Consider the following 56,232-nt stretch of genomic DNA (forward strand, 5'->3'; position numbering starts at 1 on the left):
CGTTCTTGCCACTCAATGCCGCATGAAAATGGGCACTCTGGCGCAGGTACTGCTCGGTATAGCTGTGGGTGGCAGATGCCTTGCGGCTGGTGTCGGCGTGCACATGGGCAGGCAACACGACAGAAGCGGAAATGGCGGAAGCGGCAATAACCGGGAAGAGATTGAAGTTCATCTGGGCTGACCTCGACATCGGTGGTTTGACAGTGGCCCGGGTGGGCCTTGGGTCAAACTTACGCCGCCAAGCTCTGCCACTGAAATTCATTGCAGCAGTAGCAATTATCACCCCGGTTGATAGTCGCTGTTGATAGCCCCTGTTGATAGTCACTCGATGAACTTGAGGTCCGAGGGCGCATCCTGGGCCAGCTTCTGCACCGTCTCCCCGAGCTTGCCGCTACGCGGGTCGCGGCGCATGACCACGATCTGGTTGCTCTTCTGGTTGGCCACCAGCAGGTAGTTGCCACTGGGGTCCAGGGCGAACTCACGCGGATGATCGCCCTCGACCGAACGGCGCTGCAGCAGGGTTAGCTGGCCGTTATCCTTGGCCACTGCATACACCACGATTTCATTTGCCGTACCGCGGTTGCTGACATACAGAAAGCGTCCATCGACCGACAAGTGCAAGCCGCCCGAAGCCTTGGCAGCGGCGTCTTGGCTTTCGCTCAAGGCCAGGCGCTGGCGCTCGATCAGGGCGCCATCCTCAACATCGAACACCACCACTTCGCCACTCATCTCCAGGGTGAGATAAGCGTGCTGGCCCTTGGCATCGAACAGCAAATGCCGCGGCCCGCTGCCTGGCGGCAGGCTGACCGAGGCCGGAATCGCCGCGCTCAGCGGCTGTTCGGTACTGGCGCCGTCGTAGCGGTAGATGAACACCTTGTCCGCGCCCAGGTCGCTGGCATACAGGTGGCGGCCTTCAGGCGAAGGCACCAGCGAATGCACATGGGCGCCGGCCTGGCGCTCGAGGTTGACCTTGCTCGGCGCATGCCGCGCCTGCTGCACCACCGGCTTGAGCTTGCCGTCCTTGGCCACCGGGATCACCACCAGGCTGCCGCCCGGGTCGGCGGCGACCGCGTAGTTGGCGACGAACAAGTAGCGCTGATCGTGGCTGAGGCTGGCGTGGGTCGGCTCATCGCCTTGGCTGGCGACCTGGTTCAACGGTTTGATCTCGCCCTTGCTGCTGAGGGCAAAACTGCTGACCTGGCCCTTGGGCGTTTCATTGACCGCAAACAAGAGGCGCTGGTCGGCAGAGAGCACCAGCCACGACGGGCTGACGCTGTTGACCACTTGCAGTGGCTGGGTATCGATCTGGCCGCGTTCAGTGTCGAAATGGTAGCGGTAGATACCCTTGCTGGCGCCGTCGGTGTAGCTGCCCACCAGCAGGGTCGCGGCGTGGGCCTGGAAAACAAGGCTCATCAGACTAGCGGCCAGCAGGCACTTCCAGGTCCGGTTCATCATCGTCGTATTCATCGTCATCGTCCGAGCCGTACACGGCACTCATACAGACTAGTTGATGCTCGCCCTGATCATCGTTGAGGCGCCACTCTTCACCCGCGCCGATTGCCGCGGCGACTTGCTCAGGGGTGAAGGTCCAGCGCTTGAGTTCGCGGCCGTCCATGCACTCGATCAGCAGACCGTTGGCGTCGAAGGTGAAGTCGAAGGCGTGCAGGCCATCGATCAGGAGCATGTCGCTGGATTCGAGGGCGGTGGCGAGGGTGGTCATCGAAGGGGTACCTGAAGTGCAAAGATCCGCAGTATACCTGTGGGGCCGCTTTGCGGCCCCGTACACCGATCAATGAGCGAAGATCGAGCCGCCCTCCTTGCCCGCCAACTTCTGCGGTTTGATCAAGAACCGCGCCAGCGCCGGCAGCAGCCACAGCGCACCGAACATGTTCCACAGCAACATGAAGGTCAGCATCAGGCCCATGTCGGCCTGGAACTTGATCGCCGAGAAGATCCAGGTGCACACGCCAATCGCCAGGCACAAACCAGTGAACAGCACTGCTTTACCGGTCGAGCGCAGGGTCTGGTAATAGGCTTCCTGCAACGGCAACCCAGCCCGCAGGAAGCTCTCCAGGCGGCTGTAGATGTAGATGCCGTAGTCCACGCCAATCCCCACCCCCAGCGCCACCACCGGTAAGGTGGCGACCTTCACGCCAATGCCCATGAAGGCCATCAGCGCATTACCCAGCACCGAGGTCAGTACCAGTGGCAGAACGATACACAAGGTCGCGGCAAACGAGCGGAAGGTGATCATGCACATCACCGCTACGCACAGGTAGACCAGGATCAGGATGGTCAGCTCGGCCGACTTGATCACCTCGTTGGTGGCCGCTTCGATACCCGCGTTACCCGCCGCCAGAAGGAACTGCAGGCCTTCTTTGTTATGGCTGTCGGCAAACGTCTTGGCCACCGCGGTCACCCGCTCCAGGGTCTCGGCCTTGTGGTCGTTGAGGAACACCAGCACCGGCGCCAGCGAGCAGTCGGCGTTGTACAGGCCATCGGCACGGGCGATCGAGCTGTTGAGCACATCCGGGTTACGCGACAAGGTCTCCCATTTCAGGTTGCCCTCGTTCATGCCCTTGATCATCTGCTTGGACACCGTCACCAGGGAGATCGCCGACTGCACTCCCGGGGTGTTCTGCATGGTCCACATCAGCTCGTCGATCGGCGCCAGGGTCGAGTGGATCGAGCAGCTTTCAGGTGGGGTCTTGACCATGATCACCAGGACATCGGAACTGGTCGAGTAGTTGCTGATGATGAAGTGGTTGTCCTGGTTGTAGCGCGAGTCCGGGCGCAGCTCAGGCGCGCCTTGGTCCAGGTCGCCGATCTTCAGGTTCTGGCTGTACCACAGCCCACCGGCGAAGGCGACCAAGGCCAGGGCGATGGAGATCGGCGCGACCTTGGCGCTGGCGAAATTGGCCAGCAGGCGCCAGAACGGATGCTCGCGGGTCGCATCCTTCTTGCTGCGCTCGATCGCCTTCTTGCTGATGCCCACATAGGAGATGGCGACCGGCAGCAGGATCAGGTTGGTGAAGACGATGACCGCCACGCCAATCGAAGCGCCGATGGCCAGCTCGCGAATCACGCCGATGTCGATGATCAGCAGGGTGATGAAGCCCACGGCGTCGGCGAGGATGGCGATCATCCCTGGCAGGAACAGCTGGCGGAAGGTGCGTCGGGCAGCTGTCAGGGCATTGTCGGCGCCACTCGATTGCAGGGCGATGCCGTTGATCTTCTGCACCCCGTGGGAGATGCCGATTGCGAAGATCAGGAACGGCACCAGCATCGAGTACGGGTCGAGGCCGAAGCCCACTGCATGCATAAGTCCCAGCTGCCAGACCACCGCCACCAAGGTGGTGATGAGCACGGCGATGGTGCTGCGGATGCACCAGGTGAACCAGTACAGCAGGATCCAGGTAATCACCAGCGCCACGCCAAAGAACAGCGCCACCATCACCAGGCCATCGATCAGGTCGCCGACCTTCTTGGCGAAGCCGACGATGTGAATCTTCACATTGGGGTTCTGCGCCTGGAACTTGTCGCGGATCTTCTCTTCCAGCTGGTGGGAGAATTGCTGGTAGTCGAGCTTGATCTGCTTACCCTGATCCTGCGGATCGGGGTAGCTCTCCAAGAGCGGTACATCGACGATGCTCGACTTGAAGTTGTTGGCCACCAGGCGCCCGACCTGGCCCGACTTGAGCACGTTGTCGCGCAACTGGTCGAGGCTGTCGGCCGAGCCGTTGTAGGTATTGGGGATCACCTCGCCGCCGGCAAAGCCTTCCTCGGTGACCTCGGTCCAGCGCACGCTGGGGCTCCACAGCGACTTGAGCCCGGCCCGATCGACACCGGGGATGTAGAACACCTCGTCATGGATCTGACGCAGGGTCTCCATGTAGTCCTTGTCGAAGATATCGCCATTGACCGCTTCGACCGAGATGCGCACGGTGTTGCCGAGGTTGGCCAGGTCGTTGCGGTGCTCGAGCATCTGTTCGATGAAGGGGTGCTCGAGCGGGATCATCTTCTCGAAACTGGTCGATGGCCGGATCTGCGTGGCCTGCCAGAACAGGAAGATGCTCACCAACAAGCACAGGCCGATCACTACCGGGCGGTTGTTGAAGATCAGCCGTTCGAGCAGCGTGGCCTTGTCCTGATGGTGCTGGTGCATGTCAAAGCTCTCCTGGCGAGTCATGGCCGCACCTCTTCTTCGGCGCCTTCGCCGTTGGCCAGGTGCAGCCCGCCTTGGCCGACCAGTAGCAGGCCGCCATCGGCCAGGCCACTGACCCCGGCCAAGGCAATCCGATCAGCACGGTTGTAGACCGTGAAAGTCTGGCCGTCGTCATGGCTGCGCAGCACGCTGCCGCCATTGCCGACCAGCACCAGGCTGCCGTCATCGAGAAGCGTAGCGCTTGCCAGGCCGAATTCGAGCGGGCCACGCGCGGCCTTGAGATCGATCTGTTGCCAGCTGTCGCCAAAATCCGTCGAGCGGTACAGGTTGCCGCGCAGGCCATAGGCCAACAGGGTCTGCGCCTGGGCGGTGCCGATCACGCCAAACAGCGAGCCCTCGTAGGGGCCTTGCACGGTGGTCCAGCTCTGGCCGTTATCGCTGGAGCGGAACATGCTGCCCTGCTCACCGACGACGAACAGGCCGGCGTCCTTGATTGCGGCAATGCCATTGAGGTGCAGCTGATCAGGGTTGTCCAGGCGCTCGGCGACGTCCTGCCAATGCTGGCCGCCATCGGTGGTTTCCAGCAGCGCACCATAAGCGCCCACGGCAAAGCCATGCTGGGCGTCGAGGAATTTGACGTCGAGCAACGGCGCTTCGCGGGAAAGGTCTTCGAACTGCTTGCTCCAGGTGGCGCCGCCATCGGTGCTGGCGAGGATCTGTGCGTCGTGGCCGACCGCCCAGCCGCGCTTGTCGTCGAGGAAGAACACTGCGGTGAGCAGTTGCCGGGTGGGCACCCGGGCCTGGGTCCAGGTCTTGCCCTGGTCGTCGGAGAACAGGATATGGCCGCGATCACCCACCACCACCAGACGCTTGCCGGCATGGGCAGCGTCGATCAGCAGGCTTTCGCTGGCCTTGGCAGATTCGGTCGAATACTCATCGGCAGCAGCAGCTTCAACGCTGCCTGTCCATATCCCCAGTGCCAGCACCAGCATCGCGCCGGTCGCCAGCGGCCAGGCACCACGCCTGGCTTGCGCCATTCCCCGCTCCCTCATGACCGTCCCCTGTTGTGTTCTTGTAAGTGGGTCAATTCATTGCAGGCACTGCGAAAACCCTGTGGCAGAGCCCTGCAATAGCTTTGGGCCATCCTATCGGGGATTTCTTGGGGAACACAACGAGTGGGACGTTATGTTTTGTTAAGCAGCCAAAAGCATCGCGGGGCAAGCCCGCTCCCACGCGTGGGAGCGGGCTTGCCCCGCGATAGCGTCGGTGAATTCACTGGCGCTATCGCGGGGCAAGCCCGCTCCCACGTTCGTTTCACGGGCAGAAAACTGCTTCTATTTATATTCCAAAAGGTTAGTTCATAAAGTTTTTATAAGCGAATAGGGTATATGCACCGGACCACCGGACCAACAAACGTCTGTCGCCACCACCACCCGCGACACAGCCACTTTTGTGAGGTAAGGAATGGTCAGGATCACAATCACCCCAGTGCATAACGCCAGGGCATTGAGTGCAGCCAAGGAGCGGTACTGATGTCCAGCCAGCCAGAAACCCTGTTCGCCAGCGACCTCGACAGCTCACCGCTGCTGTTGCCTGCCAAGATCCTGCGCAATGACGCCGAAGCCCTGCAGGCCGCTCACGAACTTGCCCAAGTTGCCCGCCAGCAAGCCGCCCGCCGCGACCAGCAGCGCAAACTGCCTTGGGCCGAAATCGAGCTGTTCACCCGCAGCGGCCTGGGCAGCATCAGCATTCCCAAGGCCTTCGGTGGCCCGGATGTTTCTTTTGAAACCGTCGCTGAAGTGTTTCGCATCATCAGCGCCGCCGACCCTGCGTTGGGGCAGATCCCGCAAAACCAGTTCGGCATGCTCCAGCTGCTGCGCCTGACCGCCACCGAGGCTCAACAAGCGCTGATTTTCCGCTCCGTGCTCGACGGCTGGCGCATCGGCAATGCCGGGCCTGAGCGCGGCAGCAAAGACACCCTGACCCTCAAGGCGCGAATCAGCCGCGATGGCGAGGGCTATCGCATCAGTGGTGAGAAGTTCTATTCCACGGGGGCGCTGTTCGCCCATTGGGTGGCGGTCAAGGCCCTGGATGACGAGGGCCGCCAGCGCCTGGCATTCGTGCGCCGTGGCAGCCCTGGCTTGCGTATCGTCGACGACTGGTCCGGCTTTGGCCAACGCACCACGGCCAGCGGCACGGTGCTGCTCGACCAGGTGCCGGTGGACGCGGAACTGGTCATCGACAACTGGCGTCAGCGCGACCTGCCGAACATCCAGGGCGCAGCTTCGCAGTTGATCCAGGCCGCGATCGACGCGGGTATCGCTGAAGCGGCCATCGATGATGCGATCAGCTTCGTGCGGGACAAATCGCGGCCGTTCATCGATGCCAATGTCGAGCGCGCCAGCGACGACCCTTACGTGATCGCCGACATCGGCCGCCTCAAGCTCGAACTGCACGCCGCCGAGGCGCTGCTGCGCAGGGCTGCGCGGGTGCTCGATGAGGTCAATGCCGGGGAGATCGATGCAGACGCCGCCGCGCTCGCCTCGATTGCCGTGGCGCAAGCCAAGGTGCTCACCACCGAGATCGCCCTGCAGGCCAGCGAGAAGCTGTTCGAGCTTGCCGGCAGCCGCGCCAGCTTGGCCGAGTTCAATCTCGATCGGCATTGGCGCAATGCCCGCGTGCACACCCTGCACGATCCAGTGCGCTGGAAGTATCACGCGATTGGTGCCTACCACCTGAACGGCACCCGTCCTGCCCGACATTCCTGGATCTGAGTGAGCGCCTGGGGCCGCTGTGCGGCCCTTGGCGGGTAAACCCGCTCCCACAGGGACCGCGCCGCCCTTGAAGACGGCGCTGTACCTGTGGGAGCGGGCTTGCCCGCGAAGGGCTGCGCAAGCGGCCCCAAGGCCCCGGAGAACACTATGAACGCAGCAGTCATCAGCAGCGACGCCCAAGCCCTGGCCGTCGCCGAACACATCGCCCAGCAATTGCGCAAAGACAGCGCCCTGCGCGACCGCGAGCGCCGCCTGCCACACGCCGAACTGGAGCTGTTCACCCGCTCCGGCCTGTGGGCCATCAGCGTGCCCAAGGCCTTCGGCGGCGCCGGCGTATCCAACGTCACCCTGGCCAAGGTCATCGCCCGCATCGCCCAAGCCGACGCCTCGCTCGGGCAGATCCCACAAAACCACTTCTACGCCCTGGAAGTGCTGCGAGTGAACGGCAGCCCCGAACAACAGCAACGCCTGTACGGCGAAGTGCTGGCCGGTCGACGCTTCGGCAATGCCCTGGCCGAACTGGGCACCAAGACCGCCCACGACCGCACCACCCGGCTGAGCCGTGACGGCGACGGTTATCGCATCAACGGCCGCAAGTTCTATTCCACCGGCGCCCTCTACGCGCAACGTATCCCCACCTCGGTGATCGATGACGACGGCGTCCAGCAACTGGCGTTCGTCCCCGCCGACGCGCCGGGCGTGCAGGTGATCGACGATTGGAGCGGCTTCGGCCAGCGCACCACCGGCAGCGGTTCGGTGGTGTTCGACAACGTGTTCGTCGCCGCCGCTGACGTGGTGCCATTCCAGAGCGCCTTCGAGCGCCCGACCATCGTCGGCCCGCTGGCGCAGATCCTCCATGCGGCAATCGACACTGGCATCGCCCGCGCCGCCTTCGAAGACGCCCTGCACTTCGTCCGTACCCGCAGCCGGCCATGGGTCGACTCGGGCCAGGACAAAGCCAGCGACGATCCACTGACCCTGAAAAGCTTCGGCCACCTGTCGATCCGCCTGCACGCCACCGAAGCGTTGCTCGAACGCGCTGGCGAATACCTCGACCGCGCCGCAGCAGCAGTCACAGTCACAGCCTCAGCTTCAGCAGCCAACGTGGGAGCGGGCTTGCCCCGCGATGAATCCGCCACCGATCTGGTCGCCTCCGCCTCCATCGCCGTGGCCGAAGCCCGCGCGATCAGCACCGAGATCTCCCTGGCCGCCAGCACCACCCTGTTCGAACTGGCCGGCAGCCAGGCCACCCTGGCCGAGCACAACCTCGACCGGCACTGGCGCAACGCCCGCGTGCACACCCTGCACGACCCGGTGCGCTGGAAGTACCACGCCATCGGCAACTTCTACCTCAACCAGGTCAATCCACCCCGTCGAGGGACCCTCTGATGAGCAAGCAGATCCTGCTCAATGCCTTCAACATGAACTGCATTGGCCACATCAACCACGGCCTGTGGACGCATCCGCGCGACACCTCGACCCAATACAAGTCGCTGGAGTACTGGACCGACCTGGCCAAGCTGCTCGAGCGCGGGCTGTTCGACGGGCTGTTCATCGCCGATATCGTCGGCACCTATGATGTCTACGGACAATCGGTCGCGGTGCCGCTCAAAGAGTCGATCCAGCTGCCGGTCAACGACCCACTGCTGCTGGTCTCGGCGATGGCCGCCGTGACCCGCCACCTGGGCTTCGGCCTGACCGCCAACCTCACCTACGAGGCGCCGTATCTGTTCGCCCGGCGGCTTTCCACCCTGGATCATTTGAGCAACGGCCGGGTCGGCTGGAACATCGTCACCGGCTACCTGGACAGCGCCGCGCGCGCCATGGGCCTGGACCAGCAGCCCGAGCACGATCGGCGCTACGACCAGGCCGACGAATACCTGCACGTGCTGTACAAGCTGCTCGAAGGCAGCTGGGACGACGACGCCGTGGTCGCAGACCGCGAGCAGCGCGTGTATGCCCGGCCCGACAAAGTGCGCAAGGTCGAGCACCAAGGCGAGTTCTACAAGGTCGAGGGCTATCACCTCTGCGAGCCGTCGCCGCAGCGCACGCCGGTACTGTTCCAGGCCGGCAGTTCGCCACGTGGCCTGGCCTTCGCTGGCAACCACGCCGAATGCGTATTCATCAGCGGCCAGGACAAGCCCGCCACCCGCGCCCAGGTCGACAGGGTACGCGCCGCAGCCCAGGCAGCAGGCCGCGATCCGCAGGCGATCAAGGTGTTCATGGGGATCACGGTCATCGTCGCCGCCACTGAACAACAGGCGCACGCCAAATATGCCGAGTACGTGCGCTACGCCAGCCCTGAGGCGGGTGTCGCGCATTTCGCCAGTTCCACCGGGATCGACTTTGCCGCCTATGGGCTGGACGAGCCGATCGGCTTTACCAAGGGCAACGCGATCCAGTCGGCCACGCGCCAGCTGCAAGACAGTGCCTGGACCCGCCGTCGCCTGTTGGATCAGCACGCCCTCGGGGGTCGCTACGTGACCCTGATCGGCACCGCCGAGCAGGTTGCCGACGAACTCATCGCCTGGATCGACGAGACCGGTCTGGACGGCTTCAACCTGACCCGCACAGTCACCCCGGAAAGCTACGAGGACTTCATCGACCTGGTCGTCCCCGAGCTGCAAAACCGTGGCCGTTACAAGACCGCCTACCAAGCCGGCAGCCTGCGCGAAAAACTCTTCGCCAGCGACCTGCCGCACCTGCCCGCCGACCATCCCGGCGCCAGCTACCGCAACCCTACCCCTGCCCCGACTGGAGCCCTGCACCATGCTTGATAAATTGTTCCGGCCCGTCGCGGCCGCTGTGTTGTCCCTGGGTATCGCCGCCAACGTATTGGCCGCCGAGCCGCTGAAAATCGGCACCACCGCCGCCTTCGCCATCCCGCTGGAAGCCGCCGTGGAAGAAGCCCACAAGCAAGGCCTGGAGGTGAAGCTGATCGAATTCAGCGACTGGATCGCACCCAATGTCAGCCTCAACAGCGGCGACATCGACGTGAACTACTTCCAGCACATCCCGTTCCTGGAAAACGCCAAGGCCGCGGCCGGTTTTGACCTGGTGCCTTATAAGCCGGGGATCATCAACAACGTCGGGTTGTATTCGAAAAAGTACAAGCGCTTCGCCGAGCTGCCTGAAGGCGCCAGCGTGGCCATCGCCAACGATCCGATCAACAGCGGCCGTGGCTTGCAGCTACTGGCCAAGGCTGGGCTGATCAGCCTCAAGCCAGGCGTTGGCTACAAGGCCACCGAAGATGACATCGTCGCTAACCCGAAGAAGCTGAAAATCCTTCAGGTCGAGGCGGTGCAACTGGTGCGCGCCTATGACGATGCCGATCTGGTCCAGGGCTACCCGGCCTACATCCGCCTGGCCAACACCTTCGACGCCACCTCGGCGCTGCTGTTCGATGGCCTGGAAAACAAGGAATACGTGATCCAGTTCGTCATCCGCCCACAATCGAAGGACGATCCGCGCCTGGCCAAGTTCGTCGATATCTATCAGCACTCCCCGGCCGTGCGCGAAGCGCTGAACAAAGCCCATGGCAGCCTCTACCAGGCCGGCTGGGAAGGCTGATATGAGCAGCGCCAGCGCCCTCAGGGCGCCCACTGTCCAAGCCTCGCCGCCGCCCGCTCGCGAACAGGCCTTGCGCCCAGAGGTCAATGACGCCCATGTGCGCTTCATAGGCCTGGGCAAGACCTACACCGGCCAGGCCCAACCTGCGCTGCAAGGCATCGACCTGAACATCCGCCGGGGCGAGATCTTCGGCATTATCGGCCGCAGCGGCGCTGGCAAGTCGTCGCTGCTGCGCACCATCAATCGCCTGGAGCAACCGAGTCAGGGCCGGGTGCTGATCGATCAGGTCGATATCGCACCGTTCGACGAAGACCGCCTGGCCGAGCTGCGGCGGCGCATCGGCATGATCTTCCAGCACTTCAACCTGATGTCGGCCAAGACCGTGTGGCAGAACGTCGAGCTGCCGCTCAAGGTTGCCGGCGTGGCCAAGGCCGAACGCCAACGCAAGGTGCGGGAACTACTGGAGTTGGTCGGCCTGGCCGAAAAGCACCATGTGTACCCGGCGCAGTTGTCCGGCGGGCAGAAGCAGCGCGTCGGCATCGCCCGAGCGCTGGTCCATGACCCAGAGATTCTGCTGTGCGATGAAGCTACCTCGGCGCTCGACCCGGAGACCACCGCCTCGATCCTCGAACTGCTGCGCGACATCAATCAACGCCTGGGCCTGACCGTGGTGCTGATCACCCACGAGATGGCGGTGATCCGCGATATCTGCCACCGCGTGGTGGTGCTCGAACGTGGCGAAGTGGTCGAGCAAGGTGAGGTCTGGCAGGTATTCGGCAGCCCCCATCACGAAGTGACCCGGACCCTGCTGGCACCGCTGCAAGCCAAGCTGCCTGCGGCATTGCAAGCCAGCTTGCGTTCCACCCCAGGCAGTCGGGATGCCGCTGTGGTGCTCAAGTTGGTGGCACTGGGCGAGTTGGAGTTGTCTGGCCTGTTCAAGGATCTGGGCGGACAGGTCAGCCTGCTCCAGGGGGGTGTAGAGACCATTGGTGAACGAGCGTTGGGGCGCTTGATCCTGGCGGTACGCGGCTCGGTCCACCAACCGCATCAGTTGCTGGAGCGCGCCCGCCGTTGGGCCGATGACGTGGAGGTGCTGGGCTATGTGGGTTGATCGTCTGCTACAGGGCTTGCTGGACACCTTGTTGATGGTCGGCGTGTCGTCGCTGATCGCGCTGTTGGTCGGTGTGCCGATGGCAGTGCTGCTGGTCACCAGCGACAAGGGCGGGATCTACGAGGCACCGGCGCTTAACCGGGTGCTCGGTGCCTTCGTCAACCTGTTCCGCTCGATCCCGTTTCTGATCCTGATGGTCGCGCTGATCCCGTTCACCCGTCTGCTGGTGGGTACCACCTATGGCGTGTGGGCCGCCGTGGTGCCGCTGACCATTGCCGCGACGCCGTTCTTTGCGCGGATCGCGGAGGTGAGCTTGCGTGAGGTCGATCATGGCCTGGTTGAGGCGGCCCAGGCCATGGGCTGTCGGCGCTGGCACATCATCTGGCATGTGCTGCTACCTGAGGCGTTGCCGGGCATCGTCGGCGGTTTCACCATTACCTTGGTGACGATGATCAACTCATCGGCCATGGCCGGGGCGATTGGTGCTGGGGGCTTGGGCGACATTGCCTATCGGTATGGTTATCAGCGCTTCGACAGCCAGATCATGCTGACCGTGATTGCGATGTTGGTGGCATTGGTGGCGCTGATCCAGTTGGGTGGCGATCGCTTGGCGAAAGGCTTGAACAAGCGCTGACGCTATCGCGGGGCAAGCCCGCTCCCACGCTGCCCCGCAATCGATCTGGGGAAGGCGTGGGAGCGGACTCGCGATGACCTATTCAGCCCCAACGCAAATCCTGCGCAGGCACCGGTCGTCCAAACCAATAGCCCTGCCCCAGCTGACACTGCTGCTCCAGCAGAAACCGTGCCTGCTCCGCCTGCTCGACCCCTTCGGCATGCACCTGCATACCCATGCTCTTGGCCAAGGCGATGATCACCCGAACAATCGCGATGTCATCCTCATCCAGCGGCAGCCCGGCAACAAAGCCCTGATCGATCTTGAGCTTCTGCACCGGCAAGCGCTTGAGCCGCAGCAGCGACGAATAACCCGTGCCGAAATCATCGATCGCCAGGCTCAAACCCAGTTCGCGCAGGCGGTGCAACTGCTCCAGCGCCACCTCCGGGTCTTCCATCACCGCACTCTCGGTGACCTCCAGCTCCAGCAACGCCGGATCCAGGCCGGTCTCATGCAGCACCTCGGCGACTTGCCGGTACAGCTCGCGCTGGCCGAAAAGCCGGCTGGAAATATTCACCGCAACGAACGCCAACGCATGCCCCTCGGCCTGCCACCGAACCATCTGCCGGCACGCCTGGCGCAACACCCAGGCATCGATCTCGGCGATCAATCCGGTACGCTCGGCAATCGGGATGAACTCGCCCGGCGGCACCAGCCCGCGCTCCGGATGCTGCCAGCGCACCAGGGCCTCGACGCCGATCATCTTGCTGGTGAACAGGTCATGCACCGGCTGGAAGAACACCCGCAGCTCTTCCTGCTCCAACGCGCGGCGCAACTCGCCGGCGGTCTCCACCCGCTGCTGGGCGTGAGCGGTCAGCTCTTCGGTATACAGCGCATAGCAGGCGCGGCCATTGCTCTTGGCCTTGAACAGCGCGGCATCGGCGTTGCGCAGCAATTGCTCGGCGCTCAGGGCATCGCTGGGGAACAGGCCAATGCCAACGCTGACACTGATGAACAGCCGGTTACCCTCGAAGACGAACGGCTCGCGCATGCGCTCGATGATCTCTTGCGCCAAGGTCGCCGCCTCGCCGACCTGCTGGCAGTTCTCCAGCAGCACGCCAAACTCGTCACCGCCCAGGCGCGCCAGGGTTACGCCTTGGCCCAGCACTTCGCGCAAACGCTCACCCACAAGCTTGAGCAACTGGTCGCCAATGGTGTGCCCAAGGCCGTCGTTGATGCTCTGGAAGTGGTCGAGGTCGAGCAATAACAGGCCACACCCGCGCTTGTGCGCTTGAGCGGCGGCCAGCGCCTGTTGGGCGCGGTCGTTGAACAACAGGCGGTTGGGCAGGCCGGTCAGTGGGTCATGGTGCGCCAGATAGGCCAGTTCCTGCTCGGAGTGCTTGATCGCACTGATATCGCTGAACACCGCGACGTAGTGGGTCAGCTCGCCGCTGTCGTCGCGAATGGCGCAGATGGTCTGCCACTGCGGGTAGATCTCACCACTCTTGCGCCGGTTCCAGATCTCGCCGCTCCATTCGCCCTTGTCCGCCAGCGTCGCGTAGATCTGCTGGTAGAACGCCGCATCGTGGCGGCCCGACTTGAACTTGCTTGGGCGTTGGCCGAGCACCTCGTCCTGCTGATAACCGGTAATGCGCATGAACGCCCGGTTGACGTGCACGATCAAGCCATTGCGATCAGTCACCAGCACCCCTTCCAAGGTGCTGTCGAACACCGCAGCCGCCATGCGCAGGCGCTCACGGTCCTCGCTGCGCAGGCGCGCACCGATACCAATGAAGTTGAGCAGCCGGGCGCGCGAGACGAAGATCAGGAACGCGCTGAACAGCACCCACACCAGCACGTTGATGCAGCGTCCCAGGTTCAGCGCCAGTGGATCCTCGGTCAATCGCTGCAAAAGCTGCTCGGACAGCACCAGCCAGAGGATCGAGAACACCACATAGAGCGCAGCCATACGCAAGGCGTCGCGAACGGAAACAGACATGTCGGGTGTGTAAGCCCATAGAAAACGATGGGGCATTATAAAGGCGGAAACATGCCGTGACTCATTCACGGATCAGAAATTGGTCTAGACGATGAGCGCTTGAACCCGCTCTATCAGCGGTGCACGGCGCGTACAGGAGTGGGCTTGCCCCGCGATAAGGCCAGCGCTATCAAAACAGGCCTATGGTTTTATTTCCCTGCCAAGGGATAATGCCAAACGCTACTCCCCCGTTTTTCCGAGGGCTTCTACACCTATGTGGTACTACGGTTTACTCGACTTGTCGGCCTGGCAACTGGTCGCGGTCACCCTGCTGATGACCCACGTGACCATCGTCAGCGTCACCATCTACCTGCATCGCTATTCGGCGCACCGCTCCCTGGAGCTAAACGCCGGACTGAAGCACTTCTTCCGTTTCTGGCTGTGGCTGACCACCGCGCAGAACACCCGCGAGTGGACGGCTATCCACCGCAAGCACCACGCCAAGTGCGAAACCCCCGACGACCCGCACAGCCCGGTCTACAAGGGCTTGGGCACTGTCCTGCGCAAGGGCGCCGAGCTTTACCGCGAGGAAGCGCGCAACCCTGAGACCTTGCGCATCTACGGCAAGAACTGCCCCGACGACTGGATCGAGCGCAATCTCTACAGCCGCTACAAGCTGGGTGGCATCGCGCTGATGGCCGTCATTGACCTGCTGCTGTTCGGCACCATCGGTATCACCATCTGGGCCATCCAGATGATGTGGATTCCGTTCTGGGCCGCAGGCGTGGTCAATGGCCTGGGCCATGCTGTGGGCTATCGCAACTTCGAATGCCGCGACGCCGCCACCAACCTGGTGCCGTGGGGCATCATCATCGGCGGCGAAGAGCTGCACAACAACCACCACACTTACCCCAACTCGGCCAAGCTGTCGGTCAAGCGTTGGGAATTCGACATGGGCTGGGCCTGGATCCGCCTGCTGAGCATGCTGCGCCTGGCCAAGGTGCAACGCGTGGCCCCCATTGCCCACCGGGTCGAAGGCAAAGCCAACCTGGACATGGACACCGCCATGGCGATCCTCAACAACCGCTTCCAGATCATGGCCCAGTACCGCAAGTTGGTGATTGGCCCGCTGGTCAAGCAGGAGCTGAACAAGGTCGACGCTTCGGTGCGCCATCGTTATCGCCGCGCCAAGCGCCTGCTGTCGCGTGAAACCAGCCTGCTGCAGGATCGCCATCACGTGCGCATCGAGTCGATCCTCGCCCAAAGCCAGGCACTCAAGACCATCTACGAAAAGCGCCTGGCCTTGCAGCAGATCTGGGCCCGCACCAGCGCCAACGGCCACGACATGCTGGCTGCCATGAAAGACTGGGTACACGAGGCCGAAGCCAGCGGTATCCAGTCGCTGCGTGACTTCGCCAGCCAGCTCAAGACCTACTCGCTGCGCCCCACCGCCTGACCGCCGTTGATCGGCACGCCCCGCTCTGGGGCGTGCCATCCGGAACTTCACCCCCGGTAGTTACTCAAATTCGGCATATCGCCCGCGTGGCGGGCCGGATCGTGGCCGCACGCTTTCAGCCGAGAATCGCTCCGTGCTCATGGCCAATAAAATCAATCCACCGTTGCCCGGCAACCCGCCACCTGAAGCCGCCCAAACCCTCCTTGCCCTGTTTCATGCCCAAGGCGAAGTCGCTCGCTTGAGCGAGCGCGACCAACTGTTCAGCTCATTGCTCGATAGCGTCAACGCCGTACTGTGGGCATTCGACTGGGAAACCCGCCAGGTGCTCTATGTCAGCCCGGCCTACGAACGCATCTTCGGCAGGCCCGTGAGCCTGGTGTTGGCTGACTACAACGAGTGGCGCGACAGCATCTTCCCCGACGATCTGGAATACGCCGAGCGCAGCCTGGCCCAAGTGCTCACCAAGGGCTCGGTGGAAGATCGCGAGTACCGCATCATCAATGCCGCAGGCGAGACCCGCTGGCTCAGCGACAAGTGCTACATCAACCAACAACAGGAAGGCGATCGAGTGATCATCGTCGGCATTGCCGAAGACATCACCGAGAAGAAGCACCTCGAAGGCGAATTGCAGCGCCTGGCGACCACCGATGTGCTGACCCAGAGCAGCAACCGCCGGCATTTCTTCGAGTGCGCCCAGCAAGCGTTCGACAGCGCCCGCGCAGAGGGTTCGCCGCTGGCCTTCTTGCTGCTGGATATCGACGACTTCAAGCAGATCAACGACAGCTACGGTCACCAGGAAGGCGACCAAGTGCTGCAGCGTATTGCCGACAGCGGCAAGGCGGTGTTGCGTCGGGGGGATCAGTTTGGCCGCATCGGTGGTGAGGAGTTCGCCGCGGTGTTTCCGGGCTGCACGGCGCAGGTCGCCGAGCAGATTGCCGAGCGTTTGCAGCGCGAGATTCAGCGGTTGAGTTTCACCCACGGGCAGCAAACCTATGGCGTCACCGTAAGCCAAGGGCTGACCGGGCTGACCGATGAAGACGCGACCCTCGATACCTTGTTCGCCAGGGCCGATGCAGCGATGTACCAGGCCAAGCGCCAGGGCAAGAACCAGATCGTGCGGGGCTGAGGTGGTAGCGGCTTCGGTAGTGTCAGGGCTGGCCCGAACAGAAGTAATTGGTTTCAAGTTAGCAAAGGTCTTACACCTTAGCTGGAGCCCGATGGGGCCGCTGTGCGGCTCCATCGGGCTCCCGTCCAGCGCGAGGTCAGCAACACCCTAGAGCTGATCAGATTCAGGGGCAGCCCGCCCTTCTGGAGCTGGTTCGACTGCTGCAGCATTGGCTTCCTGCGGCTTCGCCGGTACGTTGTCAACCTTACGCAACCGGTTCAACTCCGGCAGCCCCAGCTTCAACAACCGCGCAGTCTTGTTACTGGCCACCTTCTCCAGCCCCTGATCCGCCGGCAACCGCGCCAGCTGCCCAGCGAGGTTCATCGCCAGGATCTCGCGCGAATACACCCCGCCGCCCAACGCATACACCGCAGCGATCAGTTCGCGCAATGTCAGCGGCAAACGCCAGCGGGTACGCAGTGCCGAGCCAAAGGGAGCACCGAACTCGTTGAGGGCCAGTTGCACCTGATCTTCATCGAGCTCGCCCCCGGCCAAACGCCATTCTTGCAGGCAGCGCAGCACCGCAAGGTCACCCAGGCAATGCAGCAGCCCTGCGCAATAGCAGCGCGCTTCGTCCACTTCCAACTGGCGCGCCAGGGTGCGGCCGTACTCGGCGGTGTGCAGCGACAGGTTCCAGTAATGCGTCGCATGCTTGGCCAGCAAAGGATCACTCAGCCGCGCACTGCGCTTGAGGGTCAGGCCGAGGATAAGGTTCATGCTTTGCGTGCTGCCCAGCTTGTTCAGCGCCTGCAGCAGGGTCTGCACCGGCGCCTCGCGGTGCATCGCGGCGCTGTTGGCGGCGGCGATCAGCACGCCGGTGATCTGTGGATCGTTGCGCACCTCTGCTTCCAGCACCTTGAGGTCGAGCCCCTGGGGGTTGAGCGCGCGTTTGATCGCGACCTCGACATCAGCCAGCAGCGGGCCGCCGTCGGCGCTAGCGCGACGTTCCTCAAGAAACGCAGGCAGCTTGGCGCCGGGGTGCAAGGGCGGCACCGGGCAGGCGATCTCTTCACCGCCGGCAATCAGCAGAACTTCCAGGCGTTTGCGCAGCTTGTCCAGGTTGAGCGGCTTGCTCAGGTACTCGGTGGGTTGAAACGGCAACGCTTCACGCACACTGGCGCTGTCGCTGCGATTGCTCAGGAGTATGAACGGCAAGCCAGGGTTGTCGCCTTTGGCGCGCACCTTGCGTAACAAGTCCAAGCCATCGAAGTCGCTGAGTTCACGCGTGGCGATGATCAGGTCAGGCTTGCTCGACAGTGCGCTGAGCGCTTGTGAGCCGTCGGCGCAGATCTGTAGGCGGGCGTCACAGCGCACGCTGAGCAGGGTTTCGCGCAGCATATCGCGCACCCAGGGATCGCCTTCGGCAATCAATACGCAAGGCGGGGTGGGGTCTGCAGCGCTCATTGGTCAACTCCTGAGTAATCCTGACGCGCAATCCGTTGCAGCTTCCAAGGCAAGTCCATCGGCTAACCATAGCGCTCCAGGCAGACAATAGGCATAAAAAAAACCCGCCTAGGCGGGTTTTTTTCTGACGCGTGTCACAGATTTCACGCCAGCTCAGCGAAGCACTCTTCGATGATCGCCAGGCCTTTGTCCAGCAGCGCGTCTTCGGCAGTCAGCGGCACCAGGATGCGCAGGACGTTGCCGTAGGTACCGCAGGACAGCAGGATCAGACCCTTGTCACGTGCCTTGGCAACCACTTGGTTGACGGCAGCGGCGTTCGGCGCGTGCGAGTCTTTGCCCTCGAACACTTCAACAGCGATCATCGAGCCCAGGGCGCGAACGTCACCGATGATTGGGTGCTTGGCCTGGATTTGCTTGAGGCCAGCGACCAGACGCTCGCCAACAGCCTTGCTGCGATCCAGCAGTTTCTCTTCTTCGAACACTTCGATCACGGCCAGGGCCGCGGCGCAAGCGATCGGCGAGCCGGCGTAGGTGCCGCCCAGGCCGCCTGGCGCGATGGCGTCCATGTACTCGGCCTTGCCGCATACACCGGCCAGCGGGAAGCCACCAGCGATGGATTTGGCGAAGGTGGTCAGGTCAGGCGCGACGCCCATCTGTTCCATGGCGAAGAAGGTGCCAGTACGGCCAGCGCCGGTCTGTACTTCGTCGGCGATCAGCAGGATGCCGTGCTGGTCGCACAGGGCGCGCAGGCGCTGCATGAACGGCTTGGTCACCGGAATGAAACCACCTTCGCCCTGAACGGGCTCGATGATGATCGCGGCGATGTCGCGTGGCTCAGCGTCGTTCTTGAAGATGCGCTCGATCGAAGCGATCGAGTCGTCGATGCTCACACCGTGCAGCTCGTTCGGGAACAGCGCGCGGAAGATGCCGCCTGGCATCAGGCCCATGCCAGCCGAGTAAGGAACGACTTTACCGGTCAGACCCAGGGTCATCATGGTACGGCCGTGGTAACCGCCGGTGAAGGCGATCACGCCAGCGCGGCCGGTAGCGGCACGGGCGATCTTGACGGCGTTTTCCACAGCTTCGGAGCCGGTGGTGACCAGCAGGGTCTTCTTGTCGAAGTCGCCTGGGACCAGCTTGTTGATCTTCTCGCACAGCTCTACATAGGGCTCGTACGCCAGAACCTGGAAGCAGGTGTGGCTGACTTTGGTCAGCTGCTCTTGCACCGCTGCAACCACTTTCGGGTGCAGGTGGCCGGTGTTGAGTACGGCGATGCCGCCAGCGAAGTCGATCAGTTCGCGGCCTTCAACGTCGATCACCGTCGCGTTCTTCGCGGTATCGACGAAGATCGGGTGAATCTGGCCAACGCCACGTGGGACGGCGGCGACACGGCGTTGCATCAAGGATTCGTTGGTCTTGCTCATAATGCCCTCATTCGCGCCGACTCTGACGGCGCTTTTATTCGGGGGTGGCTGGGTCTGTGCACGATCAGTATTCGTTGATCGACTGGCGTGAACGCCCGGGCCACCAGGTACTGCGATGTAAAAAAGACCAGCGAGACGTCGCTCTCGCGCCCCGCTGGCAGAGGTAAAAACCTTGCTACTTAATCAGTTGCTCAGACGCTGATGCACAGGTACTTGATCTCGAGGTAGTCCTCGATACCGTACTTGGAACCTTCGCGGCCCAGGCCCGAGGCCTTGATGCCACCGAATGGCGCAACTTCGTTGGAAATCAGACCGGTGTTGATACCGACCATGCCGTATTCCAGCGCTTCGGCAACACGGAACACACGGCTCATGTCGCGGGCATAGAAGTACGAGGCCAGGCCGAACTCGGTGTCGTTGGACATGGCGATGACTTCAGCCTCGTCCTTGAAGCGGAACAGTGGCGCCAGCGGGCCGAAGGTCTCTTCTTTGGCGACTGCGGCGCTCTTCGGAACGTCGACCAGAATGGTCGGTTCGAAGAAGTTGCCTTCGATCAGCTTGCCACCGGACAGCACCTTGGCGCCTTTGGAGACGGCGTCTTCGATGTGTTCCTGAACCTTGGCAACGGCTTTGCCGTCGATCAGCGGGCCGGTGGTGGTGCCATCTTCCAGGCCGTTACCGATCTTCAGCTTGCCAACAGCAGCCTTGAGCTTCTCGGCGAACGCGTCGTAGACGCCGTCCTGCACGTAGATGCGGTTGGCGCAGACGCAGGTCTGGCCGTTGTTGCGGTACTTGGAGATGATCGCGCCTTCGACAGCCTTGTCCAGATCGGCGTCGTCGAACACGATGAACGGGGCGTTGCCACCCAGCTCCAGGGAAACCTTCTTGATGTCCTTGGCGCATTCTTCCATCAGCTGGCGACCGATTTCGGTCGAGCCGGTGAAGGACAGCTTGCGTACCAGGGAGTTACCGGTCAGCTCGCCGCCGACTTCACCCGCGCTGCCGGTGACGACGCTGAGCACACCCGCCGGGATGCCGGCGCGGGTAGCCAGCTCGACCAGGGCCAGAGCGGAGTACGGGGTTTGCGACGCAGGCTTGAGCACCATGGTGCAGCCAGCGGCCAGGGCCGGGCCGGCTTTACGGGTGATCATCGCGGCCGGGAAGTTCCACGGGGTGATCGCGGCAGTAACACCGATTGGCTGCTTGATGACGATCAGGCGCTTGTCGGGCTGGTGGCCTGGGATGGTGTCGCCGTAGACGCGCTTGGCTTCTTCGGCGAACCACTCGATGAACGATGCGGCATAGGCGATTTCGCCCTTGGCTTCGGCCAGTGGCTTGCCTTGCTCGGTGGTCATCAGGCGAGCCAGGTCGTCCTGGTTCTCGATCATCAGCTCGAACCAGCGACGCAGCTTGTTCGAACGCTCTTTGGCGGTCAGTGCACGCCAGGCCGGCAGGGCCTTGTCGGCGGCTTCGATGGCGCGGCGAGTTTCGGCGGCGCCCATCTTCGGCACGGTGCCGATGACTTCACCGGTGGCCGGGTTGGTCACCTTGATGGTCTGGCCGTTGTCCGCATCCAGCCATTCACCGTTGATGAAGGCTTGCTGGCGGAACAACTGAGCGTCTTTGAGCTGCATGTCGGCTTCCCTTGAGCACCGTGCGCGCACGGGGCGAATTATTGATTGTTGAATAAGCGCCCCCATCAAGGGAGCTGCCGTCAGGAATTCAGGCACCGGGTTGAGCCAAGTGTTCAACCTGCGGGCGTCGAGCGTTTGAAATCTCAAACGAATCCTAAGGGTCTGTTGGGTCTTGGACAATAGGCTGTTCGAAAAAAAGAACGAGTGGTTGAACACCTCGTCTGAATTTCACCTGGGATGGATGGCGAGGGCTGCGCCCTCGTTCGCGGGCAAGCCCACTCCCACAAGGACCGCGCAGAATCAGAGCCCGCGCTAACCTGAATGAGGAAAAAAGGAGGGCCGGACGGCCCTCCCGGCAGGCATCAGAACGCTTTATCCAGATCGATCACCAGGGCGCGATAACCGACACTGCCCGGCTGCCGGCTGAGCACCTTGAGCTCCACCAACACGTCCTGGCTGCCCCGGCGCACTTCATTGAGGGTAGTGCTGGTCAGCTTCTCCTTGGTCAGGAAGCCCACCGAAGCGGAATAGATGAACTGGGTATCGGTCTCCGGCCGATAAGCCACCACCGAGGTCACCGGGCTGTACCACTCATCGCCACGCTCCTTGCCATACTCCCAGACCTGCTCGACCGTGCCCTTGGCCTCATCGATGCGGTATTCAACGGCGCGGCTGTAATTGCCGCTGAGTTTGGTCGGCTCGAAGTTGCGTCCCCAGCCGTTGTCGAACACGGTCAGCGTGCCTTTGCCGGTAAGCCAGGCGGTGTGCTGGGTCCACGACCAGTCGAAGCCTTCGCTGGCCACGGGCGTCAGTACCTTGTCCTTGAGCCGCTCGGGCCAACCCTGGGGCGAGGCGAGGATCCACTTGACCTGTTTGTCTCGGCCAATCTTCACCACGCCTTGATGACGGGCTGAAACGATGATGCTGTCGTCTTCTGCGTCGTAATCGATGGCATTGACGTGCGCCCAGTTGCGCCCGGTGCCCACGCCCGGGGTATCGCCGAACGGCAAGTCACCTTCGGCAAGTTCGTTGGCCAGGGTGCTGTCCTGCTTGGCCACGCCGTCCGGCAACTGGATCGCCGCCTTGCCGAGCGTCTCGAGCAACTCGCCACGATACGGATCGAGGATCTGGTTGAGGTCCCAGAAGTCCAGCACGTCACCCGCCTCGTTGACCTCGATGATATGGTCGCGGATCGAACGCACCCGCTTGCCATCCGGGCGGCGGTAATCGGTGGTGCCGACGCGCAGCAGGTAGGTGCCGTTGACCGTTTCGCGGATCTCGTGGGAGAAGTCGGCGAATTTGTCCGGCAACGTGCGCTGCCACACCTGGCGGCCGAGCAGGTCGTACTTGGAATAGGTCTGGCCTTGGCCCCAGATCAGCTTGCCGTCGCGGGTCTGCTGGAAGCCCATGGTCCCGCCCAGGCCGTCGCGGCGGTTGGAGTCGTGGATCTGCTCGATGTCCAGGTACCAGCGCACGTCGCCATTGCTGTCGGCGATCCAGTTGTTGCCGACCTGATCCCATTCGGCAGCGCCGCCCAGGGCGTTCCACTTCAGTGCGCGGCCACCCGGAATATCGCCGAGCAGGTGGTTGAACAGGTACAGGCGTTTCTCGAAGCCCGGCGCGACCTTGACCGGCACCACCTGCGGCAGCGCCGCTGTCTGTTTAGCCACCACTGGCAAGCGCACGGCCGGGGCATAGATTTCGTACTGTTCGCGAATTCGCTCGCCATCGAGCTTGTAGCTGACTTCGACCTGGTTGACGTGATCTGGGTACAAGCCAAACACCGGGATGCCGCCATAGGTCCACAGCGAGCGATCGGACACGTCGTAGACGATATCTACCCCGCGCTCACCCCGACCACGCACGCGTACATGGGCAGCACTGATGGCCCGACCACCATCGCGGATGATCGCGGTCAGTGGCGCCAGGCGATAGGGGTTGACCACTACATCGCCGAGCAGCGCTTCATCGTGGTCGGGCACCTTGGCGGTGAGGCAAGCGCCCTCGGGCAAGGCGGGGGTGTCGGTCTTGGCATTCATGGCAAAGCTCCTTGTGCTCAGAAGTCGTAACGGGCGGTAGCGCCCACGGTGCGCGGGGTGCCAAGCACGCCGGCATAACCGCCGTTGGCGGAGTTCCACAGGCTGGTGAAGTAGGTCTTGTCGCCGGCGTTCTTGACCCACAGCGACAAGTCGAGCACGCCATCACCCTGGTCCAGGCGCACGCCGGTGGAGAGGTTGACGATCGCGTAGCTGGGGATCTGGCCGTAGTCGGAGTCGTCGATGGTGCCCACCGCCTTGGAGCGGAAGGCGTAGCTGGCGGTAACGTAGGGTTCGATGCGCTCGGTCAGCTGCCACTTGTACTGGCCGTTGAGGTTGGCGATGTACTTGGAGGCGCCAACCACCTGGTGCCCGGACAGGTCGCAGGTGGCGGTGGCGCTGGCCAGGCTCACTTCAGGTGGGCATGGGGCGTCTTTGTAGTCAGTGTAACGCACATCGTTCCACGAACCGTTGAAGTTGACCGTCAGGCCGCTGATCGGCAGCGCAGTGGCCTCGAACTCAAGGCCGCGCGAGCGCACGCTGCCGGCGTTGGCCAGGTACTGCACGCGGTTGACCTGGTCGTAGACGTTGGCCTGGTAGCCATGCACCTGGGCCCAGAACAGGTTGGCGTTAAGCTGCAGGCGGTTGTCGAGCAACGTGCTCTTGAGGCCCAGCTCAGCGTTGTTGACCCGCTCGGTGCCGACCAGCAACGAATCGGTCCCAAGCCGTGGCGCGGCACCGACAGTCAGGTTGACCCCGCCAGACTTCTCGCCGTGGGTGAGGCTGGCGTAGCCCAGCAGGTCGTCGGTAAAGCGGTAGCTCAGGCTAAGCAGGCCCGAGGGGCTGAAACTGTACTGGTTGAGGTCACCCGAATCGTAGGCGCCGACGCGACCGTTGCGCGCCGCCGCTGCCGCTCCAGATACCGCCGCGCCGCCAGACGGGGCATCGCGGGTGACCCAGGCGCTCTTCTCTTCATACGTACCGCGCACTCCGGCAGTGAAATCCAGGCGCTCGGTGAGGTGCCAGGTGCCTTGGGCGAACAGCGCGTAGCTGTCGGTATCGATGTGGCCATTGCCGATGGTGTTGACGTTGGCCAGGGCGCCAGCGGGCGTCTGGTTCCAGATATCGGCCTGCGGGCCGTAATAGGTGAACGACTTGTTATCCAGGTCCTGCTTGAAATAGTAGGCACCCAGGACATAGTCGAACAAGCCACCGGTGGGCGAGGCCAGGCGGATCTCCTGCGAGTACTGCTTGTCGCGCACCGAGACCCCGGCGCTGTAGAACACCGGCACATCCAGGCCATCGTCGTTGCGCGGGGTGAAGTCCCACCAGCGATAGGCACTGATCGAAGTCAGGGTGAAATCGTTGGGCAGGGTCCAATTGGCCTCTACCGACGTTCCCCCCTGGAACACCGTGACCTGCTGCTCGGCGTCGAAGTTGACCTTGCGGTCCTTGCCCGACACCAGTGTGGCGCCGGCCTGGGCGGCCAGGCTCTCGTAGCGGTTGACGCCATTGATGGTCGGGCCGGTGCTGTACAGGCTGAGAATGCCGTTGTCGGAATTCTCCTCGTTGTACTCGCCGATCCAGCGCAGGTTGAAGGTTTCATTCGGCTGAAACAGCAGCTGGGTACGAAAGCCTTGGCGCTTGCCGCCGTTGAGGTCGTGGCCATCGTGGATGTTCTTCACATAGCCGTCGTCTTCAGTGTGGTAGGCGCTGATGCGCCCGGCCAGGGTGTCGCTGATCGGCCCGGAGAAACTGCCCTGAGTCTGCCAGTAGCCATCCTCGCCCAGCGACGACTGCACGCTGCCTTCGCGATGGAAGGTCGGTTTGCGGGTGGTGATGTTGAGCACCCCGGCGGTAGTGTTCTTACCGAACAGCGTGCCCTGCGGGCCGCGCAGCACTTCCAGTTGCTCGACGTCGAGCAGGTCGAACACGGCCATGCCCGGGCGACCCAGATAGACGTTGTCCAGATAGATGCCGACGCTGCCTTCCAGGCCGTCGCTGGCCGGGTTGTTACCCAGGCCGCGGATCGAGATGCTCGACTGGCGGGCGTGAACGTAGGCCACGTTGGTACTCGGTACTAGCTGTTGGAGGTCCTGTACCCGGTAGATGCGCTGGGTTTCCAGGGTTTCGCTGCCCAGCACGCTAATCGGCGTGGGCACGCTCTGCGCGGTTTCTTCGCGGCGACGCGCATTGACGGTAACGGTGCCGAGCTTGGCGGCCTGCTCCACCGCCGGGGTGGCGCTGACCGGCTCGCCAGCAAAGCTGTTGCCAGCGGCGGCCAGCAGCACGCCAGCGGCCAGGGGTTGCAGGGCCAATAGTGATGCGCGCGCGGGCCAACGATAGATTCGGGACATGCAATGCTCCTTGAGGCATGGGCCGTGGCGAGCATTTCCGTTGTCGGAACCGAATCGCGGTCAGGCAGACTTATATTCTTTTAAGATCTATAAATATGTGTAATTCATATTTTGTGGAATAAGTGACACCCTTTATAAGGGTCACAACCCTTCCCATCAATTGCATTTCACCGAAAGTTTTCATGTAGAAAATGCATATAGATCTCCGTCAGTTGCGCCACTACATCGCCCTTGTCGAACACCGCAGCTTTGTCGCCGCGGCGGCGGCGGTGAACCTGTCGCAATCGGCCTTCAGCCGCAGCATTCAAACCCTGGAGCACAACGTTGGCTGCCGGCTGGTCGACCGCGCCAGCAAGGAGCTGGCGCCGACGCGGCAAGGCTTGCTGGTGCTGGAGCATTCACGGCGGTTGGTGCATGGCGCACACAACCTGGTCAACGAAATCAACCAGTTCAACGGCGCGACCACTGGGGTGGTGCGCTTCGGCTCAGGGCCTGCGCCGGCGGGCGGCTTGGTGCCGCGCGCGGTGGCGCGTTTCGTCAGTGAGTTTCCGGCGGCGCGCACCTGTTTTCAGGTGGATAACTGGCAGGCGTTGAACCGCAAGTTGATTGCCGAGGAGATCGAGTTCTTCGTGGCCGACACCCGCCAGTTCGAGGCTGATCCAGATTACCGCGTGCACAAGCTGACGCCGCAGCGCTGGCACTTCTGCTGCCGCGCCGGACATCCGTTGACCAAGCAGGCCGAGGTACGTGCGCGTGATCTGTTCGATTACCCCCTGGCGACCACCTTCCGCCCGCCGAATATCCGCAAGATCCTCAGCGACCTCAGTGGTCGCCAGGATTTCTTGCCTAGCGTGGAATGCGAGCATGGCTATGCGCTGCTCAATGTGGTGCTGCACTCGGACACCATCGGCATCGCCTGTAGTGCCAACTTGCAGCCGTATCAGGGTGAGCGAGGGTTGCTGGCGCTGCAGCTGGTGGACCTGACGGCGGAGCAGGAGCAAGAGTGCTACACCCGCTACGGGGTGGTAAGCCGGGTCGGGTATGGCTTGTCGCCATTGGCGCAGGGCTTGGTCAGGCAGTTGATTGCCTGTGATGCTGAAACCTGACGCTGCTTGGGTTCGGGCTATTTAGGTTCTTGCTGCCTAAGCTTCGTGGGGGCGGGCCTGCCCCGCGATAGCAGTGGTGGATTCACCATCGCTATCGCAGGGCAAGCCCGCTTCCGCGTTGCATCAGCCCTTGCGCGTAGTCCGGCTCAACTGCCCATCAACCCCCACCGGCACCTCCCCCGCCAAGGTCACCCGGCGCACGATCCGCGGCTGGGTCCCATAGTCATCCACCGCATAATGCTGGGTGGCGCGGTTATCCCAGATCGCCACATCGCCTGCCTGCCAGCGCCAGCGCACGGTGTTCTCCAGGCGCGTCACATGGCCCTGCAAGACGGCAAACAAATGCTGCGAATCAGCTAGCGAATAGCCCTTGATACGCTTGACGAAATGCCCCAACTGCAACGCCCGCTCGCCACTGATCGGGTGCACCCGCACCACCGGATGCTCGGTCTCGTAAACGGTCGAGGTGAACACCTTGCGATAACGCTCAAGCTTGGCGGGATCAACGTCGGGCTTGAGGCTGGCATAGTCATACTCGTTGCTGTGCACCGCCCACAGCTTGTCCGCCAGCTCGCGCAGCGCCTCCGGCAACTCGCGATACGCCGCTGCCGTGTTGGCCCAAACCGTATCGCCGCCTGAGGTCGGCGCCACCACACTGCGCAAGATCGAGGCCTTGGGGTAGGCATCGACAAAGGTCACATCGGTGTGCCAGGAGTTGGCCCGCTGCCCTTCTGCACCATCGAGCTGCAACAAGTAACTGGTGCCATCGACCACGGGCACCGTGGGATGGGCGACCGGCTCGCCGAGCAGCTTGGCGAAGCCTTCCTGGCTCTGGTCATCCAGATGGGTCTGCTCACGGAAGAAGATCACCTTGTGCTCGACCAGTGCGGCCTGAATGGCCTCGACGGTCGCTGCATCGAGGTCGGCGGCAAGCTTGACCCCGCGTATCTCGGCGCCGATGCGGCCGGCAATCGGACGGATGTCGAGCTCAACGGTATGCGGCGCGGTGGCCAGTGCGGCATTGCTCATTGCGGTGGTCCTCACGGTCAAATGATGGGGCTTTGCGGTTATCAGCGAGCGGCCTGGGTGGCCTGTTGTGCTTGCAGCGCGGCATCGAGGAAACGCGGCTCGATCCAATCAGAAACCTGGAAGCTGCGACGGATCAGGCGTTCCTTGGCTGCCAGGTCGACGCCCTGTTGCAGCAGGCCGACGAATTCGGCGTCCAGCCGCGGATCGAAGTAGTGCGCGAGGTTCTCCTGGGCCAGGTCGCCTTCAAGGATCACCTTGGGATAGTTGGCGGTGCTGGCCACCAGATCGACGTAGGCTTGGCGGTTGTTCTCATCGCGCAGCCACTCAGTGGCCTGCTGCTGCGCCTTGACCAGGCGGGCGGTCAGCTCAGGGTGCTGGCGAATGAATTCGCCCGTGCCAAGCAGCACCGCCTGGGTGCTGCCAGCGCCCTTGAGGTCGCGCGAGTTGACCGGCAGTTCGACCAAGCCGCGATCGCGCAGCGAGAGCAGGTTGGACAGCCCCCAGGTAGCGTCGATCTGCTTGGCAGCAATGGCGGCATTGGCGGCATTGAAGTCCAGGTTGATGACCTTCAGATCGCGCTCCGACAGGCCTTGACTGGCCAAGGCACTGGCAAATGACAGTTGGTTGGCCGTGCCGCGAAATACCGCCACCCGCTTGCCCTTGAGGTCTTGCAGGGTCTTGATCCCGGAGCCTGGCACCACGCCCAGGTAGCTTTTCACCCCGCGCACCCCCGCCGACAACACGCGGGTATCCAGGCCATTGGCCTTGCCGATGATGGCCGCCAGATCGCCCAGGTAGGCGAAGTCCGCCTGGCCGTTGGCCAGGGCTTCGTTGATTACCGGACCTGCGCCCTTGAAGAAGCGCCAATCGATCTGGATGCCGTCCTTGGCAAACTCTTTCTCCAGCAGTTGCTGGCTGCGCAGCACATCCACCACCCCGCCCGCGCTGGGCTTGCTGCCAGCGCTCAAGTCGGGCACGGCAATGCGGATGGTGTCGACCTCGGCGGCCTGCGCGTTCAGCGCATAGGCGCTGAGCACGCCAGCCAGCAGGGTGGGGGCGAAACGACTGAGCAAGTGACGCAATGGGATTTTCATGGCAAGGCTCCTTGGCAGGCTGCCACCGGCGAGGGCCGGCGCTTTGGCCAGAAGCTAGGCGGGTCTGCTTAGCACCAACAAAGATCAAATCTTCATTTTTTAGTAACTAAAAGATATAAATCAGGCATTGCGCGGGCCGCAGCCCGGCTTGCGTGAAACGCATGGAAAATATGAGGAAAACGCAACGTCGATAGGCTTCCCCATGCATGAAACGCATGTTCTTATCTCTTGAAGTACATTAATGGAGATTTTTTATTCCATAAATGAATAACCTAACAACGCTTCGAGAGATGCCCGATGAGCGAACTGCTGACCTCGGGGCCTGCCTTGCCGGCCCTGCCGAGATGGCGAATTGGCGCCGAGCGCCTACTACCCTGGCTGCTGCCTTTGGCGCTGGCCGCATTGTGGGTGAGCGCCAGCCACTTGCACTGGATGAGCGAACAGATTCTGCCGGCGCCGACGCTGGTCTGGCAGAGCGCACTGGACTTCGGTACCGGTGAGCTCTGGAGCCACCTGTGGATAAGTGTGCAACGGCTGGCCTGGGGGTTGCTCGTCGGGATTACCGGCGGCCTGCTGCTGGGCACCTGGCTGGGCGCCTCGCGACGGGCGCAAACGCTGGTGCTGCCGACGTTCGTGGCGTTGGCGCAGATCCCCACGCTGGCCTGGATTCCGTTGTTCATGCTGTTTTTCGGCATCGGCGAGCTGCTCAAGCTGGTAGTGCTGATCAAGGCCATCGTGGTGCCAGTCACCCTGCATACCCTGGTCGGCGTGCGCGACGCCCAACCGAAACTGCGCGAAGCGGCCGCAACCCTGCGTCTGCCGCGTCACCTGGTGTTCCGGCGTCTGCTGCTGCCAGCCGCCCTGCCCTCGTTTCTGGCGGGCGTGCGCCTGGCCCTGGCGACGGGCTGGACCTCACTGCTGGCGGTCGAGCTACTGGCCTCGAGCGAGGGCATTGGCTACCTGATGGTCTGGGGCCGACAGCTGTTCATGCTCGATCTGGTATTGCTCTGCATCCTGTTGATCGGTCTGGTCGGGGCCTGCATGGATCGCGGCTTCAGCAGCCTTGAACGACGCCTGCTGTACTGGCCGCAACCGGCCACTGGCGAGCAACGCCGCAGCATCGTGCCGCGAGCCTGGCAAGGCTTGCTGCTCCCGTTGGCGCTACTGGCACTGTGGCAGGCGAGCAGCAGCTTCGGCTGGGTCGACGACAACATCCTCACCTCGCCCCTAGGCGTGCTGCACAGTCTGAAAGCTGGCGTGGCAGACGGCTCGCTGCTTGAAGCACTGCGCCTGAGCCTGCAACGCACCCTGGCTGGCCTGCTGATTGGCGGCGGCGCAGGCTTTTTGCTGGGGGTGCTGCTGGGGCTGTCGAACAGGTCCGAACGCCTGCTCGGGCCGAGCCTTTCGGCGCTGCGTCAAGTGGCGATCTTTGCCTGGGTGCCGCTGCTGACCGCCTGGTTTGGCTTGGGCGAAGGAGCCAAGTTGGTGTTCGTCGGCCTGGCGGCGTTCTTCCCACTGTTCATCGCCACCCAACGTGGCATCGCCAGCCTGTCGCCGCAGCTGGGCGAAGCCGCCCGCGCGCTGCGCCTGGACCTGCCGCACCGCCTGCGCTTGCTGGTCCTGCCCGGCGCCGCCCCGGCGATTTTCGCCGGCCTGCGCCTGTCGCTGATCTATGCCTGGCTGGGCACCATTGGTGCGGAATACTTCATGCCCTCGGACGGCGGCATCGCCAGCCTGATGCTCGGCGCGCAACAGCTTTTCCGCATGGATCAGGTGATGGCCGCGATGGTCCTGATCGGCCTGGTCGGCGCCCTGCTGGGCAACCTCGGACAACGCCTCGAATCGCGCGCCACGCGCTGGAGAACCGCATGAACGCCTTTATCAATGCCGCTTTGCACGCCGCCAACCAAGCAGACGCCACGCCCCCGCTGGTGAGCTTCGAGCAGGTCAGCAAGACCTTCACCGTCGACGGCCAGGCATTGGAGGCCATCCGTAATTTCGACCTGTCGATCAACCAAGGTGAGTTCATCGCCATCGTCGGCGCCTCGGGGTGCGGCAAGTCGACCCTGCTGCGCTTGCTGGTGGGGCTGGATACCGACTACAGCGGCAGCATCCGCGTCGATGGCCAGCCAGTACACGGCATTGGTGGCGAGCGCGGCATCGTGTTCCAGGAGCATCGGCTATTTCCCTGGTTGAATGTCGAACAGAACATTGGCCTGGGCTTGGTCAACGAGAAGCTCACCCAGGGCGAGCGCGCGCGGCGGGTGCATGAATACGTGCAGTTGGTGGGTTTGGTCGGGTTTGAATCGGCCTATCCGCATCAGTTGTCTGGTGGCATGGCGCAGCGGGTGGCGATCGCCCGCGGATTAGTCGCCAGCCCACGCATCCTGCTGCTGGACGAGCCATTCGGCGCGCTGGATGCATTGACCCGCCAACAGTTGCAGGATGAGCTGCTGGCGATCCGCGAGCGCTCAGGGATTACCACCCTGCTGGTGACGCACGATGCCGAAGAGGCGACTTATCTGGCGGATCGGGTGGTGGTGCTGGAGCCACGGCCCGGGCGGATCAAGGCGGTAGTGGAAATCGACCTGGACCACCCGCGCCAGCGTACCGGGGTGGCGTTGCATGGGTTACGCGAGAAGGTCTTGCACCAAATTACCGGAGATGGCGGCTATCTGAAGCCGCCCGTGCAGCGGGTGGAAGGTCTGCGCCCAGAATTGATCGCACTTTGAGTTCACTGGCCTTATCGCGGGGCAAGCCCGCTCCCACGCAGGACGACCATTTACTCGGGCATGCGTGGGAGCGGGCTTGCCCCGCGATAAGGCCAGCGGCTTCAACCCAGCTCCCGAAGATACTGCCAGGGGTAGATCCCGCGCTCATGCCCATCGCTGAACACCAACTGCACGCCATACCCCTGCACCTCGATCCGCTCAATTCGAACATCATCGGGCACCGCCGAAATGCCCCCGCGCAGTTTGCTTGCCCGGCATTGCGAACAGGGGCACGCTCCCCTGAGCCGCACATGGCTGATCACCTGCAGCGCATCTGCCCATTGCACGGCCAACTCGCCCTGCCCGCGCACGTTACGTAACCCGCGCGGCGCGTTCATCACGCCGCCCCTTGTAATTGCGCCAGGGCAATGCGCACCGCTTTGCGCACTTCCGGATCACTGTCAGCCTCGGCATTGCGCAACGCCGGCAGCGCCGCGCTATCGCCCAACTCACCCAAGGCCAACGCGGCCTCCTTGCGCAGGTTGGCGATGCCGTGGCCGAGCAGCTCGACCAGCCCTTGCAGGGCCTGGCGGAAACGCAAGCGCCCCAGCGAACGGGCTGCGCGCAGGCGTACCTGCCAGTAGCCATCGGCCAAGGCCTCGACCAAAGCCGGACCGGCCTGGGCATGGCCGACCTTGCCCAAGGTGGTGGCGGCTTCTTCACGCACCTGCCAGGCCTCGTCGCGCAATGCCGCAGTCAGCGCGGGCAACACGCTGCTATCCCGGGCCAGGCCCAACGCCCCAATGGCTGCGCGGCGCACCTCGGTGTCCGACTCCTGCGCGGCGAGCCCGGCCAACGCTGGCAAGGCCGCCTCATGCTTGAGCCAGCCAAGAATCCCCACCGCTTCGCGGCGCACCGCAGCGTCCGCATCTTGCAGCGCCAGCAGCGCCGGGCCTGCGGCGTCTTCCAGGCGCAGTTCGCGCAGGGCACGCAACGCACTGGCGCGCACGAAGGCATCGGCATGGGTTACCCAAGGCAGGATCAGCAAGCCCGCTTCCAGGCTCTTCAACTCACTAAGGCTTTGCGCGGCGGCCAGGCGCACCGGCTCGGCGCTGTCGGCCAGCGCAGCACACAGTGCCTGCACCACATCTGGCTGTTCCCAGGCTTCGAGCAAACGCGCCGCCTCGGTGCGCACCTCGGTCGAGGAGTCGACCAATAGCGCATCAGTCAGCCACGGCAGGCCCTCGGGCTCTTCCAGATCGGCCAAGTCGATCAGGGCGATGCGCCGCACGGCCGCGTCGTCGGCATTCAAACGCGGGAGCAATTCGACAATATCGGGGTGGTCTGTAGTTCGTTCAGTCATAGCGCGATCCGTAGCGGTGGAGGGTCAGTGTCGGGCAGACCAAGCGGCGTCAGGCGCGGCAGTTCGCGGCCTTCCTCGTGGCGCAGCAAAGCCAGGCAGTGACGCTTGAGGTGGGTGAACTGCGCGCTGGTCAGCAGGCTGGCGTGGCGTGGGCGAGGAAAGCTCAGGCGCACGTCTTCGATGAAGCGACCTGGGCGTGGGCTCATCACCAACACTCGGTCAGCCAGGAACAGCGCCTCGTCGATGTCATGGGTGACGAACACCACGGTGGTGCGGATGCGCGTCCAGATATCCAGCAGCAACTCTTGCATGCGTGAGCGGGTTTGCGCGTCGAGGGCGCCGAAGGGTTCATCCATCAGCAGCAGGCGCGGGCGATTGATCAGCACCCGGGCAATTTCGGCGCGCTGCTGCATACCGCCAGAGAGCTGGCTCGGCCAGCGTTCAGCGAAGTCGGCCAGGCCCACCAGCTGGAGCATTTCGCTGGCGCGGCGATGCCGCTCAGGCTTGCCCTGGCCCTGCATCTTCAGGCCGAAGGCCACATTGTCGAGCACGCTGCGCCACGGCAGCAGGGTGTGATGCTGGAAGACCATGCCGCGCTCCGGCGATGGCCCCGCGACCGGCGCACCATCGACCTCGAGTACGCCCGAGCTGGGCAACAGATGACCGGCCAAAGCCCCCAGCAAGGTGGACTTGCCACAACCCGATGGCCCCAGGATGCAGACGAACTCGCCCGGCGCGATGGTGAAGTCCAGCGCCTGTACCGCTTCGAACGCCTGACTGCCCTGCCCCAGGCGTATCGACACGCCACGCGCTTCGATACGACCAGGCTCGGGGGCCTGTTGATAACTGCTCATCACGCGCCCCTCCGCAGCCGATACCAGGGCGTGGCCAGCGCGCCGAGGCGTTTGACCAGGGCACTGCTACCCATGCCCAGCACGCCGATCAACAGCATGCCGACGATGATGTCCGGGTAGTTCTGCAAGGTGTAGGACTCCCAGGTGTAGTAGCCGATGCCAAACTGCCCGGCGATCATCTCGGCCGTGACCAGGCAGAACCACGAGGTGCCCATGCCGATCGCCAGGCCAGTGACGATACTCGGCAGCGCACCCGGCAAGATCACCTCCCGCAGGATCGCGTAGCGCCCGGCACCCAGGCTGCGCGCCGAGGCGACCAGGCGGGGGTCGACCGCCTCGACGCCATGCACGGTGTTGAGCAGGATCGGGAACAACGCGCCGGTAAAGGTGATGAACACCATCGACAGCTCAGACGATGGAAACATCAGGATCGCCAGCGGAATCCACGCCACCGCCGGGATCGGCCGCAGCACCTCCAGTGGGGGCAGCAAGGTGTCCTCGGCCCACTTCGAGCGGCCGATCACCAGCCCTAGGGACACGCCCAGCACAGCCGCCACCAGGTAGCCGGAAAATACCCGCGACAGGCTGCTAGTCAGGTGCGCGAGCAACGAACTGGAGGTCAGCAGTTGCCAGGCCGCATCGAGCACCGCCTTGGGTGTCGGCACATAGGTGAAGGTGAACAGGCCCAGGTTCAGCTTGCTGCTCGCGGCCAGGTGCCAGAACAGCAGGCAGGCCAGCAGCGAGGCCAGTCGCACAGGCCAGCGCGTGAAGGTGCTTGTCATGAAAATTCTCCCGGGTCGGGGCCGGCCGATCAGCGCTGGGCGACCAGCTTCTGGTTGGCGCTGACGAAGTCCAGGGCCTCGCCACCGTGGGCCTTGGCGAACTGCTCGGCCTGATCCTTGAGCAGGAAGGCTGCCAGTTCGCCCTTGCCGTTACGCACGAACCAGGCCTGGTTGGCCAACAGTTTGATACCGCTGTCAGCGGCCTGGGCGTAGATCGCGCGGATGTCCTTGCCCTCCTGCTCCAGCTGCGCCAAGGCGCTCAGCGCCGCTTCAGGTGAGGCGTAGTGGCGCACCTTGTCTTCGCCGCGCACCCAGATCTGCGCCAGGCGGCTGAAGTCGGTGATCGGCTTGCCGGTCAGGGCGTCATTGGCCTTGAGGGGCAGTGGCTGGTAGTGCTTGAGCGCCTGCTCGTAATCCAGCCCGGCCTGCTTGAAGGCGGCGCGAATGTACTGGTCATCGATGAACTGCGCGGTGTCCAGGCCACGGTCGGTTTTCTTCAGCAGCTTGAGCGTGTCGATCGACGTAGCCACCGCCTGGCGGTATTCAGGCTTCCAGGTCAGGTCGCGGGTCTGCAGGCCGAGCGGGCCGTGGAACAGGTAATTGACCTCGGCTTCGATGCCGGTGACCTTCTCGATCAGCTCGCTGTACTTCTCTGGCTCGGCGGCGATCAGGCGATCGGCCTCAAGGCTCGCGCGCAGGTAGGCGGTGACCACCTCGGGGTATTTCTTCGCGTAGTCGGCATCGACCAGCGCGCCATGGAAGGTCGGCGCATTGGCCTGCGAGCCATCGAAGATCTTGCGGGCGAAGCCGCGATTGGGGAACAGCTCGGCGAACGGCACGAAGTCGGCATGCGCTTCGATGCGGTTGCTGCGCAAGGCTGAACCGGCAATCTCAGGCGCCTGGGCGATGATCCGCACATCTTTCTGCGGGTCCCAGCCTTGGGCGGCGACGGCGCGCAACAGCATGCCGTGGGCGGTCGAGGCAAACGGCACCGAGATGGTCTTGCCCTTGAGCTCGGCTAGCGACTGCACGCCTGAGGCTGCCGGCACCACGATGCCATTGCCACTGCCGTGTACGCTACCGGACAGCACGCTGATGAACAGGCTGCGCTTGCCAGCATCGAGGTGAGCGACGCCGTTGAACGAGCCGGGGAAGTCGGCCATGGCGCCGAAGTCCAGTTTGCCGGCGACCATCTCGTTGGTCAGTGGCGCGCCGCTGGTGAAGTTCTTCCACTCGATCTGGTACTGGGCGTCCTTGTACTTGCCATCGTGTGGCAGGTATTTGTCCAACAGGCCCAGCTCGCGGATCAGCAGGCCGCCGGTGGCGCAGTTGATGGTGGTGTCCTGGGTGCCGATGGCGATGCGGATGGTTTCGGCGTGGGCATTCAGGCCAGCGATTGCCAGCGCGAGGCCGGCCACGGTTGCTACAAGGCGCATGGTGTTTCCCCTCGAATCATTTAGGTATTGGAATCGTCTCCGCCACCAGGCTTGGGTGGTGGGAAACGAGGGGGCGTACAGGTAAGGCGTCCGGTGGTTGGCCGGATGGCGGGTGTTTCAGCGCAGCAGGTACGGGATATCGACCTTCACCGCGCCGGTCGGGCAGTCCTTTTCGCAGGGCATGCAGTACCAGCATTCGTCGAAGGCCATGTAGGCCTTCTGCGTGGCCGGGTTTATGGCCAGCAGGTCCATGGGGCACACCTCGACGCAGACGGTGCAGCCTTTTTCGGCGATGCACTTGTCTTCGTCGATGGTCACCGGGGCGCTGCTGCGAAAGAATATTTCCTGGGGTTGATAGGCCATTTCACGGGGTCCTTGGGGCCTTTGGCCCTCGTTCTGTCAGTGGCATCGCAATCGCGGGGCAGGCCCGCTCCGACGCTAGATCCCAGGCGTGGGAGCGGTCTTGCCCCGCGATCAGGCGGCATCGGCCTTTACACGCAGCCGGTCGTACGCGGTCTGTTCGTCGGCATCCAGAGCAATCAGGTACGGCTCGACCGCCTTCTTGAAACTGGTCATCGCACCGTCCTCGCCCTTCTTCAGGTGGCAATGGCAGAACCACTCGCCATCGTTGCGCTCGGGGAAGTCGACCCGGTGGTGGTACAGCCCCCAGCGGCTTTCCTCGCGGAACAGCGAGGCGCGTGCGGCCATTTCGGCACAGTCGCGAATCACCGTGACCTCCATCGCCCGCATCAGCTCATGGGGATTGTTGGCCTTCATCTGCGCAAGGTCGCGTTCGATCTCGGCGAAGCGCGCCAGGCCGATCTCCATCTTTTTCGTTACTTTGGGCGGCTGCAGGTAGTCGTTGACCATGCGCCGCAGCTTGTACTCGACCTGCGCTGGCGGCAGACCGTGCTCACGCTGCAACGGCGCGAACACCCGCGCCCGCTCGCGCTCGACCTGCTCGACATCGACCTCGGCAAATTCCCGTCCGGCCACGTACTGCGCGGCATTGACCCCGGCGAACCAGCCATAGGTGAAGGCGCCGAGCATATAGTTGTGCGGCACCGCAGCCATGTCGCCCGCCGCGTACAGGCCCTTGACGCTGGTCTGGGCCTTCTCGTCGACCCACACGCCCGAGGCCGAATGCCCGGAGCAGAAGCCGATCTCGGAGATGTGCATCTCGACCATGTGCTGGCGATAGTCGGTACCACGATTGGCGTGGAACTGGCCGCGACTGGGGCGCTCGTTGCTGTGCAGAATCTCTTCGATGTTCTGGATGGTTTCCTCGGCCAGGTGATCGAGCTTGAGGAATACCGGGCCATTACCACCCTCCAGCTCCTGATGAAACTCCCACATCATCTGCCCGCTCCAGTAGTCGCACTCGATGAAGCGCTCGCCCTTGCTGTTGGCCGTGTAGCCACCCAACGGGCCAGTGACGTAGGCGCAGGCCGGGCCGTTGTAGTCCTTGATCAGCGGGTTGATCTGGAAGCACTCCAGGTTGGCCAGTTCAGCCCCTGCGTGATAGGCCATGGCGTAGCCGTCACCGGCATTGGTCGGGTTCTCGTAAGTACCCATCAAGTAACCCGACGAAGGCAGGCCCAGACGCCCGGCGGCACCGCAGGCAAGAATGACGGCCTTGGCGCGGACGACCTTGAACTCACCGCTACGGCAGTCGAATCCAAGAACTCCGGCAGCGGCGCCCTGGCCATCGAGCAGTACCCGTGTGCAGACCATGCGATTGCTGATCTCGATCCGCGCCCGCTTGAGCTGGCGGTACAACACCTTCTTGATGTCGTGGCCCTCGGGCATCGGCAGTACGTAGGCGCCCATGTGGTGCACCTTCTTCACCGCATAATCACCCGTCTCGTCCTTTTCGAACTTCACGCCCCAGCGGTCGAGCTGCTCGATGGTGGCGAAACTGTGAGTGGCATAGGCGTGCACTGCGGTCTGGTTGACGATGCCATCGTTGGCGACGGTGATCTCCTTGGTGTACTGCTCAGGCGTGGCGTGGCCGGGAATAATGGCGTTGTTCAGGCCATCCATGCCCATGCTGATGGCGCCGCTGCGCTTGACGTTGGCCTTGTCCAGCAGCAGGACGCGCAGACTTTTGTCGTGCTCCTTGGCCTTGATCGCCGCCATCGGGCCGGCGGTGCCGCCGCCGATGACGATAATGTCGTAGTCCTGGGTCTCGATACTCATGCCTTGCCCCCCTTCTGGCGGTCGATGCGCAGGCGATACTGGAAGGCATCGCCGCGGTAGTAGAGGTGTTCGAAGTCCAGCGGCGTACCATCGGCGGCGTGGGTCAGACGCTCGATGCGCATGATCGGCGCGCCCTCCTCGACCTCCAGTGCCTGGGTCAGGTCGCTGTCGGCCAGCACCGCGTCGATGGCCAGATCGGCGTGGCCAAGCTCGATGCCACAGTCGTTCTCCAGCACCAGGAAAATGTCGCGGGTGACCAGGTCGGCTTTTTCCAGCTTTTCACCGACCGCCTTGGGCAGCCAGGTCAGCTCCAGCGACACCGGCTCACGGTTGATCAAGCGCACGCGGCGGATCTCGGTGACCAGCTCTCCCTCCTCAACCTGCAAGCGCGCGGCTACCAGCGCACTGGCTGGCACGTGACGCAAGCTGCGCAGGCGGTTGATCACTTCGTAGCCCATCTGCGTCATCGACTCGGCCAAACCTTGCAAGGTGCTGACGTTCTGGAACGCCTTGGGCTTGGCGACGAAGGTGCCCTTGCCGTGGATCTTGAAGATCAGCCCCTCCTTTTGCAGATCGCCCAGCGCCTGGCGCACAGTGATGCGGCTGACATCGAAGGCCTTGCCCAGCTCGTTTTCCGACGGCATGCGGCTGTGCGGTGGGTAGCTGCCATCGAGAATGCGCTCGCGCAGCAGTTCCTTGAGCTGGGTGTAGAGCGGTACCGGGGACAGGGGGAGCAATTGGGCCATGGTTCTCTTCGCTGATCGGTGACTTGTTATAACAAGTTGTGACCAGAGAATAGCGAGTATAAGAATGGCTAGGGAAATACTGATATCGAATATGGATATTGCTGGCAGGCAAGTATCGGGCTCGGGTGGGGGCGGCCTGAAGATGCACAGGGAAAAACACCACAGATCAAGGCGATGGACGTCATTCCCCAAGATGGGTATCATTGCGCCGCGTTGCACTCGTAGCTCAGCTGGATAGAGTACTGCCCTCCGAAGGCAGGGGTCGTGGGTTCGAATCCCGCCGAGTGCGCCATATCTTGAAAAGCCCTGGGACTTGTCCCGGGGCTTTTTCGTTTGTGCGCCGCGTCGCGTTTCTGGTACTCCCGTGCCGCTGTCCTTTGATGTTAGCGTGAGCAGCTTCCCGTTCATCCGAGCGGGTACCTCCTTTCATGCATCAGCAAAGGAATGCGCTTACCCATGCACCTGAAAAAATTCTCTGCCCTGACCCTGTTGCTGGCCAGCATCGGCCTGTTCACCTCGCAGGCCCAAGCCAATCTTTCCCAGCAGCAATCGGCCGCCATCCTCAAAGCCTACGACGGCAGCGACCCGGCCGACTTCAAGCAATTCATCGGCAAGCTGGCCAACAGCGACCTGGCCAAGGCCGACAACCTGGGTGACACCCTCAAGGCCTACCTGGCCGGCAAGCCGCTGGCCGCCGAACAGCACAACGAGATCAACCGCCTGCTCGGCCTGTATACCCGCATCAAGTACGGCAAGGCCGCCACTGACAACCTGCGCGAGCTGGTCGCGATCCCGACTTTCCAGGTCGAAGGCGTAGCCCAGCATGACAATCCGCAATTTCACAAGATCGCCGACAAGATCAAAGCCTTGGCCGAGAGCTTCGGCCTGACGTTCCGCAACATCGACAACCGGGTCTACGAGATCACGCTCGGTGAAGGCAAGGAAGTGGTCGGCATTCATGCCCACGCCGACGTGGTGCCGGTCAATCCAGACAACTGGAAGCTCGAAGACGGCACTCACCTTGACCCGTTCAAAGTCACCCTGGTGGGTGATCGTATGTACGGCCGCGGCGCTGAAGACGACAAGAACGGCATCATCGTCGCGCTGTACGCCATGAAAGTCGCCAAGGACGAGAAGCTGCCGCTGGCTCGCCAATTGAAGCTGTTGGTCGACACCACCGAGGAAACCACCGGTGAGGCCATCCCCTATTACTTCGAGCGCAACCCGGTGCCGGACTACAACCTGGCACTGGACGGCGGCTATCCGGTGGTCATCGCCGAGAAAGGCTCTGGCGCGGTAATGGCCACCTTCCCCCGCCGCGCAGCCAGCGGCCAAGGTGCCGAGCTCACCAGCCTGACGGGTGGCCTGGCCAACAACCAGATCCCCACCACTTCGGTGGTGACCCTGATGGGCGAAAACCCTGCCGATCTCGCCGCGCGCCTGAACAAAGCCGGTGCGCAGTTCGTCAAGGATAACGGCGCTAACTTCAGCATCGAGGCGAAAGTCGAAGGCAAGCAAGTGCTGCTGACCAGCAAAGGCGTCTCGGCGCACTCTTCCGAGCCTGAGTCCGGGGTCAATCCGGTCGCGCGCATGCTGGTGTTCATCAACGGGCTGGGTGAGCACGTGCCGCTCAAGCACAACCACATCACCGACGCCGCCCGCTACGCCGCCGACAATTGGGGGCTGGACTACACCGGCAAGAAGCTGGGCATTGGCTTTGAAGATTCATTCATGGGCCCGCTGACGGCCTCGCCGACCTTCGTTGGCCTGGATGACAAAGCCCTGAAAGTGGCGGTCAACTTGCGTGTGCCTAAAGGCAAGCCAGTCGACACGCTCAAGGCCGAACTGGCCGACAAGCTCGGTGCCTGGGCCAAAACCAGCGCTGTTGCGGTGTCCTTCGACACCAACCTCGACCAGCCGATGTACCGCAATCCTGAAGGCGAATGGGTCAAGGCCCTGCTCGCAGTAGCCAGCGAGAACCTTGGCATGCCCCATGAGTTCGGCACTTCTGCCGGCGCCACTTCGGTGCATGACTTGCCCAATGGCGTGCAGTTTGGTCTGGCCATGCCCAACGTGAAATACACCGGGCACAACGACAACGAGTTCAAGACTGTGGAGCAATTCATGCTGGACTTGCAGATCGTCAGTGAGATGGTCGCGCGGATTGGGCAGATGCCAAAACTTTGAGGTTTAGCGCAATGGTTGAAAAAGGCGCTATGGCGCCTTTTTCTAAGGCCTGAGCTATGACCACGGGAATTATTGGCGCCAGCATTTCGCCATAATCGAAATATTTGGTAATCTCTGCGCCGCTTGCGCGCTCAGCCCGGCTTTTCGCAGGGCCTGACCGCCTGTTAGTTAGAGAATTTTTTAACCGGTGCCCAGCGGACATTGAGGTCCACGGCATCGGATTTCGACACAGGGAAGCGTTCGAAAGACGCCACAAAAGGATTTGCAATGGCAATGGTATTTTGCCGCGGCTGCGCCAAACAGTTGCACGAAACGGCACCCGCCTGCCCACTATGTGGCGCCCCCCAATTCGCTGTCACACCGCCTGCCCAGAGCATCGGCGGCGAGTCGTCGTGGATGGGCGTCACCGCGCTGATCCTCGGCATCCTCTGCTTGCTCTCCCTGTTCGATGACGCCGAATGGGACGCCGACACCCTGCTCGGTCTGAGCCTGTTCGCCTCGATCGGCCTGGTCAGCGGCATTGTCAGTATCAGCCAGAGAAAACCCGGCAACGGCATGGCCGTCGCCGGCGTCGTCATGACGGCGTTCTCACTGCTCTGCTTTATCGGACTATCAGTTAATTAATCGTGAGGGAAAACAAATGAGCATGGTGTTCTGCCGTGGTTGCGCCAAACAAATTCACCAGTCGGCCCTGAGCTGCCCAGGTTGCGGCGCCACCCAGACCACAACCTACACAGGCACGATCGGCAATGGCGCGACCGCGACCGTGGCCAGTGGTAATGCCTACATCGAAGTGATGAAGAAGTACGCCGTATTCAAGGGCCGTGCGCGCCGCAAGGAATACTGGATGTTCATCCTGCTCAACATGCTGGTGGCCTTCGTGGTCGGTTTTGTCGATGGCCTGATCGGTACCGCGCCAGCGCTGGGCGGTCTCTATAACCTGGCCGTGCTGCTGCCGAGCATCGCCGTTGCCGTGCGTCGCCTGCACGACAGTGACCGCAGCGGCTGGTGGCTGTTGGTGCCGATCGTCAACCTGGTGTTCCTGATCCAGGACGGCACCCAGGGCAGCAACCGCTTTGGTCCGAGCCCGAAAGGCATCGTCTGAGGCGGCCGGTGCACATGGATCATGGGAGGGCGGCCTGCGGGCTAATGCTGTTCACATAAGGCCTGATCAGCTTTGGCGCTGCTCTGCAGCCCTTCGCGGGCAAGCCCGCTCCCACAGGTCCGGCGCCGACCGTTATAGCGGCGCTGTTCCTGTGGGAGCGGGCTTGCCCGCGAAGGGCCGCAAAGCGGCCCCAACAACTTACGGACACAAGCCAGGCTCATGACGTTTTTCAATCAGGTCCATGCCGTTTTCCGCGTTGCCGTGCAGAGCGTCGTCGCCGATGCTTTAGTTACCTGAAGACCAGCATTTCCCCCCCACCGAGGCCTGTATGAAGAACGTCGAAGAACTCCTCAAAACCAAGTCCCAACATCAGACCGTCTACACCATTGGGCCAGATCTCTCGGTGCTCGAAGCCCTGAAGCTGTTGGCGGAGAAAAACATCGGTGCCTTACCGGTGGTAGAAAATGACCAGGTGGTGGGGATCGTCAGTGAGCGTGACTATGCGCGCAAGCTGGTACTCAAAGGCCGCTCATCCGCCGCTACCCCGGTCAGCGAAATCATGACCCGCGATGTGCTCACGGTCGATCCGAGCAAGAGCCTGGATCATTGCATGAACCTGATGACCGACCGTCACCTGCGCCATCTACCTGTGGTCAAGGACGGCAAGCTGCTCGGCCTGCTGTCGATCGGCGACCTGGTCAAGGAAACCATCGCCGAGCAGGCCAGCCTGATCCGCCAACTGGAGCAGTACATTCGCGGCGAGTGATCAGTGATAGGCACTCTCCAGCTCGTCCAGTTGATGGTCGAAGCTGCGCAGGCGCGCCGACCAGGTGTACACCAGCACTTCCAGATCGCGGTTGAGCAGCGCAGTGCCGCCCCGGCTGTTATCCGGGGTATCGCACAGATCCAGCTGGTAGCGCTCGCGGGCCATCGCCGCGGCCACGCTGGAAAGGTCGCGGGCAAAGGCCAGCCAGTGATGGTGCGGGTCGTGGGTCTCGCGGTCGAGTTCACGGCATTGGCACTTGAGGGCGTCCAGGCTCTGTTCCAGCGGCGTGCCCTTGAGCTCACCCATGACTTCTTCGAAGGTGCGCCCCGAATGCCAGTAGCTGCCCCAGAAATAACGGTCGAATACCGTCTCGACCCGGCGTAGCGCCACCTTGGTGTTCCAGATGGTCACCAACGTTCGCCCTTGGCTCACTTCGCGCTTGTTCAAGTGCAGTTGCTGCCAGGCGATCCACGCCAGACCGCAGAGCGCCACCGCCGCAGTCACCGCCGCAGCGGCGTACATGAACTGCACCGCCTGGTTCATCTGGTGGGTGTGCCGGATACCATAGAAGTAACCGGCGGTCAGGGTGCCCAGGATCGTCACGGTGCACCAGAAGCCTGGTGCGTAGGGATCTTTCATCGCGCTATCCCCTTATTGTTTTACCTGAGCATAGCAACGACCAAATCACCCATCAGGTGCCGCTCGGCGCTTTATTTTCGCGGGCGACGCAAGGCCTCGTTGAGTTGATCGAACGGCACCGCCCAATCGGCATCTTCGATGATGCTTTCCTTGAGGAACGCGCGCTGGGAGTCGGTCCAGAACGGCGCATCGACCAGCTTGATGTCGTTCTTCAGCGGCGAATGCGAGGTGATGAACTGATCGATGCTCTTGGCATCGTCCGCCAGCCCTAGTTGCTTGAACAGATCGGAAAACGGATGGTTCGGTGCTTCCATGGGTTCCTCCTTGGCCGGGAAGGTCGTCCACGACGCCTGCCCGGCACTGGGTTGAGATTCATCAGCAGAGCTCGCGCACTTCGGCCTGCGGGACCAGCTTGAGGTACTGCTCCATACTCATGTGGATCAGGTGATCGTGATCACCTGCCTCAAGGTAGACATCACCTTGGCGGGTCAAGGTCGGGTCGAGCAGCATTTTTATGTCATAGGCATCGCCCAACGCCGGAACAGCACCGCGTTCGCAATCACCGAACAGGGTCGGCAGGCCGCTTTCGCGGGTCAGTTGCCAGGCGCCGGTCATGCGCACCTTGCTCATGTCCAGGTGCCGGTTGGCCGGCAGCACCGCCATGATGTAGTTGCCGTGGCGGTCGTCGAGCAGCACCGACTTGGCGACTCGCTCGGCCGGTACGCCTGCGGTGCGCGCCGACTCCAGGCTGGTCGCGGAATGGGGATGGGGAACAATGTCATAGTCGCAGTTGGCCTGGTCCAGGCGCTGCTGCAGGGTCTTGGCCATACGCATGATGCACCTCCGGTTTCACCCCACTTATAGGAGCGGCGTTGTGCCGCGATTGGGCAGCAAAGCCGCCCGAGCGCCTGCGCATGAACAGCGCTGGCCTCGCCCCCTCTCCAAGTTTAGGCCCTGCCTCGAAGGGCACGACTAAACTTCACTGATAGAGACACTCGAGGTGACGACAGGTGATCGCTCGCTGCTGGCGCTGTTTGCTGTTGTTACTGCTGCTCGGCGTTGCCACGGGTGGCCACGCTGCGGCTGGCGGCAGCATCTGGATGCTGGATATCGATGACGCGATCGGCCCGGCCAGCGCCGATTACCTGGTACGCGGCCTGGACCAGGCGCAGCGACAAGGCGCCCAGCTTGTGGTGATCCGCATGGACACACCAGGCGGCCTGGACAGCTCCATGCGTCAGATCATCAAGGCCATCCTCGCCAGCCCCGTACCCGTTGCCACGTTCGTCGCCCCAGGTGGCGCTCGCGCTGCCAGTGCCGGCACTTACATCCTCTATGCCAGCCACGTGGCAGCGATGGCGCCGGGGACCAACCTGGGCGCCGCCACCCCTGTGCAAATCGGCATGCCCGGCAAACAGCCAGGCGCGACCAAGGACGACCAAACCGATACGCCAGACGATCAGGACACCCTCGCCCGCAAGCAGGTCAACGACGCTGCTGCCTACATCCGCGGCCTGGCCCAGTTACGTGGACGCAACGCCGACTGGGCGGAAAAGGCGGTACGCGAGGCCGTTAGCCTGTCGGCCAATGAAGCGCTGCGCCTGAAGGTCATCGACCAGATGGCCAACGATGTGCCCGACCTGCTGCGGCAACTGGACGGCAAGGCCCTGCAAGCCGCCGGCGAGCCGCGCCAGCTGCAAACCAATGGTGCGCCGCTGGTCGAGCACCTGCCGGACTGGCGTACCCGTCTGCTGGCAGTGATCACCAACCCCAGCGTGGCGCTGATCCTGATCATGATCGGCATCTACGGCCTGCTGTTCGAATTCATGAGCCCCGGCACAGGTGTGGGTGGCGTGATCGGCGGCATCAGCCTGCTGCTGGCGTTGTACGCCCTGCAGCTGCTACCGGTGAGCTATGCCGGGGTGGCGCTGATCATGCTCGGGCTGGCGTTCATGATCGCCGAGGCGTTCTTGCCCAGCTTTGGCGTAGTCGGCTTTGGCGGCATCGTCGCGTTCGTGGTCGGCGCGGTGATCCTGATGGACACCGACGCCCCTGGCTACGGCATTCCGCTGCCGTTGATCGTCACCTTGGCGCTAGCCTCGGCGCTGTTGCTCGGTGGCGTGCTGGGGATGGCCATGCGGGCACGACGACGGGCGCTGGTCAGCGGCGATGCCGGATTGGTCGGCAGCCTGGTGACAGTGACCCAGGTCACGGCGGACAACCCGTTCTGCGGCTCGGTACAGGCCCAGGGCGAACAATGGCAAGTGCAATGCGCGACGCCACTGCAGCCCGGCCAGCCGGTACGGGTGGTCGCCCGCCACGGCGTGCGGCTTGAGGTCAGCGCCACTGCGCCCACGGCGCAAGGAGAATGACGATGTTCGTGCAATTGGGCTTCGGCGCGCTGCTGATGCTGATCGGCGTGCTGCTGATCTCGGCGTTTCGCATCCTGCGCGAATATGAGCGCGGGGTGGTGTTCCAGCTTGGGCGCTTCTGGCAGGTCAAGGGGCCGGGGCTGATCCTGCTGATCCCGGTGATCCAGCAGATGGTTCGGGTCGACCTACGCACGACGTGCCGCCACAAGATGTCATCACCCGCGACAACGTCTCGGTCAAGGTCAACGCGGTGCTGTACTTTCGTGTGCTCGATCCGCAGAAGGCGATCATCCAGGTCGAGGACTTTCTCAACGCCACCAGCCAGCTGGCCCAGACCACCCTGCGGGCCGTGCTCGGCAAACACGAGTTGGACGAGCTGCTGGCCGAGCGCGAGCAGCTCAACCAGGATATTCGCCAAGTGCTGGACGCGCAGACCGATGCCTGGGGAATCAAGGTGGCCAACGTCGAGATCAAGCATGTCGACCTCAATGAATCGATGATCCGCGCTATCGCCCGCCAGGCCGAAGCCGAGCGCGAGCGGCGGGCCAAGGTGATCCACGCCGAGGGTGAACTGCAAGCGTCGGAAAAGCTGATGCAGGCCGCGCAGATGCTCAGCAAGGAGCCAGGGGCGATGCAGTTGCGCTACATGCAGACGCTGGGTTCGATTGCCGGGGACAAGAGCTCGACCATCGTCTTTCCGATGCCGCTCGATTTGCTCAAGGGAATGGTGGATCGGGATCGCTCATGACTGGGGCCGCATTGCGGCCCCAGACTGCATCAGAGCGGCGCCCGACGCAGGGTCGCGAGGAAGGTCGCAGCGCCCAGGAACAACCCGGCGAAGGTGCGGTTCAGACGCTTCTGCTGCTTGGGCGTACGCAGCAAGCGCAGGACCCGCGAAGCCAGCCCGGTATAACCCGCCATCACCAGCAGATCGACGCTGATCATGGTCACGGTGATCGCCAGGTACTGCGGCAACAGCGCCTCGTGCGGGTTGATGAACTGCGGCAGCACCGCCAGCATGAATACCAATGCCTTAGGGTTACTGACGTTCACCAGAAAGCCACGAAAGACCAGGCTCAACGGCTTGCCGATCGGCCGCACGCCGGACTCTTCGCTCATGTCCATCGGCAGCGCGCGCCATTGTTTGTAGGCCAGGTACACCAGGTAACCGACGCCGAACCACTTGATGACTTGGAAGGCAGTGGCGGATGCAGCGAGGATCGCGCCGACACCGGCAGCGATGATGGCGATTTGCACGATCAGGCCGATCTGTAGGCCTAGCGCGTTCCAGTAACCACGCCAGAAACCGTACTGTAGACCGCTGGACATCGAGGCAATCGCCCCGGCACCTGGCGACAGGCTGATCACCCAGCACGCGGCAAAAAAGGCCAACCACGTTTCCATCGACATCACACACCTCGCTCGTGCACATGTTGCAAAACGTTAAGCTACGAGGTTGATGAAAAAATGACCAGCGATATTTTGCAGAGACGGGTTTAGGCAGCCTTTCAGTCCCCTTGAACCGAAACATCCTTAGCCACACCCGGTACCTCAGCGCCCCGCCAGCGCCGCACCGATTTCTGGAAGAACTGGCTGTTCGGCACCTGCACCAGCGCCCCACCCGCTTCGGGCAGCTCCATCAAGGTCGTGAACAGCAGGTTGATGGCAATCACCCGACCCTTTACCCCTGGTTTGTCGAGGGTATCGACCAGCTCGACCACATCACCAATGCGAAACGGCCCCACGGTAAAGATCAGCACCGCACACAGCAGGTTGGACAACACGCTCCACATGGCGAAGAAAGCCACCGCCGCAACCGCGACGAAGCCTGACAGCGCAGTCCACAACACCGTCGCCGAAACGCCCATGCGCTCCAACACGAACAGCAGCGCGCTGCCCATGATCAGCCAACGCAAGCCGCCGCGCACCGGCACCAGCAGCTCCGGTGGCAACGGGTAACGCTCGCCCAGGCGGCTCAGGCAGCGGGCGATGAAGCGTTGCAGGACAAACGCTGCGACCAGGATCAGCAAAATCTGCAAACCCAACCACAGTGCGTCCATCCATTGCCCCGGCAGCAGGCCTTGCAACTCCTCCATCAGGACAGCGCCTCAAGATCGGCTTGCATGCTTTCCAGCAGTTCCAAGGCTTCCATCCAGGACTCCTCCAACTGCGCTTCGCGTTGCTTGAGTTTGCTCTGGCGGGCGAGCAAGTCGCGCAGCTCGTCCTTGCGGGCGGCTTCGTACAAGCCGCTGTCACCGAGCGCAGTCTCGATCTCGGCCAACTGGCTGTGGACCTGGCCCAGCTCGGTCTCCAGCTTCTCGGCGGCGCGCTTGTGCGGGGCCAGTTGCTGACGCAAAGCGGCTGCGGCCTGGCGCTGGGCCTTTTTGTCAGTCTTGTCCGGGTTGGCCGGCGCAGTACTGACCGGCGCATTGCGCTGGCGGTAGTCGATCAGCCAGCGGCTGTAGTCATCGAGGTCACCATCGAAGGTGTCGACCTTGCCATCGGCCACCAGCAGGAAGTCGTCGGTGGTGCTCTTGAGCAGGTGCCGGTCGTGAGAGACCACCACCACTGCGCCACTGAACTCCTGCAAGGCCATGGTCAAGGCCAGGCGCATTTCCAGGTCGAGGTGGTTGGTCGGTTCGTCGAGCAGCAGCAGGTTCGGCCGCTCCCAGGCAATCAGGGCCAGCGCCAAACGCGCCTTCTCACCACCGGAGAAGTTCACCACCGGCTCCTCGGCGCGGGCGCCATGGAAGTCGAACCCGCCAAGGAAGTCGCGCAGGGTCTGCTCCCGTTCAGTTGGGGCGATGCGTTGCAGGTGCAACAGCGGGCTGGCCTTGTCATCCAGCGAATCGAGCTGGTGCTGGGCGAAGTAGCCCACCGCCAGGTTTTCGCCGCGCACCAGCCGCCCACCGAGGGGTTGCAGCTCACCGGCAAGGTTCTTGATCAGGGTCGATTTACCGGCGCCGTTCGGGCCGAGCAAGCCGATACGGGCGCCTGGTGTCAGCTGCAGCTTGACCTTCTCCAGCACCGCCTTGTCGCCATAGCCCAGGCGCCCTTCGGAAAGGTCGAGCAGTGGGCTGGAGATTTTTTCCGACTCGCGGAAAACGAAGTCGAACGGCGAATCGACATGCGCCGCCGACAGCTCTTCCATGCGTTCCAGCGCCTTGATCCGGCTCTGCGCCTGACGGGCCTTGGTGGCCTGGGCCTTGAAGCGGGCGATGTACTTTTCCATGTGCGCGCGCTGCGCTTGCTGCTTCTCGTAGGCCTGCTGCTGTTGCGCCAGGCGCTCGGCGCGGGTGCGCTCGAAGGCGGTGTAGCCGCCCTTGTAGAGGTTGAGCTTGCGCTGCTCGACATGCAGCACGTGATCGACCACCGAATCGAGGAAGTCTCGGTCGTGGGAAATCAGCAGCAGCGTGCCTGGATAGCCCTTGAGCCAGTCTTCCAGCCAGAGGATGGCATCCAGGTCCAGGTGGTTGGTCGGCTCATCGAGCAGCAGCAGGTCGGACGGGCACATCAGCGCCTGGGCCAGGTTGAGGCGCATCCGCCAGCCACCGGAGAAGTCACCGACGCGGCGGTCCATCTGCTCGTTGCTGAAGCCAAGGCCCGCCAGCAGCTTGCGCGCACGGGCGTCGGCGGTATAGCCGTCGGCTATCTCCAGCTCGCTGTGCAAGCGGGCCAGGGCCGTGCCGTCATGGGCTTGTTCGGCCAGCGCCAGCTCGGCCTGAACCTGGCGCAGGCGGATGTCGCCGTCGAGCACATAGTCCACCGCCACCCGGTCGAGGGTGTCGACCTCCTGGCGCATGTGGGCGATGCGCCAGTCGCCAGGCAGCTGGCAATCGCCGCCGTCGGGCGTGAGCTCACCGCGCAGCAAGGCGAACAGGCTGGATTTGCCGGCGCCGTTGGCACCGATGAGGCCGGCTTTGTGACCGGTATGCAGGGTCATCTCGGCGCCATCTAGCAAGCGCTGCGGACCACGCTGTAAAGTGAGGTTGGATAGTCTGATCATGATGGTCGCGGAGTCTACCAGCTTCCTCGGCCGCAAGCGCGAGTGGAACCATGCACACCGACCTGTGGAATCACGCCCTGGCCCTGTACGCCAAGCCGGGTGTCGAAGAGGCCTGCCTGAGCCTTCAGCAATTGGGTGCGGACGTTTGCCTGCTGCTCTGCGCAACCTGGTTGCAGGCGCAGGGTGTCAGCGCTGATGCCGAGCGCGTGCAGGCCCTGGGCGAGCTTGCCCGGACTTGGCAGCAGGAGGTGGTGATGCCCCTGCGTAGCCTGCGCCAACAATGGCGCAGCGCTGCGCAAACCGACCCGCAGTTGGCCGCCTTGCGTGAGCAGGTCAAGGGTTTGGAATTGCAGGCAGAGAGAACGCTACTGGAGCGCTTGCAAGCATGCTCGCGACAATGGCCCGCGGGCTCGAACGAGACCACGGACGATTGGTTGGCCCGGCTGGCACCAGACCGTTGCCACGACCACGACGCGCTGCATCAGCTGCGCGTCGCGGCGCAGCAGCTTCAGGAAGCCGAAGACGGCGTCTGAGCTGGGGCGCTGGCCGGGGCCGAAGCGGTCGAGGATGGCGCTGCCGAGTTGGTCGCAGAGGCCGAGCTGCTCGCGGACGGTGCAGGCTTGGCTTCGGCTGGCTTGCTTTCGACCTTGGCAGCGGCAGGCTTGGCTACGGCTGGTTTGGTGGTAGCTGGCTTGGCCGGTGCTTTAGCAGCAGCAGGCTTGGCGGCGGGTTTCGCAGCGGCTTTCACGGGTGCCTTGGCAGCGGCTGGTTTGGCGGCTGGTTTAGCCGCGGCGGTCTTGCCAGCAGGTTTGGCGGCTGGTTTAACCGCGGCGGTCTTGGCAGCAGGTTTCGCTGCAGCGGTTTTGGCCGGTGCTTTGGCGGCGGCTGGTTTGCCTGCAGGTTTCGCTGCAGCAGCTTTAGCAGGCGCCTTGGCCGCTACTGGCTTGGCGGCTGGCTTGGCAGCAGGTTTGGCTGCAGCGGTCTTGGCCGGGGCCTTGGCGGCTGTCGGTTTCGCGGCAGTTTTAGCAGCTGGTTTGGCGGCAGCGGTTCTAGCCGGGGCCTTGGCTGCGGCTGGCTTAGCAGCCGGCTTGGCAGCAGGTTTGGCTGCGGCGGTTTTCGCAGGGGCCTTGGCGGCAGCTGGTTTAGCTGCGGTTCTGGCTGCTGGCTTAGCGGCAGCGGTTTTTGCTGGTGCTTTGGCTGCGGTGGCTTTCACCGCTGGCTTGGCAGCCGACTTAGTCGCAGCAGGTTTGGCTACAGCTTTGCTGGCAGCAGCACGCTGGCCGAGGGCCTTACCGGCTGCTTCACGCACTTTGCCAACACCCTGGGCAAGTTTCAGGCTTTCCTGAGCATCACGCTTGAGTTGCTGGATATAAGTACGGGTCTGCGATTGACGCTCCTTGAGTGAATCGAGCAATGCTTCAAGTTCACCCGCGGCTTTATGCGCCTTGTTCTGCGCCTTGGCTTTGCCGGCCTTGGCCGCGTCCTGCAATTTCAGACGCGAGTTGTGCAGTTTTTCCTGCGCCTTGCCACGTTGCTTTTCCAACTTTGCCAACAGTTTCTCTGCATCCGCCAGCGCTTGCGAGCAGGCATCTTCCAGATGTTCGAGCAGGCTACCGGAAAGTTGCTGGAGCAGGTGCAACGGCGTACTTACTGGCTTCTTCTTGGCCGACATGGTTTACCTCCTGGCTGACGAGATTGCGGCTCATACTATGCTTCTGCTGCTACCGCCGCTAGGGCATGTTGACAGTATTGTTAGCGCCGCGTTGCATGCCTGGGCAAAGTTGTTATCTTGCAGCTCCGTGCAAGTGTAGTTCGCCATTAAAGTATTGCTGATATTTACACGGGGCCGACAACAAGGCTGGCATACTTGCCAATCTTCGCCGCAGGAGTCGACCGTGCCTCGTTATCTTGTTTTTGGCCTGTGCCTGATGGCGCCCTTGGCCCTCGCCGCCGCTGATAAACCATCATCCAATGACCAGGACCTGGCTTACAGCCTGGGCGCCAGCCTTGGTGAACGGCTGCGCCAGGAAGTCCCCGGCCTACAACTCGACGCCCTGGTCGAGGGCCTGCGCCAGGCTTATCAGGACAAACCCCTGAAGCTCGACAAGGCGCGCATGCAGCGCATTCTCGAGCAGCACGAAGAGCAGGCCAACGCCGCTTCCGAGCAGACTCAGGTAGACCAACTCAAGGCCGTGGAAACGCGCTTCATGGCTAACGAACGCGCCCGCAAAGGCGTACACGAATTGCCCGAAGGTATTCTCTACAGCGAGTTGGTCGCAGGCACTGGTGCTCAGCCAAAGGCCACCGGCAAGGTGCAGGTGCGCTACGTAGGGAAGTTGCCAGACGGCTCGGTGTTCGATCAGAACCAGCAACCACAATGGTTCAGCCTGGATTCGGTAATCGAAGGGTGGCAGGTGGCACTGCCGAAGATGAAGGCGGGCGGCAAGTGGCGGCTGGTGATTCCATCGGCCCAGGCCTACGGTGCCGAAGGTGCGGGCGACTTGATCGCGCCCTACACCCCGCTGGTATTCGAGATCGAACTGCTGTCGGTGGCGGACTGATCCGGGCCATCAGGCCTGGACCGCATCCTCTTGCTTGTGAGCGTTGTGCAGCACTTCGATCAGGCAGTCTTCCAGTTCGAAGCGCTCACGTAGCAAGGCACCGAGCTTGCTCAACTTGTCGGCGAATCGCTCAGGATCGGTGCACTCACCTTTGGCACAATGGTCGTTGAACGCCAGGGCGATCTGAGTGCTGGCATCGATGCGCGGGTTGATCTGGGTAGCCAGCTCCAAGGCCCCCTGATCACCGAAGGCCTTGGCTTCGCTGACCAGCTGTTCGCTGATTTCGAAATGCCAGGCCGAGACATAGTCGACCAACACCGCGCAGAAACCACTGTTCTTGTCCTTGTCGGCGAAGGCCGGCTTGGCATCGCGCAGGGCACGGAAAGACTGCACCAGCTCTTCGCGTTCCTGGAGCCAACGGTCAATCAGCTTGTGAACCCCGCCCCAGCGTTCCTGGGCATTCTGACAACTATCGAGCATGGCGATTCTTCCCTTCTGGGTAGATGCCGCTGCACCTCGTTCCACAACTCTGCGGCACAAAGGTGACATCAGCAGGACGGCATCGAGCAGTTGTGTTTTTCGGTATCCGTGCAGGGAGATTATTCCCGCACGTGCTGCCCTTCAAGGTACGCATTGGACAAAGTTCATACAAGCGTTTCATCCCTGGGTATTACGCCATTGGTCGAGCAACTGGCCCAGGCTTGCGCCAAGTCAAAGCGTGTTGAGGGTGCGGAAACGATACGCCAACAGGCGCGACAGGGGCAGCGCCGCGAGCAGCAGGAAGGCCAGCAGGCTCCATTCGGGCAGGGTCAGGTCAAGAAAGCTCCAGGTCAGCGAGCCGCAGTCCGGGCCACCCAACAAAAACGTCTTCAGACCCTGGCTCCAGGAGTGCTCGAAAAGCCTGCCGATAGGCGCCGGGCAGGTCTCGATCGGCATACCACTGCCCTGTAGCCAGACATGCCGCGCCGCCAACAGCGCGCCACCTGCCGAGCAGGCCAGCGTCAGCCGCGCATAGGTGCGCCAGCCCAGCCCCGACGGCGCGTGAACAACTGCACACAAGCAGACCATGGCGTACAGTGCCAACAGCAGGCGCTGGCTATAGCACAGCGAACACGGCGCAAGGCCCAGGCTGTTTTCCAGCACGAAGGTTGCGCTCAGGATCGCCAGCGAGGCGAGCAAGGCAGGCAGGTAGCAAATTCGGTAACGGGCCAGCGACATGAGCGATGTAGGTCCCGGGGGAGTCAGTGACGTGACTTGAAACGGTAGAGGAAAGCGACAGTTTGTTTCAAGGCACTACAGTAGAGACAAGTCGCTGAATGCGCGGGAAAAGTTTCATCTTTGCGTAGGAAGATTCTGATGGCGGTACTGTAACCCGGCCGAATGCTTGTGGATAAACGCCGTACCCCCGGACCTGCACATCATTGCGCAGGTCCGGGGATGGGTCAGGCGCGTACGCCCTCGGGCAGCGGCAGCGCCAGCAGGCGCTCATCCAGCAACCCCAAACCCTCCTGGAACAACTGATTGCTGCGCTCGATCTCGCCTAATCCTGCGAGCAGACGCGCAAGCTCGGCACAGGTTTCTGGATTGCGCTCCAGGCGCAGGCTGCTTTCCAGATAGTCACGGGCTTTGCCCCAAAGACGATTCTGCAGGCTCAGGCGGCCCAGCGTGAGCAGCAGGCTTGGGTCTTGCGGGTGGTCCTTGAGCCACCCTTCGGCGGTCTGCAACTGCCGCGCGGGGTCTTCACCGCGCACCAGCCCGTAGAGCCGGGCCAGGTGGCTCTCGTATTGACGCTTGAGTGCCGCGCGCAGCACCTGTTCGGCTTCACCCTGGGCGCCCACCTGGCGCAGCTGTTCGGCGTAGGCCAAGACCAGTTGCGGCTCTTGGCGCTGGGCCGAGGTCAGCTGCTGCCAGGCGCGCTCCAAGGCTTGGCGCGCGCTCTGGGAGTCTTCTCCTCGGGTTGTCGCCAGATTCAGGTTTTGCCCCCAGGCCCGCTGTTCCAGCTCGGCCAGCTCGCTAGCCGGCAACACCTTGCCCTTGCGCAGCTCGGGCAGCAGGCGAATCAGCGCCGGCCAATCGCCGCGCTGCAGATACAATCGTTGCAACAGACGCAGCACCTGGCCGTTGTGCGGGTGACGCTCGTGCATCGCCAGCAAGGTTTCCAAGGCGCCATCAGCTTCACCACGGTCCATCTGCAATTGCGCATGGGTCAAGGCAATCGCCAGCTCTGCTTGCGGCTGACGCTCCAGGGCGCGCTCCAGCAGGTTGTCGCTGTCTTCGCTGCGGCCCAGCTCGTTGGCTGCGCGCGCGGCACCGAGGTAGTACATCAGCGGCTGGCGCTCGGCCTCGGCAGCGCGATGCAGGTGACGCTGAGCGCTGGCCCAGCGGCCTTCGGCCAGATCCAGCTGGCCTTGCTCGACAGCGATACGCGTGCGCCGACGGCGGTTGCGCCGCGACCAAGGGTTGACCACGCCACTGGAGGTCAATACCAGGCCAATCAGGTAACGCAGCAGCCACAGCGCCAGGACGATACCCACCAACGCACCCAACGCGGCCCACAAGCCAGACTGGTAGCGAAAGCTGCCATAGGCGATCAGTACGTAGCCACTGTGCTTGGCAATGGCGATGCCCAACGCTGCGGCTACCACGATTGCCAGTACCGCCAGCAGGTAGACCCGCTTCATGGCTTGCCCCCTTCTGTTTCAGTGGGCAGATGGCGGCGCTGAATGTAGGCCTGCACTGCGGCCAGGCTTTCGCTCAAATCGGGGGTAACCACCGAGACCGGCTGCTCGGCCAGGGCATTCAAGCTGTCGAGCATGGCCTTGCTTTGCGGGTTGTCGGCGTTGAAGTTGGCCAGCAACACGCTGCGGGCATCGTCCAGGGCCTGGGTATAGACCTTTGCCTCACCATTGAGGGCCGCCCACTGGGCTTGCTCGATGGTCAGGCTCAGGGCCAGGCGCAACTGATTGAGCGACTGCCCGGCCAGCAGTGGGCGGACGTTGTCGTCAGCGTCGAATTCGATCTGGAAGTACTTGGAAATCTCTGCCCACCACTGCGACCAGCGGCTGGCACCATCGCCGTCGGAGGTCAGCGCGCCGAGGGCGTCGGCATTGCCATCGAACTCTGGCGACTGGGCGCTCAGCTGCTGGACTTGCTCGCGCTGGGCAGCCAGCTTGAGGAACAGGCCGGTGCGGTCTGGCTGCGCAGTACTGTTGAGGGTCGCCAGGCTGCGGGCCAATTGCTCGCGAGCGGCGAAGGCACCTGGATCGCTTTGTTCACGCAGGATCTCGTCAGCGCCTTCGACCAGGGCCTTGGCACTGGTGATGTCTTGCAGGGCGGACAAGCGCAAGGTCGCCAGGCGCAACAGGTGTTCGGCCTCAGCCAGGCGCCATTCCTTGCGGCTCTCGCCCAGCACGGTTTCCAGGCGCTGGCTCAGACGCTGCTGATCGCCCTGCAGCTGCGCCACCAGGCGGCGACGGTCTTCAAGCTCACTGGCTGCCGGCAGACTGGCCAGCTGGGCGCTGATTTGTTGATCGCGTTGCTGCAAGGCAGCGGTCTGCTCGCTCAGCGCTTCGAGGCGCTGGCCCTGGCC

The 56,232-nt window shown here is 63.0% G+C and carries 50 protein-coding genes, 1 tRNA gene and 1 pseudogene (2 of these 52 running past the window's edge); 20 read left to right on the top strand and 32 right to left on the bottom strand.

All coding sequences use genetic code 11. The features are described from left to right. From OIU19_RS04880 to OIU19_RS04900, 5 genes are all read right to left on the bottom strand, one after another. Positions 1–172 carry the 5' portion of a hypothetical protein gene (locus OIU19_RS04880; protein WP_264233795.1) on the bottom strand. 8 nt of this gene lie to the left of the window's left edge, so 172 of the gene's 180 nt are visible here — the first part of the coding sequence; its start codon is at positions 170–172; the stop codon falls past the left edge of the window. Between the two features lie 149 nt (positions 173–321). Next, positions 322–1,452: a lactonase family protein gene (locus tag OIU19_RS04885; protein ID WP_264234328.1), complete on the bottom strand. Its 1,131-nt coding sequence runs from the start codon at positions 1,450–1,452 to the stop codon at positions 322–324. Beyond that, positions 1,418–1,720, bottom strand: a complete 303-nt coding sequence (locus OIU19_RS04890) for a DUF5629 family protein (protein WP_264233796.1) — start codon at positions 1,718–1,720, stop codon at positions 1,418–1,420. The genes OIU19_RS04885 and OIU19_RS04890 overlap by 35 nt, the downstream gene beginning before the upstream one ends. 69 nt (positions 1,721–1,789) lie before the next feature. Beyond that, a complete protein-coding gene (locus tag OIU19_RS04895) occupies positions 1,790–4,165 on the bottom strand; it encodes an RND family transporter (RefSeq protein WP_264233798.1) in 2,376 nt (791 codons plus the stop codon). A 20-nt stretch (positions 4,166–4,185) separates the two neighbouring features. Further along, positions 4,186–5,217 (bottom strand): YCF48-related protein, encoded by a 1,032-nt coding sequence (locus OIU19_RS04900; RefSeq protein ID WP_264233800.1) that lies wholly within the window; start codon positions 5,215–5,217, stop codon positions 4,186–4,188. Between the two features lie 480 nt (positions 5,218–5,697). Between OIU19_RS04900 and OIU19_RS04905 the strand changes: the two genes are divergently transcribed. The 6 genes from OIU19_RS04905 (at position 5,698) to OIU19_RS04930 (ending at position 12,254) form a co-directional block, all read left to right on the top strand. Continuing rightward, a complete protein-coding gene (locus tag OIU19_RS04905) occupies positions 5,698–6,939 on the top strand; it encodes an SfnB family sulfur acquisition oxidoreductase (protein WP_264233802.1) in 1,242 nt (413 codons plus the stop codon). A gap of 147 nt (positions 6,940–7,086) precedes the next feature. Then, the gene (locus OIU19_RS04910; protein WP_264233804.1) at positions 7,087–8,328 is read left to right on the top strand and encodes an SfnB family sulfur acquisition oxidoreductase; all 1,242 of its coding nucleotides are present in this window, start codon (positions 7,087–7,089) and stop codon (positions 8,326–8,328) included. After that, on the top strand, positions 8,328–9,716 hold the full coding sequence (locus tag OIU19_RS04915) for an LLM class flavin-dependent oxidoreductase (protein WP_264233806.1): 1,389 nt from the start codon (positions 8,328–8,330) through the stop codon (positions 9,714–9,716). The genes OIU19_RS04910 and OIU19_RS04915 overlap by 1 nt, the downstream gene beginning before the upstream one ends. Continuing rightward, on the top strand, positions 9,709–10,509 hold the full coding sequence (locus tag OIU19_RS04920; RefSeq protein ID WP_264233808.1) for a MetQ/NlpA family ABC transporter substrate-binding protein: 801 nt from the start codon (positions 9,709–9,711) through the stop codon (positions 10,507–10,509). The genes OIU19_RS04915 and OIU19_RS04920 overlap by 8 nt, the downstream gene beginning before the upstream one ends. Position 10,510: 1 nt before the next feature. Beyond that, on the top strand, positions 10,511–11,620 hold the full coding sequence (locus OIU19_RS04925; RefSeq protein WP_264233810.1) for a methionine ABC transporter ATP-binding protein: 1,110 nt from the start codon (positions 10,511–10,513) through the stop codon (positions 11,618–11,620). Then, positions 11,610–12,254, top strand: a complete 645-nt coding sequence (locus tag OIU19_RS04930; RefSeq protein WP_186552899.1) for a methionine ABC transporter permease — start codon at positions 11,610–11,612, stop codon at positions 12,252–12,254. The genes OIU19_RS04925 and OIU19_RS04930 overlap by 11 nt, the downstream gene beginning before the upstream one ends. 82 nt (positions 12,255–12,336) lie before the next feature. Here the strand turns inward: OIU19_RS04930 and dibA are convergent, their stop codons facing one another. Continuing rightward, positions 12,337–14,232 (bottom strand): phosphodiesterase DibA, encoded by a 1,896-nt coding sequence (gene dibA / locus OIU19_RS04935; RefSeq protein WP_264233813.1) that lies wholly within the window; start codon positions 14,230–14,232, stop codon positions 12,337–12,339. A gap of 253 nt (positions 14,233–14,485) precedes the next feature. On the opposite strand from dibA, the gene desA reads away from it, so the two are divergent. After that, complete coding sequence (gene desA / locus OIU19_RS04940; protein WP_186552901.1) at positions 14,486–15,667, top strand: delta-9 fatty acid desaturase DesA; 1,182 nt, start codon at positions 14,486–14,488, stop codon at positions 15,665–15,667. A 139-nt stretch (positions 15,668–15,806) separates the two neighbouring features. Further along, positions 15,807–16,793, top strand: coding sequence for a sensor domain-containing diguanylate cyclase (locus OIU19_RS04945; RefSeq protein ID WP_264233816.1), 987 nt, complete (start codon positions 15,807–15,809; stop codon positions 16,791–16,793). Positions 16,794–16,940: 147 nt separating this feature from the next. Here the strand turns inward: OIU19_RS04945 and OIU19_RS04950 are convergent, their stop codons facing one another. The 5 genes from OIU19_RS04950 to OIU19_RS04970 all read right to left on the bottom strand — a co-directional run bounded on the left by OIU19_RS04950 (position 16,941) and on the right by OIU19_RS04970 (position 25,687). After that, the gene (locus OIU19_RS04950) at positions 16,941–18,236 is read right to left on the bottom strand and encodes a response regulator (protein WP_264233818.1); all 1,296 of its coding nucleotides are present in this window, start codon (positions 18,234–18,236) and stop codon (positions 16,941–16,943) included. A gap of 143 nt (positions 18,237–18,379) precedes the next feature. Next, positions 18,380–19,660, bottom strand: coding sequence for a 4-aminobutyrate--2-oxoglutarate transaminase (gabT, locus tag OIU19_RS04955; RefSeq protein ID WP_186552904.1), 1,281 nt, complete (start codon positions 19,658–19,660; stop codon positions 18,380–18,382). Positions 19,661–19,851: 191 nt separating this feature from the next. Then, positions 19,852–21,294, bottom strand: coding sequence for an NADP-dependent succinate-semialdehyde dehydrogenase (gene gabD / locus OIU19_RS04960; protein ID WP_186552905.1), 1,443 nt, complete (start codon positions 21,292–21,294; stop codon positions 19,852–19,854). A 362-nt stretch (positions 21,295–21,656) separates the two neighbouring features. Further along, entirely contained in the window at positions 21,657–23,333 is a 1,677-nt protein-coding gene (locus OIU19_RS04965; RefSeq protein ID WP_264233821.1) for an aryl-sulfate sulfotransferase, read from the bottom strand. 17 nt (positions 23,334–23,350) lie between these two features. Next, entirely contained in the window at positions 23,351–25,687 is a 2,337-nt protein-coding gene (locus OIU19_RS04970) for a TonB-dependent receptor (RefSeq protein WP_264233823.1), read from the bottom strand. 191 nt (positions 25,688–25,878) lie between these two features. Here OIU19_RS04970 and OIU19_RS04975 point away from each other — a divergent pair, with 191 nt between their 5' ends. Further along, a complete protein-coding gene (locus OIU19_RS04975) occupies positions 25,879–26,793 on the top strand; it encodes a LysR family transcriptional regulator (protein ID WP_264233825.1) in 915 nt (304 codons plus the stop codon). A 123-nt stretch (positions 26,794–26,916) separates the two neighbouring features. Here the strand turns inward: OIU19_RS04975 and OIU19_RS04980 are convergent, their stop codons facing one another. Both OIU19_RS04980 and OIU19_RS04985 read right to left on the bottom strand, forming a co-directional pair. Continuing rightward, positions 26,917–27,822, bottom strand: a complete 906-nt coding sequence (locus tag OIU19_RS04980; RefSeq protein WP_264233826.1) for a TauD/TfdA family dioxygenase — start codon at positions 27,820–27,822, stop codon at positions 26,917–26,919. Between the two features lie 41 nt (positions 27,823–27,863). After that, the gene (locus OIU19_RS04985; protein ID WP_264233828.1) at positions 27,864–28,916 is read right to left on the bottom strand and encodes an ABC transporter substrate-binding protein; all 1,053 of its coding nucleotides are present in this window, start codon (positions 28,914–28,916) and stop codon (positions 27,864–27,866) included. A 297-nt stretch (positions 28,917–29,213) separates the two neighbouring features. On the opposite strand from OIU19_RS04985, the gene OIU19_RS04990 reads away from it, so the two are divergent. Then, the gene (locus tag OIU19_RS04990) at positions 29,214–30,788 is read left to right on the top strand and encodes an ABC transporter permease (RefSeq protein WP_264233830.1); all 1,575 of its coding nucleotides are present in this window, start codon (positions 29,214–29,216) and stop codon (positions 30,786–30,788) included. Continuing rightward, on the top strand, positions 30,785–31,648 hold the full coding sequence (locus OIU19_RS04995; protein ID WP_264233832.1) for an ABC transporter ATP-binding protein: 864 nt from the start codon (positions 30,785–30,787) through the stop codon (positions 31,646–31,648). The genes OIU19_RS04990 and OIU19_RS04995 overlap by 4 nt, the downstream gene beginning before the upstream one ends. 101 nt (positions 31,649–31,749) lie before the next feature. Here OIU19_RS04995 and OIU19_RS05000 read toward each other — a convergent pair whose 3' ends face one another. From OIU19_RS05000 to OIU19_RS05035, 8 genes are all read right to left on the bottom strand, one after another. After that, complete coding sequence (locus OIU19_RS05000; protein ID WP_264233834.1) at positions 31,750–32,025, bottom strand: DUF971 domain-containing protein; 276 nt, start codon at positions 32,023–32,025, stop codon at positions 31,750–31,752. Then, on the bottom strand, positions 32,025–32,990 hold the full coding sequence (locus tag OIU19_RS05005) for a HEAT repeat domain-containing protein (protein WP_264233836.1): 966 nt from the start codon (positions 32,988–32,990) through the stop codon (positions 32,025–32,027). Before OIU19_RS05005 ends, OIU19_RS05000 begins: the two co-directional genes overlap by 1 nt. Beyond that, entirely contained in the window at positions 32,987–33,844 is an 858-nt protein-coding gene (locus tag OIU19_RS05010) for an ABC transporter ATP-binding protein (protein WP_264233838.1), read from the bottom strand. Before OIU19_RS05010 ends, OIU19_RS05005 begins: the two co-directional genes overlap by 4 nt. Further along, entirely contained in the window at positions 33,844–34,626 is a 783-nt protein-coding gene (locus OIU19_RS05015) for an ABC transporter permease (protein WP_264233840.1), read from the bottom strand. The genes OIU19_RS05010 and OIU19_RS05015 overlap by 1 nt, the downstream gene beginning before the upstream one ends. A gap of 29 nt (positions 34,627–34,655) precedes the next feature. After that, entirely contained in the window at positions 34,656–36,062 is a 1,407-nt protein-coding gene (locus OIU19_RS05020; protein ID WP_264233842.1) for an ABC transporter substrate-binding protein, read from the bottom strand. Positions 36,063–36,179: 117 nt separating this feature from the next. Next, positions 36,180–36,425: a ferredoxin family protein gene (locus tag OIU19_RS05025; RefSeq protein ID WP_008096634.1), complete on the bottom strand. Its 246-nt coding sequence runs from the start codon at positions 36,423–36,425 to the stop codon at positions 36,180–36,182. Positions 36,426–36,536: 111 nt separating this feature from the next. After that, positions 36,537–38,261 (bottom strand): fumarate reductase/succinate dehydrogenase flavoprotein subunit, encoded by a 1,725-nt coding sequence (locus OIU19_RS05030; RefSeq protein WP_264233845.1) that lies wholly within the window; start codon positions 38,259–38,261, stop codon positions 36,537–36,539. After that, on the bottom strand, positions 38,258–39,007 hold the full coding sequence (locus OIU19_RS05035) for a GntR family transcriptional regulator (protein WP_264233847.1): 750 nt from the start codon (positions 39,005–39,007) through the stop codon (positions 38,258–38,260). The genes OIU19_RS05030 and OIU19_RS05035 overlap by 4 nt, the downstream gene beginning before the upstream one ends. 215 nt (positions 39,008–39,222) lie before the next feature. Here OIU19_RS05035 and OIU19_RS05040 point away from each other — a divergent pair. The 5 genes from OIU19_RS05040 to OIU19_RS05060 all read left to right on the top strand — a co-directional run bounded on the left by OIU19_RS05040 (position 39,223) and on the right by OIU19_RS05060 (position 43,065). Continuing rightward, positions 39,223–39,299 (top strand) — tRNA-Arg (locus OIU19_RS05040). 164 nt (positions 39,300–39,463) lie between these two features. Next, positions 39,464–41,194 (top strand): dipeptidase, encoded by a 1,731-nt coding sequence (locus OIU19_RS05045; RefSeq protein ID WP_264233849.1) that lies wholly within the window; start codon positions 39,464–39,466, stop codon positions 41,192–41,194. A 267-nt stretch (positions 41,195–41,461) separates the two neighbouring features. Beyond that, positions 41,462–41,818 (top strand): RING-HC finger protein, encoded by a 357-nt coding sequence (locus tag OIU19_RS05050; RefSeq protein ID WP_264233850.1) that lies wholly within the window; start codon positions 41,462–41,464, stop codon positions 41,816–41,818. 22 nt (positions 41,819–41,840) lie between these two features. Next, positions 41,841–42,299 carry a DUF805 domain-containing protein gene (locus tag OIU19_RS05055; protein ID WP_372353290.1) on the top strand — a complete coding sequence of 153 codons (459 nt, stop codon included), beginning with the start codon at positions 41,841–41,843 and terminating at the stop codon, positions 42,297–42,299. A gap of 328 nt (positions 42,300–42,627) precedes the next feature. After that, positions 42,628–43,065, top strand: coding sequence for a CBS domain-containing protein (locus tag OIU19_RS05060; protein ID WP_186552922.1), 438 nt, complete (start codon positions 42,628–42,630; stop codon positions 43,063–43,065). On the opposite strand, the gene OIU19_RS05065 is transcribed toward OIU19_RS05060, so the two are convergent. The 3 genes from OIU19_RS05065 to OIU19_RS05075 all read right to left on the bottom strand — a co-directional run bounded on the left by OIU19_RS05065 (position 43,066) and on the right by OIU19_RS05075 (position 44,538). Beyond that, complete coding sequence (locus tag OIU19_RS05065) at positions 43,066–43,704, bottom strand: NADH:ubiquinone oxidoreductase subunit N (protein WP_264233855.1); 639 nt, start codon at positions 43,702–43,704, stop codon at positions 43,066–43,068. A 71-nt stretch (positions 43,705–43,775) separates the two neighbouring features. Further along, entirely contained in the window at positions 43,776–44,018 is a 243-nt protein-coding gene (locus tag OIU19_RS05070) for a DUF2789 domain-containing protein (protein WP_264233857.1), read from the bottom strand. A gap of 61 nt (positions 44,019–44,079) precedes the next feature. After that, positions 44,080–44,538, bottom strand: a complete 459-nt coding sequence (locus OIU19_RS05075) for an aminoacyl-tRNA deacylase (RefSeq protein WP_186552925.1) — start codon at positions 44,536–44,538, stop codon at positions 44,080–44,082. A 176-nt stretch (positions 44,539–44,714) separates the two neighbouring features. Between OIU19_RS05075 and OIU19_RS05080 the strand changes: the two genes are divergently transcribed. Then, positions 44,715–46,076: a nodulation protein NfeD gene (locus OIU19_RS05080; protein ID WP_264233859.1), complete on the top strand. Its 1,362-nt coding sequence runs from the start codon at positions 44,715–44,717 to the stop codon at positions 46,074–46,076. A gap of 2 nt (positions 46,077–46,078) precedes the next feature. Then, positions 46,079–46,824, top strand: a pseudogene (locus OIU19_RS05085) (slipin family protein). 29 nt (positions 46,825–46,853) lie between these two features. On the opposite strand, the gene OIU19_RS05090 reads toward OIU19_RS05085, so the two are convergent. The 3 genes from OIU19_RS05090 to OIU19_RS05100 form a co-directional block, all read right to left on the bottom strand. Further along, positions 46,854–47,486 (bottom strand): LysE family transporter, encoded by a 633-nt coding sequence (locus tag OIU19_RS05090; RefSeq protein WP_186552928.1) that lies wholly within the window; start codon positions 47,484–47,486, stop codon positions 46,854–46,856. Positions 47,487–47,584: 98 nt separating this feature from the next. Further along, entirely contained in the window at positions 47,585–48,172 is a 588-nt protein-coding gene (locus OIU19_RS05095) for a mechanosensitive ion channel family protein (RefSeq protein WP_264233861.1), read from the bottom strand. After that, positions 48,172–50,082, bottom strand: coding sequence for an ATP-binding cassette domain-containing protein (locus tag OIU19_RS05100; protein WP_264233863.1), 1,911 nt, complete (start codon positions 50,080–50,082; stop codon positions 48,172–48,174). Before OIU19_RS05100 ends, OIU19_RS05095 begins: the two co-directional genes overlap by 1 nt. A 50-nt stretch (positions 50,083–50,132) precedes the next feature. Here OIU19_RS05100 and OIU19_RS05105 point away from each other — a divergent pair, with 50 nt between their 5' ends. Continuing rightward, positions 50,133–50,615 carry a TIGR02444 family protein gene (locus OIU19_RS05105; RefSeq protein ID WP_264233865.1) on the top strand — a complete coding sequence of 161 codons (483 nt, stop codon included), beginning with the start codon at positions 50,133–50,135 and terminating at the stop codon, positions 50,613–50,615. Here the strand turns inward: OIU19_RS05105 and OIU19_RS05110 are convergent. Beyond that, a complete protein-coding gene (locus OIU19_RS05110; RefSeq protein ID WP_264233867.1) occupies positions 50,591–51,754 on the bottom strand; it encodes an AlgP family protein in 1,164 nt (387 codons plus the stop codon). The genes OIU19_RS05105 and OIU19_RS05110 overlap by 25 nt on opposite strands. 223 nt (positions 51,755–51,977) lie before the next feature. On the opposite strand from OIU19_RS05110, the gene OIU19_RS05115 reads away from it, so the two are divergent. Beyond that, positions 51,978–52,643 carry an FKBP-type peptidyl-prolyl cis-trans isomerase gene (locus tag OIU19_RS05115; RefSeq protein WP_264233869.1) on the top strand — a complete coding sequence of 222 codons (666 nt, stop codon included), beginning with the start codon at positions 51,978–51,980 and terminating at the stop codon, positions 52,641–52,643. Positions 52,644–52,652: 9 nt separating this feature from the next. Here OIU19_RS05115 and rsd read toward each other — a convergent pair whose 3' ends face one another. The 4 genes from rsd to OIU19_RS05135 all read right to left on the bottom strand — a co-directional run. Then, complete coding sequence (rsd, locus tag OIU19_RS05120; protein WP_264233871.1) at positions 52,653–53,123, bottom strand: sigma D regulator; 471 nt, start codon at positions 53,121–53,123, stop codon at positions 52,653–52,655. A 231-nt stretch (positions 53,124–53,354) separates the two neighbouring features. Continuing rightward, positions 53,355–53,861, bottom strand: a complete 507-nt coding sequence (locus tag OIU19_RS05125) for a disulfide bond formation protein B (protein ID WP_264233873.1) — start codon at positions 53,859–53,861, stop codon at positions 53,355–53,357. Positions 53,862–54,085: 224 nt separating this feature from the next. Beyond that, positions 54,086–55,324, bottom strand: a complete 1,239-nt coding sequence (locus tag OIU19_RS05130) for a heme biosynthesis protein HemY (protein WP_264233875.1) — start codon at positions 55,322–55,324, stop codon at positions 54,086–54,088. Next, positions 55,321–56,232 carry the 3' portion of a uroporphyrinogen-III C-methyltransferase gene (locus OIU19_RS05135; protein ID WP_264233877.1) on the bottom strand. It continues 189 nt past the right edge of the window, so only the last 912 of its 1,101 coding nucleotides appear in the window; its start codon lies beyond the right edge, outside the window; its stop codon occupies positions 55,321–55,323. Before OIU19_RS05135 ends, OIU19_RS05130 begins: the two co-directional genes overlap by 4 nt.

The organism is Pseudomonas sp. BT-42-2 (assembly GCF_025847435.2).
Taxonomy (GTDB): Bacteria; Pseudomonadota; Gammaproteobacteria; order Pseudomonadales; family Pseudomonadaceae; genus Aquipseudomonas; species Aquipseudomonas urmiensis.

What these genes read in the sequence shown, in the direction of transcription:
- OIU19_RS04985 (WP_264233828.1), bottom strand. Translation starts at nt 28,916, where the DNA reads ATGAAAATCCCATTGCGTCACTTGCTCAGTCGTTTCGCCCCCACCCTG.
- OIU19_RS04925 (WP_264233810.1), top strand. Translation starts at nt 10,511, where the DNA reads ATGAGCAGCGCCAGCGCCCTCAGGGCGCCCACTGTCCAAGCCTCGCCG.
- OIU19_RS04980 (WP_264233826.1), bottom strand. Translation starts at nt 27,822, where the DNA reads ATGAGCAATGCCGCACTGGCCACCGCGCCGCATACCGTTGAGCTCGAC.
- OIU19_RS05070 (WP_264233857.1), bottom strand. Translation starts at nt 44,018, where the DNA reads ATGGAAGCACCGAACCATCCGTTTTCCGATCTGTTCAAGCAACTAGGG.
- OIU19_RS05000 (WP_264233834.1), bottom strand. Translation starts at nt 32,025, where the DNA reads ATGAACGCGCCGCGCGGGTTACGTAACGTGCGCGGGCAGGGCGAGTTG.
- OIU19_RS04995 (WP_264233832.1), top strand. Translation starts at nt 30,785, where the DNA reads ATGAACGCCTTTATCAATGCCGCTTTGCACGCCGCCAACCAAGCAGAC.
- OIU19_RS05090 (WP_186552928.1), bottom strand. Translation starts at nt 47,486, where the DNA reads ATGTCGATGGAAACGTGGTTGGCCTTTTTTGCCGCGTGCTGGGTGATC.
- OIU19_RS05015 (WP_264233840.1), bottom strand. Translation starts at nt 34,626, where the DNA reads ATGACAAGCACCTTCACGCGCTGGCCTGTGCGACTGGCCTCGCTGCTG.
- OIU19_RS04930 (WP_186552899.1), top strand. Translation starts at nt 11,610, where the DNA reads ATGTGGGTTGATCGTCTGCTACAGGGCTTGCTGGACACCTTGTTGATG.
- OIU19_RS05045 (WP_264233849.1), top strand. Translation starts at nt 39,464, where the DNA reads ATGCACCTGAAAAAATTCTCTGCCCTGACCCTGTTGCTGGCCAGCATC.
- OIU19_RS05110 (WP_264233867.1), bottom strand. Translation starts at nt 51,754, where the DNA reads ATGTCGGCCAAGAAGAAGCCAGTAAGTACGCCGTTGCACCTGCTCCAG.
- rsd (WP_264233871.1), bottom strand. Translation starts at nt 53,123, where the DNA reads ATGCTCGATAGTTGTCAGAATGCCCAGGAACGCTGGGGCGGGGTTCAC.
- OIU19_RS04915 (WP_264233806.1), top strand. Translation starts at nt 8,328, where the DNA reads ATGAGCAAGCAGATCCTGCTCAATGCCTTCAACATGAACTGCATTGGC.
- OIU19_RS04905 (WP_264233802.1), top strand. Translation starts at nt 5,698, where the DNA reads ATGTCCAGCCAGCCAGAAACCCTGTTCGCCAGCGACCTCGACAGCTCA.
- OIU19_RS04895 (WP_264233798.1), bottom strand. Translation starts at nt 4,165, where the DNA reads ATGCACCAGCACCATCAGGACAAGGCCACGCTGCTCGAACGGCTGATC.
- OIU19_RS05030 (WP_264233845.1), bottom strand. Translation starts at nt 38,261, where the DNA reads ATGAGTATCGAGACCCAGGACTACGACATTATCGTCATCGGCGGCGGC.
- OIU19_RS04890 (WP_264233796.1), bottom strand. Translation starts at nt 1,720, where the DNA reads ATGACCACCCTCGCCACCGCCCTCGAATCCAGCGACATGCTCCTGATC.
- OIU19_RS05055 (WP_372353290.1), top strand. Translation starts at nt 41,841, where the DNA reads ATGGTGTTCTGCCGTGGTTGCGCCAAACAAATTCACCAGTCGGCCCTG.
- OIU19_RS04920 (WP_264233808.1), top strand. Translation starts at nt 9,709, where the DNA reads ATGCTTGATAAATTGTTCCGGCCCGTCGCGGCCGCTGTGTTGTCCCTG.
- desA (WP_186552901.1), top strand. Translation starts at nt 14,486, where the DNA reads ATGTGGTACTACGGTTTACTCGACTTGTCGGCCTGGCAACTGGTCGCG.
- OIU19_RS05020 (WP_264233842.1), bottom strand. Translation starts at nt 36,062, where the DNA reads ATGCGCCTTGTAGCAACCGTGGCCGGCCTCGCGCTGGCAATCGCTGGC.
- OIU19_RS04900 (WP_264233800.1), bottom strand. Translation starts at nt 5,217, where the DNA reads ATGAGGGAGCGGGGAATGGCGCAAGCCAGGCGTGGTGCCTGGCCGCTG.
- OIU19_RS05010 (WP_264233838.1), bottom strand. Translation starts at nt 33,844, where the DNA reads ATGAGCAGTTATCAACAGGCCCCCGAGCCTGGTCGTATCGAAGCGCGT.
- OIU19_RS05065 (WP_264233855.1), bottom strand. Translation starts at nt 43,704, where the DNA reads ATGAAAGATCCCTACGCACCAGGCTTCTGGTGCACCGTGACGATCCTG.
- OIU19_RS05125 (WP_264233873.1), bottom strand. Translation starts at nt 53,861, where the DNA reads ATGTCGCTGGCCCGTTACCGAATTTGCTACCTGCCTGCCTTGCTCGCC.
- OIU19_RS05105 (WP_264233865.1), top strand. Translation starts at nt 50,133, where the DNA reads ATGCACACCGACCTGTGGAATCACGCCCTGGCCCTGTACGCCAAGCCG.
- gabD (WP_186552905.1), bottom strand. Translation starts at nt 21,294, where the DNA reads ATGCAGCTCAAAGACGCTCAGTTGTTCCGCCAGCAAGCCTTCATCAAC.
- OIU19_RS05060 (WP_186552922.1), top strand. Translation starts at nt 42,628, where the DNA reads ATGAAGAACGTCGAAGAACTCCTCAAAACCAAGTCCCAACATCAGACC.
- OIU19_RS04990 (WP_264233830.1), top strand. Translation starts at nt 29,214, where the DNA reads ATGAGCGAACTGCTGACCTCGGGGCCTGCCTTGCCGGCCCTGCCGAGA.
- OIU19_RS05075 (WP_186552925.1), bottom strand. Translation starts at nt 44,538, where the DNA reads ATGCGTATGGCCAAGACCCTGCAGCAGCGCCTGGACCAGGCCAACTGC.
- OIU19_RS04885 (WP_264234328.1), bottom strand. Translation starts at nt 1,452, where the DNA reads ATGAACCGGACCTGGAAGTGCCTGCTGGCCGCTAGTCTGATGAGCCTT.
- OIU19_RS04975 (WP_264233825.1), top strand. Translation starts at nt 25,879, where the DNA reads ATGCATATAGATCTCCGTCAGTTGCGCCACTACATCGCCCTTGTCGAA.
- OIU19_RS05130 (WP_264233875.1), bottom strand. Translation starts at nt 55,324, where the DNA reads ATGAAGCGGGTCTACCTGCTGGCGGTACTGGCAATCGTGGTAGCCGCA.
- OIU19_RS04950 (WP_264233818.1), bottom strand. Translation starts at nt 18,236, where the DNA reads ATGAGCGCTGCAGACCCCACCCCGCCTTGCGTATTGATTGCCGAAGGC.
- OIU19_RS05050 (WP_264233850.1), top strand. Translation starts at nt 41,462, where the DNA reads ATGGCAATGGTATTTTGCCGCGGCTGCGCCAAACAGTTGCACGAAACG.
- OIU19_RS04970 (WP_264233823.1), bottom strand. Translation starts at nt 25,687, where the DNA reads ATGTCCCGAATCTATCGTTGGCCCGCGCGCGCATCACTATTGGCCCTG.
- OIU19_RS05005 (WP_264233836.1), bottom strand. Translation starts at nt 32,990, where the DNA reads ATGACTGAACGAACTACAGACCACCCCGATATTGTCGAATTGCTCCCG.
- dibA (WP_264233813.1), bottom strand. Translation starts at nt 14,232, where the DNA reads ATGTCTGTTTCCGTTCGCGACGCCTTGCGTATGGCTGCGCTCTATGTG.
- OIU19_RS05025 (WP_008096634.1), bottom strand. Translation starts at nt 36,425, where the DNA reads ATGGCCTATCAACCCCAGGAAATATTCTTTCGCAGCAGCGCCCCGGTG.
- OIU19_RS04965 (WP_264233821.1), bottom strand. Translation starts at nt 23,333, where the DNA reads ATGAATGCCAAGACCGACACCCCCGCCTTGCCCGAGGGCGCTTGCCTC.
- gabT (WP_186552904.1), bottom strand. Translation starts at nt 19,660, where the DNA reads ATGAGCAAGACCAACGAATCCTTGATGCAACGCCGTGTCGCCGCCGTC.
- OIU19_RS05095 (WP_264233861.1), bottom strand. Translation starts at nt 48,172, where the DNA reads ATGGAGGAGTTGCAAGGCCTGCTGCCGGGGCAATGGATGGACGCACTG.
- OIU19_RS04945 (WP_264233816.1), top strand. Translation starts at nt 15,807, where the DNA reads ATGGCCAATAAAATCAATCCACCGTTGCCCGGCAACCCGCCACCTGAA.
- OIU19_RS05100 (WP_264233863.1), bottom strand. Translation starts at nt 50,082, where the DNA reads ATGATCAGACTATCCAACCTCACTTTACAGCGTGGTCCGCAGCGCTTG.
- OIU19_RS05035 (WP_264233847.1), bottom strand. Translation starts at nt 39,007, where the DNA reads ATGGCCCAATTGCTCCCCCTGTCCCCGGTACCGCTCTACACCCAGCTC.
- OIU19_RS04910 (WP_264233804.1), top strand. Translation starts at nt 7,087, where the DNA reads ATGAACGCAGCAGTCATCAGCAGCGACGCCCAAGCCCTGGCCGTCGCC.